This window comes from Sphingomonas sp. ABOLE (assembly GCF_003950455.1).
Taxonomy (GTDB): Bacteria; Pseudomonadota; Alphaproteobacteria; order Sphingomonadales; family Sphingomonadaceae; genus Sphingomonas; species Sphingomonas trueperi.
Genome location: NZ_QQWY01000037.1, coordinates 1 through 46,954 on the forward strand (window position 1 = coordinate 1; position 46,954 = coordinate 46,954).

43 protein-coding genes, 1 tRNA gene and 1 pseudogene are annotated in these 46,954 nt (G+C 67.9%); 27 read left to right on the forward strand and 18 right to left on the reverse strand.

All coding sequences use genetic code 11. The annotated features are described in order from the left end of the window. Positions 1 to 176 precede the first annotated feature (176 nt). The 11 genes from CA234_RS18660 (at position 177) to CA234_RS18705 (ending at position 12,425) form a co-directional block, all read left to right on the forward strand. Positions 177 to 1,160 (forward strand): HEAT repeat domain-containing protein, encoded by a 984-nt coding sequence (locus tag CA234_RS18660; RefSeq protein WP_125974597.1) that lies wholly within the window; start codon positions 177 to 179, stop codon positions 1,158 to 1,160. Between the two features lie 28 nt (positions 1,161 to 1,188). Next, positions 1,189 to 2,106 (forward strand): transposase, encoded by a 918-nt coding sequence (locus CA234_RS18665; RefSeq protein WP_125974595.1) that lies wholly within the window; start codon positions 1,189 to 1,191, stop codon positions 2,104 to 2,106. Beyond that, positions 2,103 to 3,878 (forward strand): ABC transporter ATP-binding protein, encoded by a 1,776-nt coding sequence (locus CA234_RS18670; RefSeq protein WP_125974593.1) that lies wholly within the window; start codon positions 2,103 to 2,105, stop codon positions 3,876 to 3,878. The genes CA234_RS18665 and CA234_RS18670 overlap by 4 nt, the downstream gene beginning before the upstream one ends. Then, positions 3,875 to 4,357 (forward strand): hypothetical protein, encoded by a 483-nt coding sequence (locus tag CA234_RS24450; protein WP_164521866.1) that lies wholly within the window; start codon positions 3,875 to 3,877, stop codon positions 4,355 to 4,357. Before CA234_RS18670 ends, CA234_RS24450 begins: the two co-directional genes overlap by 4 nt. Next, positions 4,354 to 5,388, forward strand: coding sequence for an efflux RND transporter periplasmic adaptor subunit (locus tag CA234_RS18675; RefSeq protein WP_164521867.1), 1,035 nt, complete (start codon positions 4,354 to 4,356; stop codon positions 5,386 to 5,388). Before CA234_RS24450 ends, CA234_RS18675 begins: the two co-directional genes overlap by 4 nt. Next, entirely contained in the window at positions 5,385 to 6,101 is a 717-nt protein-coding gene (locus CA234_RS18680; protein ID WP_241213579.1) for an ABC transporter ATP-binding protein, read from the forward strand. Before CA234_RS18675 ends, CA234_RS18680 begins: the two co-directional genes overlap by 4 nt. A gap of 2 nt (positions 6,102 to 6,103) precedes the next feature. Continuing rightward, positions 6,104 to 7,258, forward strand: a complete 1,155-nt coding sequence (locus CA234_RS18685; protein ID WP_126002463.1) for an FtsX-like permease family protein — start codon at positions 6,104 to 6,106, stop codon at positions 7,256 to 7,258. 31 nt (positions 7,259 to 7,289) lie between these two features. Further along, positions 7,290 to 8,441, forward strand: a complete 1,152-nt coding sequence (locus CA234_RS18690; RefSeq protein ID WP_164521868.1) for an ABC transporter permease — start codon at positions 7,290 to 7,292, stop codon at positions 8,439 to 8,441. 518 nt (positions 8,442 to 8,959) lie between these two features. Further along, on the forward strand, positions 8,960 to 9,448 hold the full coding sequence (locus tag CA234_RS18695) for a nuclear transport factor 2 family protein (RefSeq protein ID WP_126002464.1): 489 nt from the start codon (positions 8,960 to 8,962) through the stop codon (positions 9,446 to 9,448). Next, complete coding sequence (locus CA234_RS18700) at positions 9,445 to 10,686, forward strand: hypothetical protein (protein ID WP_126002465.1); 1,242 nt, start codon at positions 9,445 to 9,447, stop codon at positions 10,684 to 10,686. Before CA234_RS18695 ends, CA234_RS18700 begins: the two co-directional genes overlap by 4 nt. After that, complete coding sequence (locus CA234_RS18705) at positions 10,686 to 12,425, forward strand: tetratricopeptide repeat protein (RefSeq protein ID WP_126002466.1); 1,740 nt, start codon at positions 10,686 to 10,688, stop codon at positions 12,423 to 12,425. Before CA234_RS18700 ends, CA234_RS18705 begins: the two co-directional genes overlap by 1 nt. Positions 12,426 to 12,660: 235 nt before the next feature. Here CA234_RS18705 and CA234_RS25025 read toward each other — a convergent pair. Together CA234_RS25025 and CA234_RS18715 are read right to left on the reverse strand one after the other, a co-directional pair. Continuing rightward, positions 12,661 to 12,804, reverse strand: a pseudogene (locus tag CA234_RS25025) (IS3 family transposase); the annotation flags it as partial. A gap of 460 nt (positions 12,805 to 13,264) precedes the next feature. Next, positions 13,265 to 13,936: an EH signature domain-containing protein gene (locus tag CA234_RS18715; RefSeq protein ID WP_164521869.1), complete on the reverse strand. Its 672-nt coding sequence runs from the start codon at positions 13,934 to 13,936 to the stop codon at positions 13,265 to 13,267. A gap of 42 nt (positions 13,937 to 13,978) precedes the next feature. Between CA234_RS18715 and CA234_RS18725 the strand changes: the two genes are divergently transcribed. Further along, on the forward strand, positions 13,979 to 14,203 hold the full coding sequence (locus tag CA234_RS18725; protein ID WP_126002469.1) for a DUF2274 domain-containing protein: 225 nt from the start codon (positions 13,979 to 13,981) through the stop codon (positions 14,201 to 14,203). Positions 14,204 to 14,598: 395 nt separating this feature from the next. On the opposite strand, the gene CA234_RS18730 is transcribed toward CA234_RS18725, so the two are convergent. Continuing rightward, a complete protein-coding gene (locus CA234_RS18730) occupies positions 14,599 to 15,012 on the reverse strand; it encodes a hypothetical protein (protein ID WP_125974573.1) in 414 nt (137 codons plus the stop codon). A 90-nt stretch (positions 15,013 to 15,102) separates the two neighbouring features. Here CA234_RS18730 and CA234_RS18735 point away from each other — a divergent pair, with 90 nt between their 5' ends. The 5 genes from CA234_RS18735 (at position 15,103) to CA234_RS18755 (ending at position 20,386) form a co-directional block, all read left to right on the forward strand. Continuing rightward, positions 15,103 to 16,038 carry a LysR family transcriptional regulator gene (locus CA234_RS18735; protein WP_125974571.1) on the forward strand — a complete coding sequence of 312 codons (936 nt, stop codon included), beginning with the start codon at positions 15,103 to 15,105 and terminating at the stop codon, positions 16,036 to 16,038. 41 nt (positions 16,039 to 16,079) lie between these two features. Then, entirely contained in the window at positions 16,080 to 16,511 is a 432-nt protein-coding gene (locus CA234_RS18740; RefSeq protein WP_126002470.1) for a MarR family transcriptional regulator, read from the forward strand. Positions 16,512 to 16,584: 73 nt separating this feature from the next. Continuing rightward, positions 16,585 to 17,094 (forward strand): 2Fe-2S iron-sulfur cluster-binding protein, encoded by a 510-nt coding sequence (locus CA234_RS18745; protein ID WP_125974567.1) that lies wholly within the window; start codon positions 16,585 to 16,587, stop codon positions 17,092 to 17,094. Next, positions 17,091 to 18,077 (forward strand): xanthine dehydrogenase family protein subunit M, encoded by a 987-nt coding sequence (locus tag CA234_RS18750; RefSeq protein ID WP_125974565.1) that lies wholly within the window; start codon positions 17,091 to 17,093, stop codon positions 18,075 to 18,077. Before CA234_RS18745 ends, CA234_RS18750 begins: the two co-directional genes overlap by 4 nt. Further along, positions 18,074 to 20,386 carry a xanthine dehydrogenase family protein molybdopterin-binding subunit gene (locus CA234_RS18755; RefSeq protein WP_126002471.1) on the forward strand — a complete coding sequence of 771 codons (2,313 nt, stop codon included), beginning with the start codon at positions 18,074 to 18,076 and terminating at the stop codon, positions 20,384 to 20,386. The genes CA234_RS18750 and CA234_RS18755 overlap by 4 nt, the downstream gene beginning before the upstream one ends. 41 nt (positions 20,387 to 20,427) lie before the next feature. Here CA234_RS18755 and CA234_RS18760 read toward each other — a convergent pair whose 3' ends face one another. Then, entirely contained in the window at positions 20,428 to 20,928 is a 501-nt protein-coding gene (locus tag CA234_RS18760; RefSeq protein WP_125974561.1) for a DoxX family protein, read from the reverse strand. Between the two features lie 144 nt (positions 20,929 to 21,072). On the opposite strand from CA234_RS18760, the gene CA234_RS18765 reads away from it, so the two are divergent. After that, positions 21,073 to 21,978 carry a LysR family transcriptional regulator gene (locus tag CA234_RS18765; RefSeq protein WP_126002472.1) on the forward strand — a complete coding sequence of 302 codons (906 nt, stop codon included), beginning with the start codon at positions 21,073 to 21,075 and terminating at the stop codon, positions 21,976 to 21,978. Positions 21,979 to 22,023: 45 nt separating this feature from the next. On the opposite strand, the gene CA234_RS18770 is transcribed toward CA234_RS18765, so the two are convergent. Beyond that, positions 22,024 to 22,938 (reverse strand): SDR family oxidoreductase, encoded by a 915-nt coding sequence (locus CA234_RS18770; RefSeq protein ID WP_126002473.1) that lies wholly within the window; start codon positions 22,936 to 22,938, stop codon positions 22,024 to 22,026. A 113-nt stretch (positions 22,939 to 23,051) separates the two neighbouring features. After that, positions 23,052 to 24,065 (reverse strand): AraC family transcriptional regulator, encoded by a 1,014-nt coding sequence (locus CA234_RS18775; RefSeq protein ID WP_241213580.1) that lies wholly within the window; start codon positions 24,063 to 24,065, stop codon positions 23,052 to 23,054. Positions 24,066 to 24,162: 97 nt separating this feature from the next. Between CA234_RS18775 and CA234_RS18780 the strand changes: the two genes are divergently transcribed. From CA234_RS18780 to CA234_RS18805, 6 genes are all read left to right on the forward strand, one after another. Beyond that, positions 24,163 to 25,434 carry an MFS transporter gene (locus CA234_RS18780; RefSeq protein WP_241213581.1) on the forward strand — a complete coding sequence of 424 codons (1,272 nt, stop codon included), beginning with the start codon at positions 24,163 to 24,165 and terminating at the stop codon, positions 25,432 to 25,434. Between the two features lie 144 nt (positions 25,435 to 25,578). Then, a complete protein-coding gene (locus CA234_RS18785) occupies positions 25,579 to 26,376 on the forward strand; it encodes a MipA/OmpV family protein (RefSeq protein WP_125974553.1) in 798 nt (265 codons plus the stop codon). Between the two features lie 76 nt (positions 26,377 to 26,452). Further along, the gene (locus CA234_RS18790) at positions 26,453 to 26,923 is read left to right on the forward strand and encodes a (2Fe-2S)-binding protein (protein ID WP_126002475.1); all 471 of its coding nucleotides are present in this window, start codon (positions 26,453 to 26,455) and stop codon (positions 26,921 to 26,923) included. Further along, on the forward strand, positions 26,920 to 27,600 hold the full coding sequence (locus CA234_RS18795) for an Isoquinoline 1-oxidoreductase subunit (protein ID WP_241213582.1): 681 nt from the start codon (positions 26,920 to 26,922) through the stop codon (positions 27,598 to 27,600). Before CA234_RS18790 ends, CA234_RS18795 begins: the two co-directional genes overlap by 4 nt. 22 nt (positions 27,601 to 27,622) lie before the next feature. Beyond that, positions 27,623 to 29,791 (forward strand): molybdopterin cofactor-binding domain-containing protein, encoded by a 2,169-nt coding sequence (locus CA234_RS18800; RefSeq protein WP_164521870.1) that lies wholly within the window; start codon positions 27,623 to 27,625, stop codon positions 29,789 to 29,791. Positions 29,792 to 29,858: 67 nt separating this feature from the next. After that, positions 29,859 to 31,811, forward strand: a complete 1,953-nt coding sequence (locus CA234_RS18805; protein ID WP_206431243.1) for a M61 family metallopeptidase — start codon at positions 29,859 to 29,861, stop codon at positions 31,809 to 31,811. Here CA234_RS18805 and CA234_RS18810 read toward each other — a convergent pair. The 5 genes from CA234_RS18810 to dapB form a co-directional block, all read right to left on the reverse strand. Continuing rightward, positions 31,808 to 32,440, reverse strand: a complete 633-nt coding sequence (locus tag CA234_RS18810; protein ID WP_346962895.1) for a transcriptional regulator — start codon at positions 32,438 to 32,440, stop codon at positions 31,808 to 31,810. The genes CA234_RS18805 and CA234_RS18810 overlap by 4 nt on opposite strands. A gap of 398 nt (positions 32,441 to 32,838) precedes the next feature. Then, positions 32,839 to 33,066: a hypothetical protein gene (locus tag CA234_RS18820; protein WP_125974549.1), complete on the reverse strand. Its 228-nt coding sequence runs from the start codon at positions 33,064 to 33,066 to the stop codon at positions 32,839 to 32,841. 189 nt (positions 33,067 to 33,255) lie between these two features. Continuing rightward, positions 33,256 to 33,332, reverse strand: a tRNA-Arg gene (locus CA234_RS18825). An 86-nt stretch (positions 33,333 to 33,418) separates the two neighbouring features. Further along, entirely contained in the window at positions 33,419 to 34,084 is a 666-nt protein-coding gene (nth, locus tag CA234_RS18830; protein ID WP_126002476.1) for an endonuclease III, read from the reverse strand. After that, a complete protein-coding gene (dapB, locus tag CA234_RS18835) occupies positions 34,081 to 34,809 on the reverse strand; it encodes a 4-hydroxy-tetrahydrodipicolinate reductase (RefSeq protein ID WP_125974545.1) in 729 nt (242 codons plus the stop codon). Before dapB ends, nth begins: the two co-directional genes overlap by 4 nt. 148 nt (positions 34,810 to 34,957) lie before the next feature. Here dapB and CA234_RS18840 point away from each other — a divergent pair, with 148 nt between their 5' ends. From CA234_RS18840 to CA234_RS18850, 3 genes are all read left to right on the forward strand, one after another. Then, positions 34,958 to 35,662 (forward strand): NAD-dependent deacylase, encoded by a 705-nt coding sequence (locus CA234_RS18840; protein WP_125974541.1) that lies wholly within the window; start codon positions 34,958 to 34,960, stop codon positions 35,660 to 35,662. A gap of 91 nt (positions 35,663 to 35,753) precedes the next feature. Next, positions 35,754 to 36,548: an SDR family oxidoreductase gene (locus tag CA234_RS18845; RefSeq protein WP_126002477.1), complete on the forward strand. Its 795-nt coding sequence runs from the start codon at positions 35,754 to 35,756 to the stop codon at positions 36,546 to 36,548. 66 nt (positions 36,549 to 36,614) lie between these two features. Further along, on the forward strand, positions 36,615 to 37,088 hold the full coding sequence (locus CA234_RS18850; RefSeq protein ID WP_126002478.1) for a YbjN domain-containing protein: 474 nt from the start codon (positions 36,615 to 36,617) through the stop codon (positions 37,086 to 37,088). Positions 37,089 to 37,105: 17 nt separating this feature from the next. Here CA234_RS18850 and CA234_RS18855 read toward each other — a convergent pair whose 3' ends face one another. The 7 genes from CA234_RS18855 to CA234_RS18885 all read right to left on the reverse strand — a co-directional run bounded on the left by CA234_RS18855 (position 37,106) and on the right by CA234_RS18885 (position 46,715). Beyond that, the gene (locus CA234_RS18855) at positions 37,106 to 38,818 is read right to left on the reverse strand and encodes a hypothetical protein (protein ID WP_126002479.1); all 1,713 of its coding nucleotides are present in this window, start codon (positions 38,816 to 38,818) and stop codon (positions 37,106 to 37,108) included. Positions 38,819 to 38,839: 21 nt separating this feature from the next. After that, positions 38,840 to 39,919: a chemotaxis response regulator protein-glutamate methylesterase gene (locus CA234_RS18860; RefSeq protein ID WP_125974533.1), complete on the reverse strand. Its 1,080-nt coding sequence runs from the start codon at positions 39,917 to 39,919 to the stop codon at positions 38,840 to 38,842. Continuing rightward, the gene (locus CA234_RS18865; RefSeq protein WP_125974710.1) at positions 39,919 to 40,734 is read right to left on the reverse strand and encodes a CheR family methyltransferase; all 816 of its coding nucleotides are present in this window, start codon (positions 40,732 to 40,734) and stop codon (positions 39,919 to 39,921) included. The genes CA234_RS18860 and CA234_RS18865 overlap by 1 nt, the downstream gene beginning before the upstream one ends. A gap of 68 nt (positions 40,735 to 40,802) precedes the next feature. Beyond that, on the reverse strand, positions 40,803 to 41,282 hold the full coding sequence (locus CA234_RS18870; protein ID WP_126002480.1) for a chemotaxis protein CheW: 480 nt from the start codon (positions 41,280 to 41,282) through the stop codon (positions 40,803 to 40,805). Next, entirely contained in the window at positions 41,279 to 43,072 is a 1,794-nt protein-coding gene (locus tag CA234_RS18875) for a methyl-accepting chemotaxis protein (RefSeq protein WP_126002481.1), read from the reverse strand. Before CA234_RS18875 ends, CA234_RS18870 begins: the two co-directional genes overlap by 4 nt. Before the next feature lie 32 nt (positions 43,073 to 43,104). Next, positions 43,105 to 45,009, reverse strand: coding sequence for a methyl-accepting chemotaxis protein (locus tag CA234_RS18880; RefSeq protein ID WP_125974527.1), 1,905 nt, complete (start codon positions 45,007 to 45,009; stop codon positions 43,105 to 43,107). 23 nt (positions 45,010 to 45,032) lie between these two features. Then, positions 45,033 to 46,715, reverse strand: a complete 1,683-nt coding sequence (locus tag CA234_RS18885) for a methyl-accepting chemotaxis protein (protein WP_125974526.1) — start codon at positions 46,713 to 46,715, stop codon at positions 45,033 to 45,035. Positions 46,716 to 46,954 lie beyond the last annotated feature (239 nt).

Genomic DNA, 46,954 nt, shown 5'->3' on the forward strand with positions numbered 1-46,954 from the left:
GTCACCGACAGGGGAGTATCACGCCATGAACACCTCGGTTGAAACCTTGCCTGCTCTTGATCTCGACGTCGCCGGACCGGGCGGTCCGCGGATGCGGCCGACGGTCATCGATCCGGATGTGAGCATCATCATCGCCATTTTGATGCCCGGCCCCTTTTGAACGCGGAGCGGCGGTCATGAAGAACCTTCAGGATGTGCTGTCGGTCGTGCGGCACCCCGATTTTCGCCAGACGCTGCTCGACGACAACGAGCGCAGCGTCCTCTATTACAATCGCGCGCTCGGCTTCGGGGATCTCAAACGGTCTCTGCAGGACAAGCGTGACATGACGCCGGAGGAAGTGTTCGCGCTTTGCAGCGAATTCTTCACCGAAGATCGCATTCGCAAGATCGTGGCCGAGGAGCGGGCGTGTGCCGCCCGCAATCCGTTCTACGGATCGTCGTTCCAGCCGATCAGCGGCGAGTTCTTCGGCGGCATGGTGCTGGTGTCGACCGATCAGTTCAGCGCGATGCTGCTGGGCCTCGACGGGTTCGAAATCGACATGGCGAAGCGGCGCACGCCCGGCGATCGGCGGACGCTGACCTTTGGCGGGCAGCACACCTTCCTCAAGATCTATCGCGCCCGCGACTTCACGCTGCAGACCTGGAAGATGGATCCGTTCGCCGACGAAGACGATCTGGCGACGAGCGGAAAGACGTATCGCGAGGGCCCTTCGCTTGTGTGCGAGCCGGGCGATACCTTCCATTTCGGCGCCGATGAAGCGTTCGAATACACGTCGAAGGTCGGCGCCCATGCGCTGGTCCTGCAGGTGCAGATGTATCGCCATGGACTGCCGATGGCGCTGGAATTCGATGTCGATTCCCGGAGCCTGGTCGGCGCGGCATCCTCGGCGCAGGAGCCGACCCGGTTGCAGATGCTGGCGACGGCGATGCGCCTGTTTGGCCGGCAGGACGCCGGGGAGCAGATGGAGCGTCTCGTCGCGCACCCCTCGCATTATGTGCGCTGGCACGCGATGCGCGAATATCTGGGCCTCAACCTGGAGCGCGCCTGGCCGCTCCTCGAGCGGATGTGCGCCGAGGATCCGCATCCGGCGGTGCGCCGCGCGGCGCAGAAGACCATCCACCATCTGAGCGACGTCGCGCCCGCCCTGGCGGCGGAGTGAGCGTGCTTTCCCGACACGGAGACCCATCATGCCTCTGGTAATCGACGCCCCACAGGCCGATGCAATCGAACTCGACGAACTGGTCGAGTATCTGCACGACGCCGATATCGACACGGCCGATCATGACGCGATGGTTTCGGTCGCGCCGATGCTCAAGCGGCTCAACAACAACCGCACCTTCCTGTCCGACCTGGCGCTCGAGGAACTGAAGAAGCGCACCTCGATCGGCAATGGTACCAACAATTACGGTCCGCAGGTCATCATGCTCTATGCGCCCACCCGGCGCTTCCAGACCTTCTTCCTGCGTGCCAACTTCTGGCCGGCGACGCAGGATCACATCCTCAGGGCGAGCGGGCCGGAACAGTTTTTCTACCATCACCCGCATGATCACTCGTTCAACTTCCTGACCTCGGGCTATTTCGGGCCGGGCTACAGCAGCAACTACTACACCTATGATTACGAGCAGACCGCCGGCTATCCCGGCGAACCGGTGGCGCTGAAGTTCGTCGAGAAGAGCGCGCTGCACGAAGGCAAGGTGATGCTGTACCGCGCCTGTGTCGACATCCATGACCAGCTGCCGCCGGAAAGCATGTCGATCAGCCTCAACATCATGGAGCTGACGGTGCGTGGCGGCGTGCTTGACCAGTACAGCTTCGATGTCGAACGCAACCTGGTCGGCACGATGATCAACCGCATGTCGATGGCCTGCCTGATGCCGATGATCGCGCAGCTGGGCGATGGCGACGCGGCGGATTATCTCCACGAAACCGCGCGCTCGCACCTGTCGGAGCGCGTGCGCTTCTCCGCGCTCAAGGCGATGGCGGGTACCCAGCCCAACCTGGAATCGACGATCGCGGTGTTCGAGCGCGGCACCCGCAGCGACAGTGCGCTCGTTGCTGGCTGGTCGAAGCACAAGATCGCTCGCCTGGAAGGCCTACGCGCGTGATCGCGACCGCGCCTGCTTCTGCCGCCGGCCTGCGGGCAGTGCTGCGCCATGTACGCCTCGACCGGCTTGCGCTGGCGGCGGCGGGCGTGCTGACCCTGCTCGAAGTCGCCGGTACCCTCGGCTTTCCGTTGTTGACGCGCTCGATCGTCGATCGCGCGGGCGCCGCCGACGCGTCCTGGCATGGGCCCGCCTTGATGCTGGCGCTAGTCCTGCTCGCGTCGGCAACGGCGTCGGCGATCGCGCGCTTTCTCACCGCGCGCGCGGGTCTCGCGCTCGACGCGGCGTTGAAGGAAGCGACCGTCGAGCGGCTGGTCCGCGCGCCGATCGCCTATTTCGACACATCGTCGAGCGGCGCGGTGACCAGCTGGGTGGTGAACGACACCAAGGCCGTCGCGCAGGTCATCTCGCGCGAGGGCCTGGCCGCGGCTTCGGCGGCATTGTTGCTGGTCGGCGCGGCGATCGTCCTGTTCGCGACCGATGCGGGGCTGGCCGGCATCCTGTTCGGCTCGGTGGCGCTGGCGTTTCTCGCCATGCTCCCGGTGGTTCTGACCACGGCCAGGATTGCAACGCGCACCCAGGACGAGACGGCGAGGCTGAGCGGCCGGTTATCCCAGATCTTCGCCGAAGTGCGGATGGTGAAGACTTTCGGCGCGGAAGCGCGCGAGCAGCGCGGGGTCGCTGCCAGCGTCGCGTCGCTGTTCGCGCTGGGGTGCCGTTCGGCCCGGATCGAGGCGGCGCTCAGCCCGATCGTAACCTTGTCGGTCACGCTCGCGATGGTGACGATCCTTGCCTATGGCGGCATGCGGGTGGCGGCAGGCACGCTGTCGTCGGGTACGCTCACGGCTTTCCTGCTCTACATCTTCACGGTCGTCGGGCCACTGGCGCAGCTGACGGCGTTCGTCTCGCGCCTGTCCGCCGCGCGGGGCGCATCGGCGCGGTTGATCGAAGTGCTCGACCTTCCGCCGGAAACCGATGCGGCCGATCGCGCGGCCGCGGCCGCGGCCGTGCCGGCGCTGCCGCAGATATTGGCGTTCGAGGGCGTTCGCTTCGCCTATGCCGACGGCGGGGACAGCGACGGTGCGACGATCGCGATCGACCGACTGACCTTTGCGCCGGGCACGCGGACGGCGCTGATCGGCCCGAGCGGTTCTGGCAAGTCGACGCTGCTCGGCCTGATCGAGCGCTTCTACGCGCCGGATCGCGGCACCATTCGCTACGGCGTGCAGGACATCGCGGCGTTGCCGCTTGCCCAGTGGCGTGCGCGGATCGGCTATGTCGCCCAGTCGACGCCGATGGTTTCAGGGAGCATCCGCGACAATCTGCTGTACGGAATCGATCGGCCCGTCGGCGAGCAGCAGGTCGCCGAGGCGCTGGCGCAATCCTGTTCCGCCACGTTTGTCGCCGCACTCCCCGAGGGGCTGGATACGCCCGTCGGCGAACGTGGGGTGCTGCTTTCCGGCGGCGAACGCCAGCGCATCGCCATCGCGCGCATGTTCCTGCGCGACCCCGAGATCCTGCTTCTGGACGAGGCGACATCGAGCCTCGACGAGGAAAACGCGCATCTCGTTTTGCAGGGGCTCGACATGCTGATGCGCGGACGCACCTGCATCCTCGTCACCCACCGCATGACCGGCTTGGAGACGATGGACCAGATCGTTTCGCTCGATGCCGGGCGGATCGTCGAGTGCGGCGCGCCCGATACTCTGCTGTTGGGCATGGGCCTCTACCGCCGCTTCGCTCATCGCCAGTTCGCACAGGAGAAGATCGCATGACCCCAACGCTGTTGTCCCGCCGCGCGTCCCGTCCCCTGGCCGTGCTGGCGCAGCATAAATCCACGCTGATCGGCTGGGTCGCGGGATGGTCCGCCTTCACCTATTCCGGGGCAGCGCTGCGTTGGAGCCAGCTGGACGGGGAGGGCGACCTCCGCACCGCCGCCGCGGCGATCTTCCATGTCGCGGACATGATCCCTCCTTATGCGAAGATCGCGTTCGGGGCGCTGTTCCTGCTCGGGCTGTTCGCCTTGCCGCGCCTGCCCGGGGGGCGGATCGTGCGGGGACCGAGCGCGAGCGTTCTGGCGGCGCTGGCGGTGCTGATGGTGGCGCCGCTCGACTATTTCGACGATGTGACGGGCAGCTTCGCCGGGCATGTCGGGATCGGCCCGGCGCTGCTGTATCTGGTGCCCGCGGTGATCGGCGGGCTCTGTTGGGCCGGCGTCTCCGCGCATTATGCGCGCAAGGGACAGGGCAAGTGACCGCGTCCGTCGTCGATCGGCTGCGCGAATTGCGGCTCGATGCGGTGCCGGCGATGGGGGCGCCCGCCGTCGAACCGGCACGCCCGCGCGCGCAGCGGGGGCGGATGTCCCTTGCCGCGGGCATCGGCCTCGTCGCGGCCGCTGCCGCGCTGGGCGTGGCGACGCGAAAGAAGGCGGTCGCGCCTCCGTCCGTTGCGCCGGCGGCGCAGGCGGCGCCCGTCGCCGCACCGGCAGCCGCGCTGGTCGCCGCCGGGTTCGTCGTGCCCCAGCGCAGCGGCACGATTGGCTCCCAGGTGACCGGGCAGATCCGGGAGATCCTGGTGCGCGAGGGCGATCGCGTCCGCGCCGGGCAGGTGATCGCGCATGTCGACGACGCCGACGCGCGCGCCGCGCTTGGTCGTGCCCGGGCGGCGCAGGCCGAAGCGCAGCAGCAACTCGCCGGCATCCACTTCCAGCGCACCCAGGCGGCGGCCACGCTCGCCCGGCAGCAGGCGCTGAGCGCGCGCGGTTTCACCACCCGGGCGTCCCTGGACGCCAGCGCGGCGGAAAGCGGTATGCTGGGTGCGCGTGTCGCCGCTGCCGAGGCCGCACTGGCCGGGGCGAGCGCGTCGGTGCGTGCGGCCGAGGTGACGCTGGGCCGTTTCGCGATCCGGGCACCGTTTTCCGGCGTGGTGATCGACAAGAACGCCGAAGTTGGCGAGCTGGTCTCTCCTATCTCGGCCGGCGGCGGGTTTACCCGCACCGGCATCGTCACCATCGTCGACATGGCAAGCCTGCACGTCGAGGCCGACGTGAACGAGGCCTACATCGGCAAGGTCCGCGCCGGCCAGCCCGTGACGCTGAGCTTCGATGCGCTGCCCGGCGAAACCTTCGACGCGAGGGTTTCCGCGATCGTGCCGTCCGCCGATCGCAACCGCGCGACGGTGCGCGTCAACATCGCGCTGGTGCGGCGCGATCCGCGCATCCTGCCGCAGATGGCCGCCAAGGCCGCCTTCCTCCCTTCCGCGTCCAACACAGGATCGAGGCAATGAACATGATGCAGACCATATCGGCGCCGACACCGCTCATCGAGATTTCCCGCCTGTCGAAGCGCTACAGCCGAGGCGAGACCGTCGTGCCCATCTTCGATGACCTGTCGCTGTCCATTCCCTGCGGTCGCTTCGTCGCATTGATGGGGCCGTCCGGGTCCGGCAAGACGACGCTGCTCAACATGCTGGCGGGCATCGACCGGCCCTCGGGCGGCATGCTGTCGATCGATGGTGAGCGGATCGACCGTTACGGCGAGGCGGCGCTGGCCGGATGGCGGGCACGGACGCTGGGCTTCATCTTCCAGTTCTACAACCTGATGCCGATGCTGACAGCGGCGCAGAATGTCGAGTTGCCCCTGCTGTTGCAGCCGATGGGCGCGAGCGAACGGCGCCGGCGGGTGGAAACGGCGCTGGACGTTGTCGGGCTGGCGGACCGGATGAAGCACCGGCCCCGCGAACTTTCCGGCGGCCAGCAGCAGCGCGTCGCGATCGCGCGCGCGCTCGTCGCCGATCCCAAGCTGATTCTCGCCGACGAACCGACCGGCGACCTGGATCGGCCCAGCGCCGACCGCGTGCTCGAGATCCTGCGCCTGCTGTCGAGCGAGTTGGGGAAGACCATCGTCATGGTCACCCACGACCCGGTTGCCGCACGCGCGGCGGATCTGACGCTTCACCTGGAGAAGGGGCGCTTCGTCGACGAAGCGATCGCCGCATGAGGATGTCTACGCTCGTCGCGCGCAACGCGCTGCGCAATCCGGTGCGGCTGGTGCTGATGGTCGCGTGCATCGCCATCGCGTTCCTGATCTTCGGCGTGCTGAGCGCGGTCGGCGCCGCTTTCCGCATGGAGGACCAGCCGGGCGCGCATGAGCGGATGATGATCGTTAACCGCAACGGACTGCAGCAGACGCTACCGATCGCCTATCTGGCGGATATCCGGCAACAGCCCAATGTCGCGGCGGCAACGCCCGTGCGGCTGGCGATCGCCTATTGGCGCGAGCCGAAGGATGTCCTGTCGGCGGTGATGGTCGACCCGGCGATCTATCTGACCCTTTCCGAGGACAGCGCGGTCGTTTCCGCCGAGGATCGCGCGCGCTTCGTCGCGACGCGCGACGGCCTGCTGGTCGGGCAGGCACTTGCGACCCGCAACGGCTGGAAGCGCGGCGACCTGGTGACGCTCCAGAGCCTGAACGACCTGCGTACCGACGGGACGCGAAGCTGGTCCTTCAGGGTCGCCGGGATCTACCGCGCCGCGAAGCCTGGCGGCCCCGAACTCGCCGTCGCCGGGCACTACGACTATTTCAACGATGCACTGCTGACCGGCCGGGATCGCGCCAACTGGATCATGGTGCAGGGACGTGACGTGACCGCCAACGATGCGATGGCCCGCGCGATCGACGCATCCTACGCCAACTCCGCGGCGGCGACCCGCACGCAGAGCGAGGCGGCGCTGGGCCGTGCATTCCTGTCGCAGATCGGCGATGTCGTCCTGATCATCCGCCTGGTCGTGGGAGCGGCATTCCTCGTCATCCTCTGCATCGTCGGCAACACGCTGATCTTCATGGTGGGCGAACGCACGCGCGAGATCGGTGTGCTCAAGACGCTGGGCTTCTCGGGTGGGCGGGTGGCGCGGATCGTCGTCGGCGAAGTCGCGCTGATCACGCTCGCGGGGGCTGCCGTCGGGATGAGCCTGGCGCTGCTGATCGTGACTGCGGTCGCGAGCGCCACGAAGGACATGCTGCCGGGGCTGGCGATCGGGCCGACCACGCTCGGGATCGCCGCGCTGCTGGCCGGCGGCCTCGTCCTGCTGACCGGCCTGTTGCCGGTGGTCAAGGCTGCCCGCCTCGATATCGTAACCGCATTGGGAAGGGTCTGAAATGTTCAGCCATGTCCGTCAGGTCGGTGCCGTGGCCCGGATCGCCTTGCTTGGGCTGCCGTCGCGCGCCCGGATGTCGCTCGCGGCCATATTCGGGATTGCGCTGGCGACGTTGGTCCTGCTCGGGTTCCTGGCGATGGCCTCGGGTTTCCGCTCGACCGTCGCCGGCGCTGGATCCGACCAGGCCGCGATCATTCTCGCCGAGGGATCGCCATCCGAATTCGCCAGTGCGATCGACATCAATCGGCTCGCGCAATTGCAAAACGCGCCCGGCATCGCGCATGGCCCGGGCGGCCCGCTGATCTCGCCGGAGAATTTTGCGACGATCAGCGCCGTGGACGATCAGGGGACAGAGGCCAATCTGTCGCTCCGCGGCATGGCGACGCAGGGCTTGGCGGTGCGGCCGCTCGCGCGGCTGGCTGCCGGCCGAATGTTCGCACCCGGAAGCAACGAGCTGGTCGTCGGTGCCTCGCTTGCGGCGCGCTACCGCGATCTGAAGCTGGGGCGCAGCATCCGGCTCGCGGGCATGGCATGGAAGGTCGTCGGCATCTTCGACGCCGGCGGATCGGCGGCGGAATCCGAAGTTTGGGCGGATCGCACGCTCGTCGCCCAATTCTTCGGATCGAGCGGAGCGGTCCAGTCGGTGCGGGTACGATTGGCCAACGCTGGGGCGCTCCTGCCGCTCCAGCGCTATCTGGCAGCGGAATCCGCGTCGAAGCTCACAGCGCGGTCGGAGAAGGACTATTTCGCGGTCCAGGCACGCAACATGGGCAAGCTGATACTATTCATCGGCTGGCCGCTCGGCATCGCCATGGCCATTGGTGCGCTGGCCGGAGCCCTGAACACGATGTTCACCTCGGTTTCCGCACGCTCCGAGGAGATACGCACGCTGCGTATCCTGGGTTATCGTGGACTCCCGGTGTTCCTCAGCACCATGGCGGAAGCCATCGTGCTTGTGCTGATCGGCTGTGCTGCCGCGATTTCCCTTTCGCTGGCGTTCCTCAACGGCCGAAGCGCGAGCACGATCGGCGGCAATCTGTCGCAGGTAATGTTTCGGTTCGACCTTGGCGTATCCGACATCCTTCAATCGGTGGTAGTGGCGCTGGTGGTGGCGATACTGGGCGGCGCACTGCCGGCATGGCGAGCGGCGCGCCGTCCGCTCGCCGCGGCTCCCGGGGCATGAGGTCGATTTCACCATAAAGTCTCAGCTGTGCCGGCGCGGGCCGGGCTGAGCCATGCGAACAATATCGCCAGATTGCTTTCAAGACGTCGCTGTCACTGGTTTCCATGGCGGCGGCGTCGACATTTGCATGCATTAAAAATTTAAATATCGAGGGTAGTGATGCTCCTATATTGGGAGTAACTTGACTTTACTATTACCTTTAAGGTTGGCAACTTTCTCTTGCCGGATCGAGATGGATTCATCGAAGATCTGGACATCGCCTGGTGTATGGGCATGGGCCAGGGGGGATGTTGGAACGCGCCCAACAATGGAGAAATTTATGAAAAAGATTTCTGTCGTGAAGGTCCAGGACCTCAAGACCACGTCGGTTGCGCTGTATCCGATCTGGACCTGCTGGCCCTACTGACTTCCTTTTTGCTGGACGTCTCCCGAGGATTTCTCGGGGGACGTCGGCTTTCTGGTTTCGGCAGAGGAAAACCCGCGAAGAATTGGCTTCGGCCACACGGAGGAAATGGCGCATGTCGAACAGCTTTCTTGAGGTAGCCCTCGGACTCGTCGCGTTTTTCAGCGCTCCCCTGTCGCCGGTCGCGCCCGTTGTGCCGCGCGAGGAATTCGCTTCTCCCGCCGCCGACAGCCCGTTGGTCGCGGTGATCGAGGCGGCCGTGCGGGCGGAGGCGGGCTTCGACTCGCAGGCCTTGGCCAAGGTGCTTGCCGACGACTATGTCGAGGTCTCTCCGGTCGGCGAGGTCGATCACCGCGACGCGGTGCTCCGCTTCTACGATCCGGCCAACCGTCGTCCCGCGCCGCAGGTGGCCGTGACGGAGCCGCTGGCCCGGGTCGACGGATCGAATGCCGTCGTCATCGTCCGGCTCTCCTTTTCTGCCCCGGAAGCGGCACCGCAGCGCCCGCCGATGTTGATGCGCGCGACCTATGTGCTGCGACAGAATGCGAGCGGCTGGCGTATCGCAAGCGCCCAATACACCCCCATTCGGACCGCGGCGAAATGACTGTCGCCACCATCGACGGAAGCAGCCGCTTCGCGTTGATTCCGCTGACGGTCCAGCCGGAAGGGGAGGGGTTCCTGGTTGGCAATCAGCAGCTCGGCGCCTTCTACCAATTTCCGGCGGAAGGGGTGGCGCTGCTCCGTCAGCTGCAGGAAGGGCGCACGCCCGATGACATCCGCCGCCTGATGTCGGGTGAGGGCACCGGCGAGGATATCGATCTCGACGACTTCCTCGCCACGCTGATCGAAATCGGCTTCGCCCGCCCTGGCGACGAGACCCCGGCGGCGGGGCCGTCGAGCGCGCCCGCGCGGACCTTGGGCTTTTCGGTCTCGCGTGCGACGGCGGAACGCTTCTTCTCGCGGGGCGCCGTAGCGCTGTACGGGCTGGTGGTGGCGGCGGGACTGGTCTGTGCCGTCCGCTTTCCCGTCGCCCGGCTGCACGCGGACGCCTTTTTCATCGAGGACAATCTGGCGGCGACGCTGATATTGCTGCTCGTCCTTTCCTCCGCCGCGACGGGCCTGCATGAGCTGGGACACATGCTCGCCGCGGCCCGCGAAGGTGTAGCCAGCCGCCTCGGGATTGGAACCCGCCTCTGGAACTTGGTCTTCGAGGCGGACCTGTCCGGCATCTTCGCGCTGCCGCGGGCGCGGCGGTATCTGCCCCTTCTAGCCGGGATGCTTGTCGATCTGCTGGTGGTGTCCCTCGTCACCATCCTGATCACGGCGCTTTCGCTGGCCGATGCGCCGGTCTTCGCGGTCGCGCTGCTGCAGGCGCTGGTGCTGCAGATCGCGGTGACGGTCGCGTGGCAGTTCAATCTCTTCCTGCGCACCGACGTCTATTATATCCTGTCGAACTGGTCGGGGCACCCCAATCTCGACGGGGCCGCGCGAGACTATATCGCTGGCAACGTCCATCTCTGGACCGCAGGCCGCTTCGGTCGGCGTCAGTCGGGCGAGGCGGACGGCACGCCGGCGCGCTATCTTCGAATGGTCCGTTGCTTCGTGGCCGTGTGGATCATGGGGCGCATCCTCGCGCTCGCGACCTTGTTCCTCGTCGTGCTGCCGACGCTGGCGCGATATGCCGAGCGCGCCTGGCAGACCATCCAGGACCCCAACGCACCCGTACTGCGCGGCCTAGACGCGGCAATCTTCGCCGGGCTTTCCATGCTGCTCGTGGCGGCAGGGCTCGCGCTGTGGCTGCTTCCCAAATTCAGGCATCAGAAACCGAAGGATACCCAGTGATGACCAAGTCGGAATCTTCTGAATCGACGCAGCGCTGCACGCTGGACATGCGCTTCGCGCGGGGGGGTGTCTGGGCTGGGGTAGAGGACTTGGTCGGGCGTGCCTATGAGGAGTTGCGCGATCGTGGCGCAGACGCGATCATCGATCGACACGCCTATGAACTTCATTTCGTACTGCGTGCCCATCGGCAGGCGATCCCGCTCGCCTATGCATCGCTTACCGACACTGCGAGCGGCCTCGAAAAGACCCGCAACTACCCGCTCGACCGTGCCTATCGCATTGTTCACGGCTTGATCGATTTCCTCATCGCTTGGCGACGGGAGATCGAGACCGAAACCGAACTGGTGGTCGTGGCGCTGTGCCCCGATGCTGCGCAGCATCTTTCGCAGCGATTTCTGGTCGAGCTGGCGAGGCGAGGTCCAAATGCGGGCATCCGTGTCGAGCACGGCACGACAAGCGCCCAAACCCTTCCTCCGGTTGATACGTCTGCCGCCGAGGCGGTTATCGCCAGCGGACCGGCGCATCTTCTCGACATGGACGTGATCGAAGCGCATCACCCCGCGCTGATCGCCCATCATCTCCGGCGCGGCGACGAAACCGCGGCAGCGCGGGTCGCGCTTCGGGCGCTGTGCCTCTACAATCATCTTGGCTTCTACCACGAAGCGGGCAGCTTCGCCGACAGGGTGATGGCTCATCTCGACACGCTGGCCGGCGACGACCAGGAAGCGCGCTGGAACTATGTCGGCAACCTTTTCCAGGGGCTGGTGATGACCGGTCGGCTCGACGCGGCGCGGGCTCTTGTGGAAGACGCAACCGCGCCCAGGCTGACCCGCCCGGATCTACGTGCCAAGATGCACTACCTCATGGGCATGGTGCACCTGCGCTATGCCGCCCAAAAGGATGTTGATCAGGCCGAGCGACATCTCCTTGCCGCGCGGCAAGCGATCGCATTGGCGCAGGAGGTGCTGGGGGCCGCCGATCACGCTTTCTATTCGGTTTTCATCGACAATGGTCTCGCTTTCCTGCGTGTGCGGCAGGGGCGCCCCCAGGAAGCGATCGACCTGTGCACCTCGGGACTCGAACTGCTCAGCCGCGCCTTGTCTGAGGACGCGCACCGGCTTCATCGCTCCGTTCTGCACTACAACACGGCGCAGGTGCACGCGATGCTCGGCAATCTCGAGGAGGCGCTGCGCTTTTACGATCTCAGCATCGAGATGGACCCCTATTATTCCGAATATCACAACGAGAGTGGAAATCTGCTGCTCCGCGCCGGCCGGCTAGAGGGGGCGATCGCGCGCTACTCGGAGGCGGTGCGCTACAGCGCGCCCTATCCGGAGGTATTCCACAACATCGGCGTCTGCATGGCGCGGATGGGGGCGTTTGAGCAAGCCTCAGCTGCGTTCGATCGAAGCCTTGAGCTCGATCCCAATCAGGTTGACGTGCTGCTGATGCGCGCAGAAGTGCTGGAATCCTTGGGGGCAAGCGACCGTCAGCTGCAGGATCTCGATGCCGCTCTTCTGCTCGATCCCAACCGGCCGGAAGCGCGCGTGAACCGCGCCGTCTTGCTTTTCGACCGACAGGAATATGTGCGCGCGCTCGCAGACATGGACCGCGCCATCGAAATGTTGCCGATGGAGCCGGATCTCTACATCAGTCGATCCGAAGTGCATCGGGCGATGGGCTTCGAAGCATTGATGGCCCAAGACATAGAAGCTGCCAGTCATCTACGAGCGGCATAGCGATTTGCATTGGCGCTGGGCGGAGGTGGATCATGCACTCCGTATCAAAAGGTTGGAATCCAAGAAGCGGGACTTCGTTGATACGAGAAATGTGATTCATCCTGTCCGTCGTCAGAACATTTGGCGCAGATCGCAGCGTAAATTGGCGGAGAGCGGGCTTCGTCCTGGGGGTTGATATTAAGCGGCGATCTTGCGGTGCTGCAAGCGCTGGTGCTCGAGCGAAATACGCGGTGGCTTTTTTTAGGATGTCGCGCTCCTCGCTCACCCGGGCCGGTTCGCGCTTCAACTGGCGGATCTCGGCATCCTTGCCGGCATCGCCGGATACCTGTCTAGCCAGCTGTCGTTTCCAAGCATACAGCGAGTGCTGGCTGACGCCGAGATCCGCCACTCCTTGGCTTCGAAATGTGCGCGCGCACCGCTCTGCTTGACCCCGGCAGGCAGACCGTTCGGCCGTGTCCAGCGCGTCTCGATGCGGAAATCGTCCTGATGGGCGACCCCGATCGATTGCAGGTTGAGGGCGAGACGTGCCACCGGCGGAAGACCAAGGCTTGTGGCTTCACCTTCGGTCAGCTGGGCAACCAGGCCAGGGTGAAGACACACGGCATTGTCCGAGGCTTCGGCCTGTGCCGAGCCATCGGGCGCATTGTTGCCATCGCCGATCGCCTGCAGCAACCGTGCGACCGCCGGACGCGCCGCAGTCGGGGCTTGGATTATCCAGTCGTCGACGGGGATCAGCGAGCGCGTCCCCTTGCCAAGAAAACGGCCGCCCTCGACGCGGATCAGCTCGATCCGCTCGCGCCCATCCTCATGCCGCGCTTCGAACCGCAAGTCGGGACTACTCACCATCCTGCTCCATGCCTGGGGTGCTGCACGCCAGCGCTCTGATAGACCTGCCGCGCGAACTTCGGCTGCCAGCCATTGGGTGGATTGTGCGGAATCGCACGGAAGCCTTCGCCGGCCGCCATGGTTCGCAAAGCCGGCCCTTGGTAGCGACGCTGGTAAAGACTTGGCGCCTTCGGGTCCGCTGCCCGCCAGAAACGGCAACTGCCGTTATCGCTCCATTCGGCGATGCGAGTGTCGCCGATCGAGAAGATTAATGCCGACTGAGCCGTCGTGGCACCACCGCCTTCGAGCGTCGCATAGGCGATTGCCTGGTCGTCCATGAACTTGCGCGCAAGCCGCTCCGCCTGCGAGCCGAACGCGAACCATGCGTCAGTGATGAACCCGGCGTCGAGGTACGCCAGCCAGAAATCGGTGCGTTCCTTCCATTGGTCGCGCCGCTCGACCGTTTTCGCCACCACCGAGAAGAACTCCCGGACGGTCGCGCGTACCAGCCAGCCGCGCAGCACGGCGAAGGCAGCGTCGACCTGGGCGTCCGGGAACATCGCCAGCACATCGCGGCGTAGTGCGGCCCAGCGTTGCGGCGCAACCCGCGGATCACCTCCCGCAATCTCAACATCCAGCCGACGCTGACAGTTCGCCCCGGCACGAATGTGCTGCTCGTGGTCCACAAGGACCTGATCCTCGCGCCCTGGCGCGGATAGGAGGCCCACATGCCTGACCTGAAACTCGCCAAGCTGCCGGATCGGAAGCCCGTCAAGCTGGCGATCCTCATCACGCCCGACCTGCACCAGCGGCTGCAGGACTATGCTGCGCTATATGCCGATACCTATGGGCAGAAGGAGGCGGTAACGGATCTGATACCAGCGATGCTCGCGTCCTTCCTTGAGAGCGACCGCAGTTTCGCAAGGGCAAATGGAGCAAACCGCCGGGGCTAGGGTGAGCGCCCATCTGGAGGAACGATCAATTACATTGAGCCAGATTATGGTGGCCTACTTTCCAGGGAACGAAGCCCGATACTGAATGCAACTGGCCGAGTTTGATTTCCCCAGCGCGGGACCGCAGAACCATTGGCGGCCTACCGGGCGTACCGTCGTCTGAGCCTCTCTTGCCGCGCGGCGGCAGGAGCTTTGCGAAAGGATCCAGAACTCCTGCTTGTATAGTAATACTGCTTGTGATGAGCTTCGCGGAAACAAGCCATGGGAGGCTAAACGGGCATCATCTGTCGCTTTGTATCCCCTTTAAGATTTTACCTTCCCATGGCCGCCTGCGGCTATCTTCCATGCGCGGTTGCTCAGGCGCGACGGTGTTGCCGCTATAGCAACATGCCCCGTCAGCGCGCCCGTGTCGCGATGAAGCGCCAGTCTGCGATCGCGGCGAAGCGATGCGGCTTGGCGTGGCGGGCGTATACGTCGCTATCGAGTATCGTCCGGAGGTCGGCGAAGCTGTCGTAGCGGACGACGACGATGTCGTCCCAGTGGTCGTCCGGTCCGGCGAGCAGGTTGTGGACCCGCTGGCCTGCATAGAGCAGCTCCGGTATCACGCCAGTGGCTTCGCACGCGGCGCGGAAACCGCCGACATATCCTTCATAATAGCCACTGCGAGAGTCCGGCTTTGCTTCCGCGAAACCCTCGGGATAGTCGGGCGCCTCGCGGAACTTCACCAGGTTCACCATCGCCACGGGCCCCTCGCCGATGGCCTGCGCGGCCGCGTCCAGGGCTGCGTCGTCGAGCTCGTTTGCGTGCATGTACTTGTGCCTCCAAGTTTCGTTGCAGCGAGTATCGCGATGCGCACGGGGCACGTGTAGGGATGCTGGGAGCAGGATCGAGTTGCCACCATGTCCACACCGCCCCATGTCCAGCGACTGTTGAACCTGCTGCATTTCGCGCGGGTGGTGGATGCCGGCTCGTTCGCGGAGGCGGCGCGTCGCGCGGGCACGACGACCTCGGCCCTGTCCAAGGCCGTCTCGCGCTTCGAGAAGGCGAACGGGGTGCGGCTGCTCCATCGCACCACCCATGCGATCTCGCTGACGCCCGAGGGCGAACGCCTGTTCGAAGGCGCGCGCGATCTGCTCCGCGAGGCCGAGAGGTTGGAGGCCCTGCTCGATCACGCGAAGGCGAGCGGGTCCGGCGGGCGCATCCGGCTGAGCGCGCCGGCGCCTTTCCTCCGCGCGAGGCTGGCGCGGCAGGTGCCCGCTCTTCTTCGCGCGAACGCGGACATCGAGCTGGAGCTCAAGATAGACGACGGCACGCTCGATCTCGCCGCCGAGGGCATTGACATCGCGATCCGGTTCGGCGCGCTCGCCGGCTATGCCAATGTCGTCTCGACGCCACTGGGCAGCTTCCCCTGGGTGCTGTGCGCGACGCCGCGCTATGTGGAGATCATGGGCACGCCGCAATCGCCGGCGGACCTCGACGCGCACCACCAGATCGGCTTTCGCGATCCCGGCTCGGGCCGCGTGATGGCGTGGCAATTCGCCGATCCGGACAGCGGCGTCGTGGTTCGGCACCTGCCGCGCCCGCGCATCGTGGTGGAGGACCTAGGGGCGATCTGGTCGATGATGCGGCAAGGGCTCGGGCTCGCCTGGGTGCCGGCCTGGGTCGGCCGTGGTCCCTTGCGCGACGGACGCGTCGTCGAGCTTCTGCGCGCGTGGCGCGTGCAGGAAACACCGATCCACGCGGTGCGCCTGGAGCGGCGCCATACCCCCTTGCGGGTCCGCTCGGTGCTGGACGGGCTGAAGGCGGCGGCAACGGACTGGCGCTATCTCGGCTGAGCCACTGGCCAAGCCCCGCCGGCACGCGATATGCGGAGCGGATGCGTGAACCTACCGAAGACCAGCTTGCCGCACTGGGCGCCGCGTTCGAAACCTTCGGCCGCCGCTACAAGCTGGCCGACGCGCTTCGTTCCGAGCGGCCGCTCGCCGAGCTGGACAAGGCGGTCCTGCTCTATGTCGCGGAGCATGCGGGTTGCGGCCCGACCGATGTCGCGCGCTTCCTGGGCGTGCCGACGACCACCCTGTCTTCGGCCACAGACCGGCTGGTGAAACGCGGCTTCCTCAAGCGCGAGCGCATCGAGGCCGATCGGCGTGCGGTGGCGCTGTCTCTGTCCGAGGCCGGCGCGGCCTGTGCGCGCGGCTTGGTGGATGCCTATCGCCAACTGGATCTGCTGATGCTGTCGCGATTGGCGCCCAACGAGCGCGACCCGTTCATCGCAATGATCGGGAAGATCGTGTATGACGATAGTTGAATAATCCGAAGTTCGTTGTATCGTTGCGGGGATGCTGCCACTGCAGCGTCGCGCCAGCGGACGGAGCCGAACCATGCCGATACGGGTCAACGATACAGAGGTTCCAGCGCCCGAGGACGCCCGCGTCTCGCTGCTCGACCTGTTGCGCGAGCATCTCCACCTTACCGGCACCAAAAAGGGATGCGACCAGGGCGCCTGCGGTGCCTGCACGGTCCTTCTCGACGGAAATCGCGTCCTGTCTTGCCTCACGCTCGCCGCCCAGGCGGAGGGGCGCGAGGTCCGCACGATCGAGGGAATCGCCGGCGCGGCAGGCGAGCTGCATGTGCTGCAGCGGGGCTTTGTCGAGCATGACGGCCTGCAGTGTGGCTATTGCACGCCGGGCCAGATCTGCTCGGCGATCGCCATGGCGGAGGAACTGCGGCGGGGCGACCCGAGCTACGTTACCCCGGACATCGCGGCGGGGCCGGCCGCTGTGACGCGGGAGGAAATTCGCGAGCGGATGAGCGGCAATCTCTGCCGGTGCGGCGCGCATAACGGGATCGTCGAGGCGATCGAGGCGATGCTGGCGGAGACCGCGGCATGACGCCGCTGTGCTATGTCCGCGCCGGCGATCGGGCGGATGCGCTGGCGCGGGTGGTAAACGGCGCGCGCTGCCTGGGCGGCGGCACCAACCTGGTCGATCTGCTGCGCCAGAATGTCGAACAGGCAAGCGAGTTGGTTGATGTAAGCCGCTTGGACGGGGACGTCCGCGAAAGCGATGGCGGCGAGCTGTTCATCGACGCCGCGGTCACCAACGCCGCGCTTGCCGCGCACCCGCTCGTGCGCCGCCGCTATCCGGTGCTCGCCCGCGCCCTGCTCGCCGGCGCATCGGCGCAGATCCGCAACATGGCGACCGTTGGGGGCAATATTCTTCAGCGGACACGCTGCATGTATTTCTACGACGTCGACGGCGCACGCTGCAACAAGCGCCAGCCGGGCGCCGGCTGCGACGCGCGCGAGGGGTTCGACCGCTATCATGCGATCCTCGGCGCCTCGGACCAGTGCGTTGCCACCCATCCTTCGGACATGTGCGTCGCGCTCGCGATGCTCGACGCCGTCGTTCACCTCTCGGGACCCGGCGGCGATCGATCGGTGCCGCTAACCGACTTGCATGTCCTGCCGGGCGCCACGCCGCAGGTGGAGACCGTGCTGCAGCCGGGCGAGTTGATCACCGGCGTAGAACTGCCGCCGCCGTCCGATGCGATGGTGCGGTCGGACTATCGCAAGGTCCGGGATCGCTCCAGCTATGCGTTCGCGGTGGTGTCGGTCGCGGGCGGGCTGGGGCTCGCCGAGGGGCGGGTCCGCGAAGCCCGGATCGCACTCGGCGGCGTTGCCGCCAAGCCATGGCGGGCACGGCGAGCCGAGGCGGCGCTGATCGGCCTCGCGCCGACCCCCGAGGCGCTCCTGGCCGCGATCCGCGAGGAACTGGCTGACGCCCGGCCGCTGTCCGGCAATGGCTTCAAGATCGGCCTCGTCGAACGCACGGTGGTCGCCGTCCTGACCACCCTTGCAGGAGCGCGCGCATGACCAAGCTGCAGAATGCGATCATCGGCGGCGTGCGCGCCGTCCTCGGCCAGGTGCCGGCAAGCTGGCTGCCCGGCGGCACGCCCGATCCGCTGATCGACAAGCGCGTGGCGCTCGGCGGGCAGCAGTCGCGGATCGACGGGCCCGACAAGGTGCGCGGGGCGGCACGCTTCGCCGCCGAAGTAGCGATGGAGGACCTGCTCTACGCCGCCTTCGTCCATTCGACGATCGCGCGCGGTCGGATCGCGGATCTGGACGTGTCGGATGCGGAAGCAGCGCCCGGCGTCGCGCTGGTCATGACCTATCGCAATGCGCCCAGGATCGGCGTGCCGCCGCCGATCGGGCTGACCAATCTCAAGGCGGCGGGCAATCACACGCTGCCCATCCTGCAGGATCCCGAGATCCACTGGAACGGGCAGGTTGTCGCGGTGGTGCTCGCGGAGACGCGCGAGCAGGCCGATCATGCCGCCAGCCTGGTCCGCGTGCGCTACGATGCCGCGCCGGCCCGGACGCGCTTCGAGGAGGGCAAGACCAGCGCAAGCATGCCGGAGTCGATCCTCGTCGAGCGCAACCGCCTCGACAAGGGCAATGCCGGCCAGAAGTTCGCGCAGGCGGCGGTCACGATCGACGGCGTGTATACGACGCCTTGGGAGAGCCATGCCCCAATCGAGCCGCATGCTGCGACGATCGCGTGGCGTGACGGCAAGCTGATCGTGCACGACGCGACCCAGATGATCCACGCCACCGCAGGCTCGCTCGCCAAGGTGTTCGGGCTGAAGGCGGAGGATGTCCATGTCAGCTCGCCCTATGTCGGCGGCGGGTTCGGCGCAAAGGCGCTGTGGGATCACCAGATCCTCGGCGTGGCGGCGGCGAAGCTCGCGGGGCGCCCGGTGCGGGTCGCGCTGTCCCGCGCGAGCATGCACCGGCTGATCGGCGGGCGCACCCGGACCGAGCAGCGCGTGGCGCTGGCGGCCGATGCGGACGGCAAACTCACCGCGCTGCTGCACCATGGCTATGGCGTGAAGCCGCGGCACAGCGTCTGCGACGAAGGGTTCAGCCTCACCGGCCGCTCGCTCTATGCCTGCGAGAGCTTCGACATCGTCCAGCACAATGTCGAGCTGGACCTGCTGGCGAACAGCTTCATGCGCGGCCCGGGCGAGACGCCGGGCACCTTCGCGATCGAGTGCGCGATGGACGAACTGGCCCATGCGCTCGGCATGGATCCCATCGAATTGCGGCGCCGCAACGCCGCGACCTGCGATCCGGTGAGCGGGGCGCCCCATTCGCAGAGCGCGATGATGGAGGCCTATGACCTGGGCGCGGCGCGGATCGGCTGGCACCGGCGCGCGCCGCGGCCCTGCACCCGGCGCGACGGCGAGTGGTGGATCGGCATAGGCTGCGCCACCGGCACCTTTCCCTTCACCCGCATGCCCGGCACCTCCGCCCGGATCACCCTTGACGCAAATGGCGACGCCCATGTCGCCAGCGCCGCGCAGGAAATGGGGATGGGTACCGCGACGGTCCAGCGCCAGCATGCCGCCGATCGGCTGGGCCTGCCGCTCGAGCGCGTCACGGTGGCGATCGGGGATTCGCGCCTGCCTTTCGCCAGCTTTGCCGGCGGATCGTCGCAGACCGCGTCGCTGGCGGCGGCGATCAGCGCGGCGAGCGGAAAGCTCGCGATCCAGCTGATGCGGCTGGCGGGCAACGACACGCCGCTGGCCGGCCTCAAGCCGAACGAGATCGAGTTCGCCGAAGGCGGCCTGCGCAGCGTCGAGGATCCCGCGCGCCACGAGAGCTTTGCCTCGATCCTGCGTCGGGCAGGGCGGGGCGAACTGAGCGCGATCGGCGAAAGCGGTGCGCCGCTCGAGGTGCTGAAATATTCGATGCACAGCACCTCGGCGATCTTCTGCGAGCTGCGCGTCAGCGAGGTCACCGGTGAGATCCGCGTCGATCGGCTGGTCGGCGCGTTCGACTGCGGCCGGATCCTCAACGCCAAGACCGCGGCCAGCCAGTTCAAGGGCGGGATGATCATGGGCCTGGGCATGGCGCTGACCGAGGAGACGCTGCTCGACGAGCGGACCGGCCGCATCATGAGCACGTCGCTCGCCGACTATCACGTGCCCGTGCATCTCGACGTGCCCGACATCGACGTGCTGTGGACCGACATCCCCGATCCCCGCACCCCGCTCGGCGCGCGCGGGATCGGCGAGATCGGCACGACCGGCGTGGCGGCGGCGGTCGCCAATGCGGTGTTCAACGCGACGGGCAAGCGGGTCCGGGACCTGCCGCTTACGCTCGACAAGCTGTTCTAGCCTGTGGATCGGCGCGGTCCCGCCGATCCGGGGGAGGTCCGTCAAGCACCCCGAGCAGATCTCGCCAAGCGGGTATCGATGGACCAGGCGACTGCCCCGTTCATGGCGATGTGCAGCGCGACGACGCCGAGGATAATCGGATATTCGATGCCCCGATCGATCCAGGGATAGGTCGGCCCCAGCGCAAGGCAGATCGCCACCATCTGGACCGCGAGCATCGGCGCGAACAGTCGCGTCGCGAAGCCGATGGCGATCGCCAACCCGCCAAAGCTTTCGAGCAGCGCCACGAACAATGCAAGTTGCGGCGCGAAGGGCAGGCCCAGCACATTCTCGATCAGGTTGACCGAACCCGCCATGGGATCGGCCATGGAGCCATGCGCGCTGCCGGTCAGCTTCGGCAAGCCGTGGGTCATGATGGTGATGCCGAAGGTCGTCCGGAGCAGAACATAGCTGGCCACGCGCCCGCGGGCGTAAAAACCTTCGGGGGCGGGGGAGAGCGAAGGAGGTGCATGTGTCGTCGCGCGGAAGGATGGGGCCGGCATGTCCAACTCCTTTACATGTTTCGTTGGAGACAACAGTATCGCGGTAGCTTGAGTGCTCAAGGCCGCAGGAGTTGAACTCACCATTCCAAATGCGGCAACAATCACTTCTTGATGTGCGATACGTATTGGCGCATCCGAGGACGCATGGATCGCTTCGACACCATGCGGCTCTTCGTCCGGATCGTGGAACGCGGAAATTTCGCAGGCGCGGCGAGAGACTTGGGGTTTCCCCGCGCCACGGTCACGCGCGCCATCCAGCAACTGGAAGGGCATCTCGGCACACGGCTGCTCGAGCGCACGACCCGCGCTGTCCGGCCGACGGACGACGGCATTGGCTACTATGGGCGATGCGTCCAGCTTCTGGCGGACCTCGACGAGATCGAAAGTGGATTTCGGCCATCCGAACCCAAGGGGCCGTTGTGCGTCGACATGCAGGGCACGCTCGCGCGGTTCTTCGTGCTGCCGGCGCTCCCCGACTTCCTGCGCCAGCATCCGGCGATCGAGCTCCGGCTGAGCGAGACCGATCGCATGGTGGATCTGGTCGAGGAAGGCATCGACTGCGTGCTGCGGGCGGGGGTCCTGCCCGACTCCTCCCTCGTGGGCCGAAAGGTGGCGGACGCCGAGCAGGCGACCTTGGCGAGCCCCGGCTATCTCGACCGTTTCGGCATGCCGTCGGCGCTGGAGGACCTTCCCAGGCATCGGATGGTCGCCTACGCCGCGTCCGCCTCCGGACAGCCGTACGCGCTCGACTTCATCGTCGACGGAGGGACGCGAGAGGTGCTGCTGCCGTTCGACGTCACCGTTCGCGGGGCCGAGCTCTACACGGCGGCGGGCGTTGCCGGTCTCGGACTGATTCAGGTTCCGCGCTATCGCGTGCAGCACCAGATCGATGCGGGCGCGCTGGTTCCTGTCCTCGCGCAGTTTCCGCCGCCGCCTATGCCGATATCGGTGCTGCACCCCGGCCACCGCACCGTATCGCCGCGGACCAGGGTGTTCGCCGACTGGCTGGTCGCCTTGTTCGAGCGACTTCAGGCAGAGGAGCGGCTGTAAGCCGCCTCTGGTCCCGTCCTGCGAACGAGCAATGCAGGAAGCGGCTCAAGCGAACCGCACGCCCGCGAGCCTGCACGACTCCTCCCACAGGCGTGCCGCCGCAGCCCCGTCGAGCGTCCGGGCAGGAGGCTTTTCGAGCGTGGGATAGCCGCGCGTGCCGCCCAGGGCGTGGGGGCCGTAATAGCCGCCGTCCTGCGCGCAGGGATCGGTGGCGGCAAAGAGCGTCGGCAGTGCGCCCTGCCATGCGGGCTGGAACAGGAAGGGCAGGAAGCGCCGTAGCCGCCCGGAGACGCTGTGCGGACCCGCGCCGTTCGCGATCAGGTCCGTGCGCGTGATGCCGGGATGCGCCGCCATGCTGGCAACGCCCCAGCCGTGCCAATGGCTTTGCCGGCTGAGCTCCAGCGCGAACAAGAGGCAGGCCAGCTTGGACTGGCTGTAGACCGGCATCGGCCGATAGCTGTGCTCGGCCTGCAGGTCCTCGAAAGCGATCGCGCCGCCGCGTGCGGCGACGCTGCTCAGTGTCACCACCCGCGGCTGCATTCCCCGCTTGAGCAGCGGCAGCAGCCGGGCGGTCAGCGCGAAATGACCGAGATAATTGGTGCCGAACTGCAGTTCGAAGCCGTCGCTGGTCTCCAGCCGCGCCGGCGGTGCCATGACCGCGGCGTTGTTGATCAGGAGGTCCAGCCCCTCCTGCCGGTCCGCCAGGCGCTCGGCGAACCGCGCGACCGATTCCAGGCTGGCGAGGTCGAGAAGTTCGAACCGTACCGTCGCGCCCGGGGCCGCCGCGTGCACGGCGGCAACCGCCTGCGCGCCCTTGTCGGGATTACGGCCGGCGATCACCACCGCGGCGCCCGCGCCGGCGAGCGCCCGGGCGTCCTCCAGGGCCAGGCCCCCGGTGCCGGTGACGACGGCCGAGCGGCCATGCTGCGGAGGGATGTCGGCGGCGGTCCAGCGATTCATGTCTGTTCTCGGATCGAGTGCAACTGCCGCCGGGATAGCGGGACGCCCGGCGCCCCGCTTGCCCGAAGCCACAGAAAACCTGTCCGATCCTCGCTTTCGTGGCGGAGCTTGCGCTACCGCCTGGCGACCGCCGCCATCAGCGCCTTGCGCTCCAGCACGTCGCGCTTCGGTGCGATGCCAAAGGTGCGGCTATATTCGCGCGTGAACTGCGACGTGCTTTCATAGCCGACCTGATAGGCCGCCGCGGTCACGTTCGCCGCATTGTCCAGCATCAGCCGGCGCGCCTCCATCAGCCGCAGTTGCTTCTGGAACTGGATCGGCGTCATCAGCGTCAGCGTCTTGAAATGCTGGTGGAAGGACGAGGGGCTCATGCCCGCGGCCTCCGCGAGATCCTCGATCCGCAACTTCTCGGCGAAGCGTTCGCGCAGCAGCCGGATCGCGCGGGTGATCCGCTCGAGATGCGTGTCGGCGATGAGCTGCTTGCAGATCTCCCCGCCCAGCGGCCCGGTCAGCAGCCAGTAATAGACCTCGCGCATCAACGAGGGGAAGAGGATCGGCACCGCCTCGGGCGTCTTGGTCAGCCGCAGCATGCGGACTAGGCAATCGGCGAGCGAGTCGGTCACCCGCGTCACGAAGATGCTGGGTCCGTCATGCTTGCCGGGCTTGGGCCGCTGGTCGAGCTGTTCGAGCACCTCGCGCAGCAGTTCCAGGTTGAAGTCGATCGTCATGCCGACGAAGGGCCCCCCCGGCGACGCCCCGACGATGCGGCCCGACGCCGGCATCTCCATGTTGACGATCAGGCATTCCATCGCGCCATATTCGAGCGAGTCGTCGCCGAACTCGATCTGCTTGAGACCCTCGACCACCACGCACAGCGACGGCCGATAGATCTGCCGGTTCGCGGGCACGTGGCGCATCGCGCGGATGACGTGCACTTCCGGCGCCGGCAGCGGGAACAGCCCCTCGCCGCCGCCCCCCGCATCGATGTGCGCGTACACCGCCTCCCGCAACGCTGCGGCGGCGCGATCGTCCGGCGGCGCGATGGGCCGGGCGTGCGCGGCCCCGCCACGCGCGGCGCCATTTGGAGGAAAAGGCAAGATTTTCGCGGTTTCCGGCATTCTGGTCATCGAAGACACCTTCTAACTTGATGGCGCAGATAAGCCGAGGTGTTTCCCGAAGATGACAGATCCAGCGATCCCGTCAACCCGAAATTTGCACCAATCCATGGGCGATGTCGTAGCGTATGGTGAACTTCATCTTCGTGGATTAGGAGAAGTTAGATTTGGCGGAACGCTGTTGCTGGTAAGTATCGTCTGTCAGATCGACAGGATATTGCCGTTTATCTTGATAGAGCCGATAAAGCGCGACCTTGTTCTTAGTGATGTGCAGATCGGCCTGGTGACCGGTCTGGCATCGGCGCTTTGCTATACGCTCTTTTCGCTGCCGATCGCCCGCGCGGCCGATCGCGGCTCGCCGAGGCTGGTCTTGCTCGGCTGCGTCCTGTTCTGGAGCGCGATGACCGGGCTGGGCGGGCTCGCCACCAGCTTCGCCGCGCTCACCGCCAGCCGCTTCGGCGTTGCGATCGGCGAGGCCGGCGCGATCCCCGCCGCGCATGCGCTGATCGCCCGGCGAATCGCACCGGATCGCCGCGGCCGCGCACTCGGGCTGTTTTCGATGGGCATTCCGCTCGGCACGATGCTGGGCTTCTCGCTAGGCGGTGTCGTCGCCGATGCGCATGGTTGGCGGACGGCGCTGCTAGGCGCCGGTGTCGCGGGGGCCGTCTTGGCGATCCTGCTCGCCGGCCTGGGCCCGACCCCGCCGTTGCGGGAGCAAGGGGAAAGCGTCCCGTTCCTGAAGACGGGCAGGGTGTTGCTGGCATCGCGCGCGTTTCGCTGGCTGCTCCTTGCGGCGGTCGGCGTCGGCTTTGCGTCCGCGCCTTTCTACGCCTTTGCCGCGAGCTTCCTGATCCGTGTCCATGGGTTCAGCGCCGCGCAGGCGGGCCTCGCCTTCGGGCTGCTCCAGGGCGGCATGGGGCTGGTCGGCACGCTGCTGGGCGGGCGCGATTTCGATCGGCGGCGCAGCGCGGGCAATCGCCGCCTGCTCGCGACACCGGCGACGTTGTTCCTTGTCGCGGGCGCCGCTGCCAGTGCCGCGCTGTTCGTGCCGATCGGCTGGCTCGCGATCGCGCTGTTGGTGCCGACCATGCTGTCCTTCGCCTTCATGTTGCCCGGGGCCTTCGGTGCCGCGCATCTGGTCGCCGGCGCCGGCCATCAGGCGATGGCCTCGAGCATGGTCCTGATCGCGTCGGGACTGCTGGGGCCGACGCTGGCGCCGATGCTGGTCGGCGCGGCGAGCGATGCCGCAGGCGACGCGGGCATCCGCCACGGCCTGCGCTTCGGCCTGCTGCTCGTGCCGATCGCCAGCGCGATGACTGCCGCGGCCATGCTGGTCGCCAACCGCCATATCGCCGGCGCCGGGAAACCGGCGATGGCCTGAGATCGGGCCTGCGGCTCCCGACCGCAGACCCGCCGAGGGATCACCCACCGCCGCCCCTGGGTGGTGGGCGATCCCTCGAATCGCCGCCGGAGGCCACCCCCCCCCCGCCTCCGGCGGCTACCCCCATGACGAGGAGTTTCGACCATGCGTATTCTGCTGCTGCTTTCCTTTGCCTGGACCACTGCGCTGACCAGCGCGACCGCCTATGCCCAGCAAGCCCCCGCCGAGGTCGGCGGCGCCCATGGCATGGTCGCGCTCGGTGCCGGGGTGGTTCCCGAGTTCGACGGCGCCGGCGACGTGCGCCCCTTTCCCTTCGCCACTGCCGACATCCGCTGGCGCGGGGTCAACTTCCAGCTCCGCGGCAATGGCGCGCGTGTCGATCTGGTGTCCGATCCACGCTTCGCTGCCGGGCCGGTGATCGGCCCGCGCCTGCCGCGACAGGATGTGGACGGGCGGCTCGGCCGGCTTCCCGAGATCGGCACCGCGGTCGAGGCGGGCGGGTTCGTCGGCTACCGGATCGGCGGCAATGCCCAGGGGCAGGGCGGGGTGCAGCTCGAATTGTCCGTCGTGCATGACGTGTCGGATACGCATGACGGTCTGCTGGCGACGGCGAGCGCCTCCTACGCCGCCGTGCAGCGCTCCGACCTGTTCCTGTCCTTCGACCTGCGGACGACCTGGGCGGATGCGAAATATACCCGCACCTATTTCGGCATCGACGCAGGTGGCGCGGCGGCAAGCGGACTCGCGCCTTACCGTCCGGGATCGGGGCTGCGCGATGTCGGCGGCGGGGTGACGGCGGGCTATTGGTTCGATCGCCATTTGGGCGTGATCGCCCATGCCAGCGCCGGCTATCTCGTGGGCGATGCCGCCGACAGCCCGGTCACGCGCGAAGGCAGCCGCTGGCAGCCGATCGCCGGCCTGATGCTCGCCTATCGTTTCTGACCGCAGCCCCGGCGCAGGCCGAGGACGGCCGGCGCCGGGCTCGCCTTGGCGACCAACACCCGACTGGAGCCCCACCATGCCCTATCTGCTAACCGTCAACGGGCAGCGCCACCGGATCGAGGCAGACGGCGAGACGCCGCTTCTCTGGATCCTGCGCGACACGCTCTATCTGACCGGCACGAAATATGGATGCGGTGCCGCGCAATGCGGTGCCTGCACGGTCCATCTCGACGGCTCCCCGGTTCGGTCTTGCTCGGTGCCGCTCAACGCGCTGGGCACGGCCGAGGTGACGACGATCGAAGGTGTCGATGGCCCGCAGGCACAGGCGGTGCGCGATGCCTGGGTCGCACGCGACGTGCCGCAATGCGGCTTCTGCCAATCCGGCCAGGTGATGAGCGCGATCGCCTTGCTGCGCGCGATCCCCATGCCCTCGGACGCCGATATCGACGCGGCGATGGGTGGCAATCTCTGTCGCTGTGCGACCTACATGCGCATCCGCGCGGCGATCCACGATGCCGCCGCTGCCGTCGCTGGGGCTAGCGCATGACGGAGGAGCGGGAAAAGGCAGCGCCGCCCCGCCGGCGATTGGGCGCGCCGCAACTAGCGGCGATCGTGGTTCCGGCGCTGTGCGTCGCCGGCGCGCTGTTGTTGCGCTCTACCGAGCCGAGTGCGACCCCGCTGCCGCCGCCACCCTCCGCACCCACGGCGACGCTTCGGCCCGTGGCTGCCTTCTCGAACATCGCGGATCGCCGGCAGCGTTCGGTCGCGCTCTTCCGCGAAGCCGGGCGGGTGTTTCAGCATCCGCGTTGCCTGAACTGCCATCCGCGCAGCGATCGGCCGACCCAGACCGGGGTGATGCGCCCGCATCTGCCGCTGGTGACGCGGGGACCGGACGGCGGCGGCACGGAGGTCCTGCGCTGCATCACCTGCCACCAGGCAGCCAATGTCGCCGCTTCGGGCGTGCCCGGCAATGTGCGCTGGCGTCTCGCGCCGCCGGAGATGGCCTGGCAGGGCAAGTCGCTCAGCGCGATCTGCCGCCAGCTGCTCGATCCTTCGCGCGCGCATCTGCGCCGCGACGCGCTGCTGGAGCATGTGGCGCAGGACGAACTGGTCGGCTGGGCATGGCATCCCGGCGCGCAGCGACGCCCGGCGCCGGGCACCCAGGCGCAGTTCGGCGCGCTGGTCGCGGCGTGGCTGGAAACCGGCGCGCATTGTCCCGCCTGATGGCGTTTCCGGAGATGTTCTGATGTCCGATCCCAAGCCTGCAGCACGCGGCTTCCGCATGACGCGCCGCCGGATGGTCCTCGGCGGCGGTCTGACCGGCGGCGCGCTCGTCATCGGCTATGCGGCCACCCATCCGATGGAGGTCGCCGCCATGGTGTTGAGCGGCGGCGGCCACGATCCCGAACCGAGCGCATTCGGCGCGTATATCCGCATCGCCGCCGACGGCATGGTGACCATCGTCAACAAGCAGCAGGAACTTGGGCAGGGCATTCATGCGGCGCTGGCGGCGATGATTGCCGAGGAACTCGACGCCGATTGGAGTCGCGTCCGGGTGGTCTCCGCCGAAGTCAACTTCCGCGCCTATGGCGTCCAGCTCACCTATGGGTCGTTTTCGGTGAGCACGCAGTGGGACGCGATGCGCCGTGCCGGTGCTGCCGCGCGGGCGATGTTCGTCGCGGCTGCCGCGCGGCGCTGGCGGGTGCCGCGCGCCTCGATCGGGGTGCGCGACGGCATCGTCTCGCACCCCGCCACGGGGCGATCGGCCCCCTTTGCTGCGCTGCTTGCCGATGCCGACAGGGAAACGCCGCCGCAGCAGCCCCGACTGAAGCAGCCCGCCGAGTACCGCCTGATCGGCACTGATCGCGTGCGCCGCAAGGATGCGGTGCCCAAGAGCACCGGCGCGCAGGTCTATACCCAGGACGTCCAGCGCAGCGGCATGCTCTTCGCCGTGCTCGCGCGCAGCCCGCGCTTCGGCGGCCGGCCCGCGCGTTTCGACGATCGTGCCGCGCGGCAGGTGGCAGGCGTGGTCGACGTGTTCGCCACGCCCGCGGGCGTGGCCGTGGTCGCGGAGAACAGCTTTGCCGCGCTCCGTGCCCGCGCTGCTTTGCGTACCGAATGGGACGACCGCCAGGCCGAGCGCCGGTCCACCCCGGAGATCGTCGAGGAATATCACAGCATCGCGCTTGGCCGTTCCACCCTGAAGCCCGATCGGTTCCTGCAGCGCGGCGATGCCGATCGTCGCTTCGGCGAGGGGCAGTTCGAAGCGGCGTTCGACTTTCCCTATCTCGCCCATGCGCCGATGGAGACGCTCGACTGCGTCGCGCAGGTGGACGGATGGCAGGTCCGGATCGCCTCGGGCAGCCATCTGGCTACCGGCGAACTCGTCAATGCCGCCATCGCCACGCCGACGATCCCCGGCAAGGTCGAACTGGAGGTGCTTCCCGCCGGCGGATCCTTCGGCAGGCGGGGCGCGGCCATGGGCGACTATGTGGCGGAGTGCGTCCATATCGCCCGCCGCTTGCAGGGGCGGCCGGTCAAGCTTTTCTGGAGCCGGGAGGACGATCTCACCGGTGGCTATTACCGCCCGATGGCGCATCACCGCCTCTGGATCGAAAGCGGCGCGGACGGCTTGCCCACGGCTTGGCGGCACCACATCGTCGCGCAGCAGCTCCTCCCCTTCGGGGCGAACAGCCCGAATTACGAGGGCGTGAAGAATTCCCCCTATCTGGCCGCCGTATCGACGCTGGACTGCAAGATCTTCACGCCGACATCGCCGGTCACCGCCACCTTCTGGCGCTCGGTCGGGCATTCGCACGGCACCATGGTGATGGAGCATGTCGTCGACCAGCTCGCGCGCCGTGCCGCCAGGGATCCCGCCGACTATCGCCGTGCGCTGTATCGCCGCGCCGGGGCAACGCGACATCTGGCGGTGCTCGATGCGGTCTGCCGCGAGGCGGGCTGGGGGACTTCGATCGATGCCGGTTGGGCGCGCGGGCTGGCAGTGCAGGACTATGCCGGCACCGTGGTCGGCCAGGTCGCCGAGGTCCGGCTGGAAGCTGGCCGGCCCGTCGTTCGCCGTGTCGTCGCCGCGGTGGATTGCGGCATCGCGATCAGCCCGGACCAGATCGCGGCCCAGATGGAGGGCGGGATCGGCTTCGGCCTGTCGGCGGCGCTGTACGGCGCGATCACGCTCAAGGACGGGATCGTCGAGCAACGCAACTTCGACGGCTACCGGGTCGCGCGCATCGACGACATGCCGCGCGTGGAGACGCATATCCTGCGATCGACGGCGCCGCCCACCGGCATGGGCGAGCCCGGCGTCCCGCCGATTGCGCCCGCCATCGCGAACGCGATTCTCGCCCTGACGGGGCGGCCGACCCGGCGCCTGCCCTTCGTGGGCACCGACGCTTGACCCCTATCGTCGATGTGGCCAGCTGCGCTAGCTGCCGGCGGTGGCAATTGCCCAGGGAGCATGGTTGGTGAGGATTTCGTTCGGCAAGCCGTTGGTGTTGGCAGTGGCACTTTGCGGTGGCACCGGCATCGCCGGGGCGCAGCCGTCGCAGGGGCCGGCATATCGCATGCCGGCGGCGACCGTTCCCCTGCCGGTGGACCATGGCTTCCATGGCGTGCTCGACCTCCAGTTCGATGCGACCGACATCGCGCACCGCATCTTCACCGTGCGCGAGCATGTTCCGGTGGCGGGCGGCACCCGGGTGACGCTGCTCTATCCACGCTGGGAAGCCGCGAGCCACGGGCCGAGCCTGAACGTGGTCGACCTGGCGGGGCTGGTGGTTGAGGCGGAAGGCCGGCCCGTCCGCTGGCGGCGCGATCCCTACGAGCCGCATGCCTTTCATGTCGATGTGCCGGCGGGGGCCAAGGCGATCGACGTCCGCTTCCAGATGGTGGCGGGCGGGGACTTGCTGACGCCCGACATCGTCAGCGTGCCCTGGCAGCGGCTGGTCCTGTATCCGGCCGGCTGGTACGCCCGGAACATCCGCACCACGGCTTCGGTCACGCTGCCGGCGGGGCTCCGCGCCTTCACCGCATTGCACGTCGAAACGGCTGGGAGCGCGACGCTGCGCTTCGCCGAGACGACGCTCGAGTCCCTGCTCGACGCCCCCGTCCTTGCCGGCCGCTACACTCGGCAGGTGCCGCTGACCGTGCCCGCCACCGGCAGCGTGACGCTCGACCTTGTCGCGCAGCGCCCTGCGGATCTGGCTGTGCCGCCCGAACGCGTGGCGGAGCTGACCGCGCTGATCGCGCAGATGACGGCCGTCTTCGGAACCACCCCCTTCGCGCACTACGATATCCTCGCGCGCCTGGGCGACGATGGCGCCTCGGGCGGCACCGAGCACCGGTCGTCGAGCGAGAACGGCTTGCCATCCTCGCTCTTCCGCGACTGGCAGTCGCAGATCCTCTCCCGCGACCTGATCGCGCACGAGATCGTCCATGCCTGGAACGGCTTCTACCGAATCCCGGCCGATCTTTGGGCACCGACCCCCAATGTGCCCGTCTCGGGCAGCCTGTTGTGGGTGTATGAGGGCCAGACCGAGTTCTGGGGGCGGGTGCTGGCGACGCGCGCCGGGCAATTCTCCCCCGCCGAGCTGCGCGACCGGCTCGCAGTCGAGGCCGCCGAGATCGCCGCCCGGCCCGGCCGCGCCTGGCGGCCGCTGTCCGACGACGTCAACTACCCGGCCTTCATGCTCCGCCAGCCCGTTCCCTGGCGCGACTGGCAGCGGCGCCGCGACTATTATTCGGAAGGCGTGCTGCTGTGGCTGGCGGTCGACGGGGAACTGCGGGCGCGGACCGGTGGACGTCGCGGCATCGACGATTTCGCCGGCGCCTTCTTCGCCGGAGCGACACCGAGCGCGCCGACGCGCACCTACACGTTCGAGGACCTTTGCGAGACGCTGGAGGCAGTCGCGCCCGGGGATTGGGCGGGGTGGCTGCGGCGATGGATCGACGGGCAGGGCGCGCTCGACACGACCATCGGGCTCCGCAGCCATGGCTGGCGCCTGACCTTCACCGATACCCAGACGCCAGCGTTCCGCGCCGGGGAGGAAGAGCTGGGCGTCGCCGATCTCAGCTATTCGATCGGGCTTGCCGTGCGGGCGAACGGCGCGATCCGCTCGGTAGCCTGGGACGGGCCCGCTTTTCGCGCCGGATTGCGTCCGGGCGCGCGCGTCGTGGCGATCAACGGAGGTGCCTTCGGCACGGAGACACTGCTCGCCGCCGTACGGGCGTCGGCTGGCCATCCGCTGGTGCTGACGGTCGAACAGGATGGCGGCCGGTCGGATCGGCCCATCCCCTATGCGGGGCCGTTGCGCTATCCGCGGCTGGAGCGGATCGCGGACACACCCGACACGTTCCGGGACCTGCTGGCGCCGCGAACGATCCTGCCGAAGGCCGGTACGCGCGGCGGGGCAGGCTAAGCAGACGACGCCGGCCCGACCGGGGATGCGATCCGCCGGGCCGTCTCCGCGGTCGCCGGATTATAGTCGATCATGCCCAGATCGGGGCGGCCTTTGATGGCGAAAGACGAGAATTCGAGTTCGAGGATGCCCTGCTCGGGATGGTGCACCCGCTTGTGCCCGTCCGCATTCCCGGCGACGTCATTATCCTGCCAGAGCGCCTCGAATTCGGGGCTCAGCCGCGACAGCTCCTCGACCAGCCGGGTGATCTCGGCCGTAGCGCCGGCGCGCACCGCGTCCGTCCGAAAGGCGCCCACGACATAGCGGTCCATGCTGCGCCAGTCTTCCTGCGCCGCCGTCACCTTGGAGTTGGTGAAGACGAGCCGCAGGATGTTGCGGTGTTCGCGGGGCAGCAGGCTATAGTCGGTCAGCACCGCCGACGCCGCGGCATTCCACGCGACCACGTCCCAGGTCGCGGTCTTGATGATCGCCGGGCTGGTCGGCATCGCGTCGAGCACGCGCTGCAGGCGCGGCGTGACCTCGTCCGACCCGCGGATCTTGATCGCGGGTGGCCGCCCGAGCCCCAGCACGAACAGGTGCTCGCGCTCGGGTGCGGTCAGCATCAGGCCGGAGGCGATGCGTTCGAGCACGTCCCCAGAAGGTGCACCGCCGCGGCCTGAGTTCCTTCAGGTATTCCGACCGGTGCTGGGCGATCCACTGCACGATGCGGTCGTTCCCGAGCAGCGTGCTGACATAGGCACGCGCCACCGTCAGTTGTAGCGGATCGACGCCGTATCGGGGACATGCGCCGGAGGACGTCAAAGACGGCTGTCGGACAGGACAAGTCTTTCAGGATATCAATAACCTCGGTGCAGATCCCATAGAGCATCCGCGATCGCCGATGGATGGATGCAACCTCGAGTTCAAGCGCTTCCGCGATCTTCGCTTCCGGTACGCCCCGCTCGATTGCGCGTCGGACCATGCGATGTTCCTGGATCGCCGCCAGACGATGTATTCGCTTGTTGTAGGTGTGCCGGTCAGAACTCGATCAGCGCTTCGGCGCGCAATTCGACCGCCAGAACCGTACTGCGGATCGGATGGAGCAGAAGCTCGACTGACCGAGGCCCTTGGATTGTTCGTCCGCCACCGGCTCACCCTTACGGCGCACCGACCGGCCTTCGATACCGAGACGCAGCGCCTCAGCCGGCTTCGCTACGACGCCTTCGCCGAGCTTGTCGGTCGAGCAATCGTCCGGGGGGGACACCAACAACCGCATCGGAACATCGCCTTCCTCCCGCTAACCCGCACCCGATCGGTGAAGGAGGCTGCGCGATTAGCGGGGCGCGCACAGAAGCGTCGCCCGAATCGTCTTTGCGAGGGTTCATTTGAGCGCATTTCGTCCGACGATGTTTTCCGTACATTTTCCGTACGGCCGTCGCGATGCTGCGCTAAGTCATTGAAAAGATGGCGCACCCGACAGGATTCGAACCTGTGGCCTCTGCCTTCGGAGGGCAGCGCTCTATCCAGCTGAGCTACGGGTGCCTGGAAAGCGGCGACTAGCAAAGCCTTTGGCCGAACGCCAGCCCGTTTCGGCAGCTCCGGCGCAAAAGCGTAGGCGCCGCAAAAGCTCAGGCGGGTTCGGCGGCCTTCTTCGCCTTGGGGGTGGGCGTCTTCGGCTTGAAGGTGCAGAGTTCGGCCACCGGGCAGCGCCAGCATTCGGGGGTGCGCGCCTTGCAGATATAGCGGCCGTGGAGGATCAGCCAGTGGTGCGCGTGCAGCCGGAAGGGCTGGGGCACCACCTTCTCCAGCTTCAGCTCCACCGCCAGCGGCGTCTTGCCGGGTGCCAGGCCGGTGCGGTTGCAGACGCGGAACAGGTGGGTGTCGACTGCGAAGGTCTCCTGCCCGAAGGCGACGTTCATCACCACGTTCGCCGTCTTTCGCCCGACGCCGGGCAGCTGCTCCAGCGCGTCGCGATCGGCGGGGACCTCGCCGCCATGGTTACGGATCAGGGCTTCGGAGAGCGCGATGACGTTCTTGGCCTTGGTGTTGAAGAGGCCGATCGTCTTGATGTGCTCCTTCAAGCCCCCTTCGCCGAGGGCGACCATCTTCTCGGGCGTGTCGACCTGCGCGAACAATGCGCGCGTCGCCTTGTTCACCCCGGCATCGGTCGCCTGGGCGGAGAGCACAACCGCGACGAGCAGCGTATAGGTGTTGACCGATTCGAGCTCGGTCTCCGGGTGCGGATTGTCCGCCGCCAGCCGCGCGAAGAACTCGACGACCTGCGCCTTCTTCACACGCCGAGCACTTCGGCCATGGTGTAGCGGCCCGCGTCGCGCCCGGGGAGCCACAGCGCCGCGCGGATCGCCCCCTTGGCGAAGATCGCGCGATCATCGGCGCGGTGGGTGAGCTCGATCCGCTCGCCATCGCTGGCGAAGACCACCGTGTGGTCGCCGATCACCGAACCGCCGCGCAGGCTCGCCATGCCGATCGTGCCCGCGGCGCGCGGGCCGGTGAGCCCGGCGCGGTCGCTGACCCCGGCTTCGGCGAGGGTGGTGCCCATCGCCTCGGCAGCGGCGGCGCCCAGCATCTGCGCGGTGCCCGACGGCGCATCGGCCTTGTTGCGGTGGTGCATCTCGACGATCTCGATGTCCCAGTCCTGGCCGAGCCGCGCCGCGGCCTCGTGGACCAGCCGCGACAGCAGCCCGATGCCGAGCGAGGTGTTGCCGGTCTGCAGCACGGCGATCTCGGCGGCGGCCGCGTCGATCATCCGGTGGTGGCGCTCGGCGAGGCCGGTGGTGCCGACCACGATCGGCGTGCGCGCGGCGCGCGCCGCGGCGAGGTTCGCCTCGAGCGCGGCGGGGGCCGAGAAGTCGACGAGCACATCGGCCTTGCGGGCGAGCTCGGCGGGATCATCGCCCACGTCCGCGCCGCCCGCGAGGCGGGCGCCGAAATCGGGAAGGGCGGCGGCGATCGCCTGGCCCATCCGCCCCATGCTGCCATAGATGCCGATGCTCGTCATGCTGCGCGCTGTTGCACGATCCTGTGCTGCAGCGACAGATGCTATTTTTGCGGATCGTCCGGCTTTTTCTTCTAGGACCCCATCGGGAGACGAAGCGCCGGAGAAACCAGACTTTGCGGCGCCGGCATGGCGGGCCTAGGGTCGCGGCATGGCCAGCCTTCGCAATCTCGTGATTCTCACCGGCGCCGGCGTTTCCGCCGAAAGCGGCATCGCCACCTTTCGCGGGCCCGGCGGGCTGTGGGAGGGGCACCGGGTCGAGGATGTCTGCACGCCCGAGGCGCTGGCGCGCGATCCCGAACTGGTCCACCGCTTTTACGATCTGCGGCGCGCCGCGCTGGAGACGGTCCAGCCCAATGCCGCGCACCATGCGCTGGCGCGGCTCGATGCGGCATGGCCGGGCGAACTGCTGGTCGTGACGCAGAATGTCGACGACCTGCACGAGCGCGCGGGGGCGACGCGGCTGCTCCACATGCATGGCGAGCTGCGCTCGGCCTTGTGCGCGGCCTGCGGCGTGCGCGAGCGCTGGGAAGAGGCACTGCCGCCCGAGAGCGAATGCCCCAATTGCGGCATGCTCGCGCTGCGCCCCGACATCGTCTTCTTCGGCGAGATGCCCTACGCAATGGAGCGGATCGAGGCGGCGCTGGCGGATGCGGACCTGTTCGTCTCGATCGGCACCTCGGGCGCGGTCTATCCGGCGGCGGGGTTCGTCCAGACCGCGCGGCATCATGGCGCGGCGACGCTGGAGATGAACCTGGAGCCCTCGGGCGGCAGCCACTGGTTCGAGGCGAGCCGGATGGGCCCGGCGGGCACCTTGGTCCCGGCCTGGGTCGACGAACTGCTCGCCACGGCCTGAGCCCGCAACATCGCGCTGGCATTGCACCGCATCCTGCGGAAGGATGGGCCCAAGGCGTCGCGACAGGCGCCAGCTATGGGAGAGGCGGGCGATGCCCCAGCAGGCGATCTTCATTACCGGCGGCGCGTCGGGAATCGGGCGGGCGGTGGCGGTGCTGTTCGCGCAGCGCGGCTGGCGCGTCGGGCTGGCCGACGTCAATGCCGCGGGGCTGGCGGAGACGCTGGCGATGCTGCCGGCCGGCAGTGCCACGACGCACAAGCTCGACGTGCGCGACCGCGACCAATGGGTGGCAGCGCTCGCCGACTTCGCGGCGGCGAGCGGCGGGCGGATGGACGTGCTGTTCGCCAATGCCGGGATCGGCACCAGCGGCCCCTTCGCTGCCACGCCCCCGGCCGAGCTGGAGCGCTGCGTCGCGGTCAACCTGCTCGGCGTGGTCCACGGCGCCCATGCCGGGTTCGAGCTGCTCGCCGCGACGCCGGGATCGGTGATGCTGATCACCAGCTCGGCGGCGGGGATCTACGGCACCTCGGGCGCGGCGATCTATTCGGCGACCAAGTTCGCGGTGCGCGGGCTGGCCGAGGCGCTCGACGGCGAATGGGCCTCGGCGGGGGTGAAGGTGCGCACGCTGATGCCCTCGTTCATCGACACGCCGCTGCTCGACCAGCCGGCGGGCGGCTCCAACCAGCATATCCGCGAGAATGTGCGGCGCGCGGGACTGGAGATCACGCCGGTCGGCGCGGTCGCCGAGGCAGCCTGGGCAGCGGTGCATGGGACGGTGCTCCACACCCGCGTCGGCAAGACCGCGCGCAAGCTGTGGTTCGCGGCGCGCTGGATGCCGGGCGCGCTGCGCAGGCAGGCGCAGCGCAGCAGGCTCGGAAGGCGCTAGGCTTGGCAGGTCCCGCGCATTCGCGATACGGGCCACGCTTGCGTAACGACGGGAAAGGGAAAGCGCATGAAGATGGGGGTGCTGATCGGGCTCGGGCTGCTGGCGGCGGTGCCGGCGCAGGCGCAGGTGAAGTCCACTGACCCGCAATCGGTGGTCAAGGCGCTGCAGGATGCCGGCTACAAGGCGGAACTGGCCAAGGACAGCGACGGCGACCCGATCATCCGCAGCGGTGCGCAGGGCTACAAGTTCACCATCTTCTTCATGAGCTGCGACAAGGGCCGCAACTGCGGCGACCTGCAATTCTATGCGGGCTGGACCGACAAGCTGTCGCCCGAGCGCGCTAATGCCTGGACGCAGAAGCACCGCTTCGCCCGCGTCTATTCGGACGAAAAGGGCGAGGCGGCGATCGAGTATGACCTGAACTTCGAGGACCAGCCGATGACCACGGTGCTGTTCCGGAAGAATCTGGAACTTTGGGATTCGCTGGTCGGCAGCTTCGCCGATTACGTCAACGAATCGAACGGGGCCGAGAAGCAGTAAGGCGACGGGCGGACCGTTCAGAACAGCCCGTCATCGTCATCGTCGTCGTCCATGCTCGCTTGCGGGGACGCGGACGTGCCCGGCAGCGCGAAGCGGGTGTGGATCTCGCGCTCGCGGGCCATGGTGTAGCTGCGCGCCATGCCGTCGAGCAGTTCGGCCAGTGCGTCCGCCACCGGGCCGTCGGGCGCGGTGCAGGGCGTGCCGAACAGCTTGAGCCGTAGCGCCACGCCGCGCAGCGCGTCGCCGAACGCGGCCTCGCAATCGACATTGCTGGTCGTGGTCTCCAGGATCCGCGTCACCGCCGCGGCATCGTCGCTCAGCCCGGCCATGCCTTCGCGCATGCGCTGGGCGCCGTCGCGGATGCAGGCGAGCGATTCGGTGAGCGCCTCGGCCGCATCACCGCCCTGTTCGGCGTCGGGATCGCGCAGCGCGGTGACCGCGCTGACCAGCCGCTCGACCGACTGGCGGATCTCGCCGGAGATCGTCGCCAGCGCGGTCGCGAAGCCGCGGATCTCGGAGGCGACCATCGCCAGCGCCTTGCCCTCGTCGCCGAGCCGGTGGCAGCGCAGATCGGTGTTCCACGCCATCAGGTGCACGTCCTCGTTCACCCGGTGCACCACGCGCAGCCGCTCGGCGAGCCGCTCGGCACTGTCCGAGGTCGAGCCGCCCAGCGCCTGCGCCTTGGCATCGGCATCGCGCAGCCGCGCGGTGACCTGGGCGACATCGGCGACGCTCTTCTCGAGCGCGCCGAGGAAGACGCTGTCGTCGCCGGTCTGCTGGCGATCGCCCTCGGCCTTGATTTCCAGCAGCTGCGCCGCGCTCGGCGCGATCCCGCGCAGGCTTTCGGCCAGCCGCTGCGATTCCGTGTGGAAGGCCTCGATCGTGTCCGAGGCCTGGGCGGCGAACAGCGCGACCATATGGCCGACCACGTCGATCGCGGTCGCCGGATCGGCGGAATCGCGCCAGGCGATCAGCGCCTGGATGCCGCTGGCGACATGCTCCAGCCGCTGGCGGGTGATGTCGCCGATCTGCATCGCGCCGATCGCGGTCGCGACCTTCGCATGGATCTCGCGGCCGACCGAGGCGATGCGTTTGGCGCGCGCCGCGTCCGCCGCCTGGTGGCGCTGCAGCGCCTCGGCATCTTCGGCGAGCTTGCGGGGCACCTGTGGGATCACCTTCACGCATTCGGCGGCGAGCTGGCGATCGACCTCGATCAGCGCCGGGATGCTGGCGGTGAGCCGCTCGATCTCGCTGCCGATCCCGCCGATCTCGATCTCGCCCACGTCGAGCCGGACGTTCATCGTGTCGGCGAAATCGGCAAAACCGTTGCGGCCCGCCGCCGCCACCTTGATGTTGAGGCCGCAGATGCGGAGAAAGTCGAGCGTGCGCTTGACCTGGTTGATATGGTGCGCGAGCGGGCGCGCACCGGCGGCGATGCTTTCCAGCCCCGCCTGGCGCGCGGCCTGCAGTGCGGGCAGCCGCTCCAGCCGGTCCGCGGTCGCGCGCATATTATCGACCGCCGCTTCCGCCGCGTCGCGGCCGAGCGCGTTGGTCACGCCCTCCAGCGCGCTGACCAGCCGCTCGACGATGGCATAGGCCTGGGCCAGCGCCTCGCCCGCCGAGACGAACCGGGCGTCGAGCTTGCCCGCCACCTGGCTGATCGTCGCCTCGATCTCGGCGAGCGACAGTTCGGATTCGGGGTTCGGTTCAGGAATGGGTGCGGCGTACATGGCCGTCTCCTTGGCAAGCGGTCATCGTGCGGTGGCCGTGAGCAGTTCGCGGGCGATGTGCCCGAGGGGAATGATCTTGTCGGCGGCCTCGCGCGCGATCGCCTCCTTGGGCATGCCGAAGACGATCGAGCTCGCCTCGTCCTGCGCGAAGGTGCGCGCGCCCGCCTGGCGCATCTCGAGCAGCCCGCGCGCGCCGTCGTCGCCCATGCCGGTCATGATGATGCCGACCGCGTTCGATCCCGCCGCGCGCGCCGCCGAGCGGAACAGCACGTCGACCGAGGGGCGGTGGCGCGAGACCAGCGGCCCGTCGCGAACCGAGACATAATAGCGCGCGCCCTGGCGCTCGAGCATGGTGTGCTTGCCGCCGGGGGCGATCAGGACGTGGCCGCGCAGGACGGGGTCGCCGTCCGCGGCTTCCTTGACGTCGACCTCGCACAGCCCGTTGAGCCGCTGGGCGAAGGCGCGGGTGAAATGTTCGGGCATGTGCTGGACGATGACGATGCCGGGGCTGTTCGCCGGCAGTGCCTCCAGTACTTCGCGCAGCGCCTCGGTGCCGCCGGTCGAGGCGCCCATGCACACCACCATCTCGGTGGTGCGGCTCATCGGCTTGCCGCTGGGCGGCGGCAGCACCGCGTCGGCGGTGAGCTTCTGGGCCGGCGGCTCGGTGCGCGGCATCGGCTTGCCCGGCCGCCCGCGCACCTTGGCGCGCGCCGCGGCCTTGACCACGTCGCGGATCTGGAGGTGGTGCTCGGCGAGATGATCGGCCACGCCCACCTTGGGCTTGAGGATCACGTCGACCGCGCCCGCTTCCATCGCCTGAAGCAAGGTCTCGGAGCCGTTCTCGGTCAGCGACGAGCACATCACCACCGGCACCGGGCATTGCTGCATCAGCTTCTTGAGGAAGGTGATGCCGTCCATCCGCGGCATCTCGACGTCGAGCGTGATGACGTCGGGCACCTGTTCCTGGATGCGCTTGGCGGCGCTGAACGGATCGGCGGCGGTGCCGACCACCTCGATCGCCGGGTCCTCGGCGAGGATCGACGCCATGGTCTGGCGGACGCTCGCCGAATCGTCGACGATCAGGACGCGGATCTTGGGCATCAGCCGCCGCGCCGGAACACGGTGTTGGCGACCTGCTCGAGCGGCAGGCCCAGCCCGGTGATCGATTCCGAATGGCCGAGGAAGAGATAGCCGCCCGGCGCCAGGCAGTCATAGAGCTGCGAGACGACCTTCTTCTGCGTCGGCTTGTCGAAATAGATCAGCACGTTACGGCAGAAGATCAGGTGCATCGCATCGCCCACGGGATAGCGATCGTCCATCAGGTTCAGCCGGCCGAAGCCGATCGCGCTGCGCAGCCGCGGCACCATCCGCACCTCGCGCCGCCGCGGATCGTTCGAGGTCATCACATATTTGCGGCGCAGCGCCGCCGGCACCGGGTCGACCAGCTCGGCCGCGTAGATGCCGTTGCGGGCGGCGGCCAGCACCTCGGTGTCGAGGTCCGTCGCGAGGATGCCGTACTCCGGGCCGCCCATCCGCTCGGCATAATCGTCCAGCACCATCGCCATGGTGTAGGGCTCGGGGCCGGTCGAGCAGGCGGCGCTCCAGGCGCGCAGCGAGCGCACCCCGCGCGCCTCCAGCGCCGGCAGCGCCTGCGCGACCAGATAGTCGAAATGCGCCGGCTCGCGGAAGAAGTCGGTCTTGTTGGTGGTCACCGCGTTGATCAGGTGCAGCCCTTCGGCCGCGAGATGATCGCCGGTGAACAGGAAGTCGCAATAGCCGTCGAGCGTATCGATGCCCACCGCGCGCAGGCGGCGGCGCAGCCGGCCTTCGAGCATGGTCTTCTTGGTCTCCGGCATCTTGATGCCCGAGACCTCGTAGATATAGGCGGCGATCTGCGCGAAGTGGCGCCTGCTCATCGTGTCTAGCCCGGGGGCGGGCGACGGATCCAGCGCTAATGCTGCGGACAAGGGCTGCTCCGTAAGGCTCAGGCGGCGGCGCGGACGGCGAGCGCCCGCGCTTCTTCCGACGAGAAGATCTTCGCCATGTCGACTAGCACCACGAATCCTTCGGACCGCTTAATGACGCCGCCGATATAGTCGGACGACCAGCGCACCCCGATGTCGGGCGCTGCTTCCAGCTGGTCGGTGGTGACGCTGCACACCTCCAGCACGCGGTCGACCACCAGGCCCAGCATCAGCACGCGGTCGGCGACCGGCACGTCGACCACCAGGATGCGGGTCGCCTGGGTCGGTTCGAAGGGCGAGAGGCCCAGCCGCTGGCGGAAGTCGATCGTCGGCACGCCCTGACCGCGCATGTCGGTCAGGCCGAGCAGATAGTCGGGGCCGTTGGGGATGCGGAAGGTCTCGCGATAGTCGAGAATCTCCCGGACCAGCGTCACCGGTACCGCGAAGATCTCCGCCCCCAGCCCGAAGGTGACGAGCTGGAGTTCGCTTGTGTCGCTCATGCTGCCTCCACGTCGAACGCGCTGTCCTGCGCATCGGGGCCGCCGGTGGCGAGGTCGAGCGCGAAGCCGCTCACCCGCGCCTGCTGGTCGGCAACGCTGTTGGGCTTGGGCCGCGTCGCCGGCTTGGCGGCGGGCTTGGGCGCCGGACGGCGGGCCGGGGCGGGCACGCGGCCGCGCGGCTGCTGCTCGACGCGGAAATAGGCGATGCTGGCCTGGAGCTCCTCGGCCTGGGCGGCAAGCTCTTCCGAGGTGGCGCTGATCTGCTCGGAGGCGCCGGCATTCTGCTGGGTGACCTGGTCGAGCTGCTGGATCGCTTCGTTGATCTGCGAGGCGCCGATGTCCTGCTCGCGGCACGCGGCGCTGATCTCGCTGACCAGCTCGGCGGTGCGGCGGATGTCCGGCACCAGGCGGCCGAGCATGTCGCCGGCCTCTGCCGCTGCCTTCACCGTCTCGCTCGACACCGAGCTGATTTCGGCGGCGGCACCCTGGCTGCGCTCGGCGAGCTTGCGCACTTCCGAGGCGACGACGGCGAAGCCGCGGCCATGCTCGCCCGCGCGCGCCGCTTCCACCGCGGCGTTGAGCGCGAGCAGGTCGGTCTGGCGGGCGATTTCCTGCACGATGCCGATCTTCTCGGCGATGGTGCGCATCGCGCCCACCGCGCGATCGACCGCGACGCCGCTCACTTCGGCATCCTTGGCGGACTGGCGGGCGATCTTCTCGGTCTGCGCGGCGTTGTCGGCGTTCTGCTTGATATTGGCGGCCATCTCTTCCATCGCCGCCGAGGCCTGCTCCGCCGCCGCGGCCTGCTCGGTCGCGCCCTGCGAAACCTGCTCGGAGCTCGACGAGAGTTCCTGGCTGCCCGAGGAGACATTGGTCGCGGCGGCGGTGGCGTCCGACACCACGCCGCGCAGGCGATCGACCATCCGCACCAGCGCGTTGCCGAGCACGTCCTTGTCCGAGGCCGGCTTGTGCTGCACGGTCAGGTCGCCATCGGCGATCTTGTCGGCCAGCGTCGCGCTCACCCGCAGGTTGGCGACCATCGTGTTGACGGTGTCGACCAGGTCCTTGATCTCGTCGTTGCTGGTGACCTGCACGTCCTGGCTGAGGTCGCCGATCGACACCGCGCTGACCGCGGTCGAGACGCGGCGCAGGCCCTGTGAGACGATGCGCGAGATCCAGAAGGCACCGGCGACGGCGATCAGCAGCGCGATGCCGGCGACGGCCCACAAGGTGGTGGCGGCGCTGGCATAGAGCGCGTTGGTATCCTGATCGGCCTGGGTCATCTGCTGCTTGGAGAGCGCGACCAGCTGGTCGGCCACGTCGCTCATCGCCGTCGCGATCTCGCGCGACTTGCTGATCGAAATCGTGCCCGCTTCGGTGTTGCGGTTGGCGAGCGCCAGTTGGCGGACCTGATCGTTGACCGGCACGAACTCGTTGAACTTGGTGCTCAGCTGCAGCCATAGCGGCTTGCCCTGCGCGCTGGCCGTGGCGACGCCCTTGGCGATCTGTGCCTGGACCTGCTCGCGGCCCTTCATCAGCTCGGCGTCGAACTTGCGGGTGAGCGCTTCGTCCTCGGTCAGCGCCATGTTCTTTTCCTGGCGCAGCACATAGCTGATCCCGCCGCTGACGCTCTGCGCGATCTCCTGTCGCTGGGCGGGGCCGGAGATCACGTCGCTGATCGCCTGGTTGAGCGTGGCGAGCCGCGAGTTGGCGACGCCGACCACGGCGAGCAGCAACAGGATGAGCACGCCGAAGGTGATGCCAAGTTTCAACTTGATCGTGGCACGCATGGGTTCGAGTCCTTGAAAGGTAGAGCCGGCGGTCAGGCTGCGTGGACGCCGAAAGCGGCGTCTTCGGCGTCGGGACCGCCATTGTTGAGATCGAGCGCGAAGCCGCTCACACGGGCCTGCTGATCAGCGACGCTGTTCGCCTTGGGCCGCTGCACGCTCGCGCGCTTGGGCGCGGGGGCGGTGCGGGCGACCGGGCGGGCATGGCCGCTGCTGCGTTCGACGCGGAAGTACGCGATACTGGCCTGGAGCTCTTCCGCCTGGGCGGCGAGTTCTTCGGACGTGGCACTGATCTGCTCGGAGGCGCCGGCATTCTGCTGGGTCACCTGGTCGAGCTGCTGGATGGCATCGTTGATCTGGGCGGCGCCGATATCCTGCTCGCGGCAGGCCGCGCTGATCTCGCTGACCAGCTCGGCGGTGCGGCGGATATCGGGGACGAGGCGGCCGAGCATCTCGCCGGCCTCGGCGGCGGCCTTCACCGTCTCGCCCGAGACCGCGCTGATTTCGGCGGCGGCACCCTGGCTGCGCTCGGCGAGCTTGCGCACTTCCGAAGCGACCACCGCGAAGCCGCGGCCATGCTCGCCGGCACGCGCTGCCTCGACGGCGGCGTTGAGCGCGAGCAGGTCGGTCTGGCGGGCGATTTCCTGGACGATGCCGATCTTCTCGGCGATCGTGCGCATCGCACCCACCGCACGATCGACCGCGACGCCGCTGACTTCGGCATCCTTGGCGGACTGGCGCGCGATCTTCTCGGTCTGCGCGGCGTTGTCGGCGTTCTGCTTGATATTGGCCGCCATCTCTTCCATCGAGGCCGAGGCTTGCTCGGCGGCAGCCGCCTGCTCGGTCGCGCCCTGCGAGACCTGCTCGGAGCTGGACGACAGTTCCTGGCTGCCGGTCGAGACGTTGGTGGCGGCGATGGTGGCATCGGAGACGACGCCGCGCAGCCGCTCGACCATCCGCACCAGCGCGTTGCCCAGCGTGTCGCGCTCCGAGGCCGGCTTGTGCTGCACGGTCAGGTCGCCATCGGCGATCTTGTCGGCTACCGCGGCCGAGAGCCGTAGATTGCCGGTCATCCGGATCATCGCATGGCCCAGCGTATCCTTGTCCGACAGCGGCTTGTGATCGACGCTGAGGTCGCCCGCGGCGATGCGGTCAGCCAGCGCGGCGCTGTCGCGCAGGTTGGCGGTCATCCGGTTGACGGTGTCGACCAGGTCCTTGATCTCGTCATTGGTGCTGACAGCGATGCGCTGGTCGAGATCGCCGATCGCGACGGCATCGACCGCCTCCGCGATGCGGCGCAGCCCCGTCGAGACGATCCGCGCAATCCAGATCGCGCCGCCGATGGCGAGCAGCAGCGCAAGCCCCGCCACTACGTAGAGCGTCGTCGCCGCGCTGGCGTAGAGCGCGCTGGTGTCGTGGTCGGCCTGGTCCATCTGCTGGCGCGACAGGGTGACGATCTGGCCGACGAGGTTGCTGATCGTGCCGGCCAGTTCGCGCGACTTGGTAATCGACAGCTTGCCGGCCTCGGCATTGCGATTGGCCAGCGCCAGCGCGCGGACCTGGTCGTTCACCGGCACATATTCGGTGAACTTCGCCTCCACCTGCATCCATAGCGGCTTGCCGGTTTCGGTCGCGGTGCCGAGCCCCTTGGCGATCAGCGCCTGGGTTTCGCCGCGTGCCTTCATCAGATCGGCGTCGAACGCGCGGGTTTCCGCGGCGTCCTCGGTCAGCGCCATGTTCTTTTCCTGGCGCAGGATGTAGCTGACCTTGGCGTCGACGCTCTGGGCGATCTCCAGCCGCTTGGCCGGGCCGGCGATCACGTCGCTGGTCGCCTGGTTGAGCAGGCCGAGACGGCTGTTGGCGACGCCGACGACGGCGAGCAGCAGGGCGATCAGTACGGCGAAGGTGACGCCGAGCTTCATCTTGATGGTGGCACGCATGGGATACTCCTGGAACGGGGCGGTCAGGCCGCCTGGACGCCGAAGGCGGCGTCATCGGCATCGGGGCCGCCATTGCTCAGATCGAGCGCGAAGCCGCTGACCCGAGCCTTTTGATCGGCAATGCTGTTGGGCTTGGGCCGCGCAGCCGACTTGGCGGCGGGCTTGGGTACGGGGCGGCGAACGGGTGCTGCGGCGCGCGGTGCGGCGGCGCGCACCGAGTCGACCCGGAAATAGGCGATGCTGGCCTGGAGCTCCTCGGCCTGGGCGGCGAGTTCCTCGGAGGTGGCGCTGATCTGCTCGGAGGCGCCGGCATTCTGCTGGGTCACCTGGTCGAGCTGCTGGATCGCATCGTTGATCTGGGCGGCGCCGATGTCCTGCTCGCGGCAGGCGGCGCTGATCTCGCTGACCAGCTCGGCGGTACGGCGGATGTCGGGCACCAGCCGCTGCAGCATGTCGCCCGCTTCGGCGGCGGCCTTGACCGTCTCGGACGAGACCGAGCTGATCTCGGCGGCGGCACCCTGGCTGCGCTCGGCGAGCTTGCGCACTTCCGAGGCGACCACCGCGAAGCCGCGGCCATGCTCGCCCGCGCGCGCCGCTTCCACCGCGGCGTTGAGCGCGAGCAGGTCGGTCTGGCGGGCGATTTCCTGCACGATGCCGATCTTCTCGGCGATGGTGCGCATCGCGCCCACCGCGCGGTCTACCGCGACGCCGCTCACTTCGGCATCCTTGGCGGACTGGCGGGCGATCTTCTCGGTCTGCGCGGCGTTGTCGGCGTTCTGCTTGATGTTGGCGGCCATCTCTTCCATCGAGGCCGAAGCTTGCTCGGCGGCAGCAGCCTGCTCGGTCGCGCCCTGCGAGACCTGCTCGGCGCTCGACGACAGTTCCTGGCTGCCCGAGGAGACGTTGGTCGAGGCGATCGTCGCATCGGCGATCACGCCGCGCAGGCGATCGACCATGCCGTTCACCGTCTCGACCAGATCCTTGATCTCGTCGTTGCTGCGCACCTCGATCCGCTGGTTGAGGTCGCCTTCGGCCACGGCGGTAACCGCCGTGCCGACGCGGGCAAGGCCGGTCGAAACGGTGCGGGCGATCCACCACGCCGCGGCGACGGCGATCAGCAGCGCGATGCCGGCAACGCTGAACAGCGCGATGTTGGCGGCGGCATAGACCGCGGCGGCTTCCTGCTCGGCATTGCCCATCTGCTGCTTGGAAAGGGTGACCAGCTGGGAGACCACCTGGCTCATCGCCACGGCGAGCTCACGCGACTTGGTCATCGAAAGCGCCGAAGCCTCGGCATTCTTGTTCGCCAGACCAAGCGAGCGGACCTGATCGTTGACCGGCACGAATTCGTCCAGCCTGCCTTCCAGCTGGGTCCAGAGCGGGCGACCCTGTTCGGTGGCGCCCGCAACCCCCTTGGCGACCAGCTGCTGCAGCTCGCCGCGCGCCTTCATCAGATCGGCATCGAACTTGCGCATCTGGGCGTCATCGTTCGACATCGCCAGATTCTTCTCCTGGCGGATCACGAAGCTCAGTTTGGCGTCGATCGTCTGCGCCAGTTCCAATCGTTGCGCTGGCCCGCGGATCACGTCGCTGGTGGCCTGATTGAGCACGGCGAGGCGGGTACTTGCTACGCCTACGACGACAAGCAACAGGGCGATCAACACGCCGAAGGTGACGCCGAGCTTCATCTTGATCGTCGCACGCATGTCAGAAATCCTCGTTCGAATGGGTGGGGCACGGACGCGCCTTGCGGCAGGGATACGGGAAAGAAATCACGCGACTTCCCCGGTCCGCCCGAGCTCGCCGATGCCGAGATGGGCGGCGAAGATGGCGTGGAGGTCGGGGAGGACGACGACGCCGTCGTCGCGGCGGACCAGGGTGCGGACGAACTGGCGGCGCCAGCGCATGCCGACGGCGGGGGGCTCCTCGCTCGCGCTCTCGGCGA

Coding starts and splice junctions, on each gene's coding strand:
- CA234_RS18660 (WP_125974597.1), top strand. CDS start 177: ATGAAGAACCTTCAGGATGTGCTGTCGGTCGTGCGGCACCCCGATTTT.
- CA234_RS18665 (WP_125974595.1), top strand. CDS start 1,189: ATGCCTCTGGTAATCGACGCCCCACAGGCCGATGCAATCGAACTCGAC.
- CA234_RS24450 (WP_164521866.1), top strand. CDS start 3,875: ATGACCCCAACGCTGTTGTCCCGCCGCGCGTCCCGTCCCCTGGCCGTG.
- CA234_RS18680 (WP_241213579.1), top strand. CDS start 5,385: ATGAACATGATGCAGACCATATCGGCGCCGACACCGCTCATCGAGATT.
- CA234_RS18685 (WP_126002463.1), top strand. CDS start 6,104: ATGTCTACGCTCGTCGCGCGCAACGCGCTGCGCAATCCGGTGCGGCTG.
- CA234_RS18695 (WP_126002464.1), top strand. CDS start 8,960: ATGTCGAACAGCTTTCTTGAGGTAGCCCTCGGACTCGTCGCGTTTTTC.
- CA234_RS18700 (WP_126002465.1), top strand. CDS start 9,445: ATGACTGTCGCCACCATCGACGGAAGCAGCCGCTTCGCGTTGATTCCG.
- CA234_RS18705 (WP_126002466.1), top strand. CDS start 10,686: ATGACCAAGTCGGAATCTTCTGAATCGACGCAGCGCTGCACGCTGGAC.
- CA234_RS18725 (WP_126002469.1), top strand. CDS start 13,979: ATGCCTGACCTGAAACTCGCCAAGCTGCCGGATCGGAAGCCCGTCAAG.
- CA234_RS18730 (WP_125974573.1), bottom strand. CDS start 15,012: ATGCACGCAAACGAGCTCGACGACGCAGCCCTGGACGCGGCCGCGCAG.
- CA234_RS18735 (WP_125974571.1), top strand. CDS start 15,103: ATGTCCACACCGCCCCATGTCCAGCGACTGTTGAACCTGCTGCATTTC.
- CA234_RS18740 (WP_126002470.1), top strand. CDS start 16,080: ATGCGTGAACCTACCGAAGACCAGCTTGCCGCACTGGGCGCCGCGTTC.
- CA234_RS18745 (WP_125974567.1), top strand. CDS start 16,585: ATGCCGATACGGGTCAACGATACAGAGGTTCCAGCGCCCGAGGACGCC.
- CA234_RS18750 (WP_125974565.1), top strand. CDS start 17,091: ATGACGCCGCTGTGCTATGTCCGCGCCGGCGATCGGGCGGATGCGCTG.
- CA234_RS18755 (WP_126002471.1), top strand. CDS start 18,074: ATGACCAAGCTGCAGAATGCGATCATCGGCGGCGTGCGCGCCGTCCTC.
- CA234_RS18760 (WP_125974561.1), bottom strand. CDS start 20,928: ATGCCGGCCCCATCCTTCCGCGCGACGACACATGCACCTCCTTCGCTC.
- CA234_RS18765 (WP_126002472.1), top strand. CDS start 21,073: ATGGATCGCTTCGACACCATGCGGCTCTTCGTCCGGATCGTGGAACGC.
- CA234_RS18770 (WP_126002473.1), bottom strand. CDS start 22,938: ATGAATCGCTGGACCGCCGCCGACATCCCTCCGCAGCATGGCCGCTCG.
- CA234_RS18775 (WP_241213580.1), bottom strand. CDS start 24,065: ATGACCAGAATGCCGGAAACCGCGAAAATCTTGCCTTTTCCTCCAAAT.
- CA234_RS18780 (WP_241213581.1), top strand. CDS start 24,163: ATGGGCGATGTCGTAGCGTATGGTGAACTTCATCTTCGTGGATTAGGA.
- CA234_RS18785 (WP_125974553.1), top strand. CDS start 25,579: ATGCGTATTCTGCTGCTGCTTTCCTTTGCCTGGACCACTGCGCTGACC.
- CA234_RS18790 (WP_126002475.1), top strand. CDS start 26,453: ATGCCCTATCTGCTAACCGTCAACGGGCAGCGCCACCGGATCGAGGCA.
- CA234_RS18795 (WP_241213582.1), top strand. CDS start 26,920: ATGACGGAGGAGCGGGAAAAGGCAGCGCCGCCCCGCCGGCGATTGGGC.
- CA234_RS18800 (WP_164521870.1), top strand. CDS start 27,623: ATGTCCGATCCCAAGCCTGCAGCACGCGGCTTCCGCATGACGCGCCGC.
- CA234_RS18820 (WP_125974549.1), bottom strand. CDS start 33,066: ATGCGGTTGTTGGTGTCCCCCCCGGACGATTGCTCGACCGACAAGCTC.
- dapB (WP_125974545.1), bottom strand. CDS start 34,809: ATGACGAGCATCGGCATCTATGGCAGCATGGGGCGGATGGGCCAGGCG.
- CA234_RS18840 (WP_125974541.1), top strand. CDS start 34,958: ATGGCCAGCCTTCGCAATCTCGTGATTCTCACCGGCGCCGGCGTTTCC.
- CA234_RS18845 (WP_126002477.1), top strand. CDS start 35,754: ATGCCCCAGCAGGCGATCTTCATTACCGGCGGCGCGTCGGGAATCGGG.
- CA234_RS18850 (WP_126002478.1), top strand. CDS start 36,615: ATGAAGATGGGGGTGCTGATCGGGCTCGGGCTGCTGGCGGCGGTGCCG.
- CA234_RS18855 (WP_126002479.1), bottom strand. CDS start 38,818: ATGTACGCCGCACCCATTCCTGAACCGAACCCCGAATCCGAACTGTCG.
- CA234_RS18860 (WP_125974533.1), bottom strand. CDS start 39,919: ATGCCCAAGATCCGCGTCCTGATCGTCGACGATTCGGCGAGCGTCCGC.
- CA234_RS18865 (WP_125974710.1), bottom strand. CDS start 40,734: ATGAGCAGGCGCCACTTCGCGCAGATCGCCGCCTATATCTACGAGGTC.
- CA234_RS18870 (WP_126002480.1), bottom strand. CDS start 41,282: ATGAGCGACACAAGCGAACTCCAGCTCGTCACCTTCGGGCTGGGGGCG.
- CA234_RS18875 (WP_126002481.1), bottom strand. CDS start 43,072: ATGCGTGCCACGATCAAGTTGAAACTTGGCATCACCTTCGGCGTGCTC.
- CA234_RS18880 (WP_125974527.1), bottom strand. CDS start 45,009: ATGCGTGCCACCATCAAGATGAAGCTCGGCGTCACCTTCGCCGTACTG.
- CA234_RS18885 (WP_125974526.1), bottom strand. CDS start 46,715: ATGCGTGCGACGATCAAGATGAAGCTCGGCGTCACCTTCGGCGTGTTG.